Genomic DNA, 57,671 nt, shown 5'->3' on the forward strand with positions numbered 1-57,671 from the left:
TTCCCCAAGGACGCCTGAAGCAGCCATAATCGCAGCTCCATAAGCTGGTCCGTCTGTGGAGTTAACCGTGACAACAGGAATGCCAAAGATGTCAGCAATCATTTGACGCCAGAACGGACTTCTAGCGCCACCGCCGTTCACGCGAAGTTCGGTCACTTCAACACCGGACTCCCGTATTAATTGAAGGGAGTCGCGAAGCCCAAACGTAATACCTTCAAGAACGGCGCGAGTCAGATGCGCTTTGCCGTGTCTGAGATTAAGCCCGATGAATGCGCCGCGGGCTTTGGGATCTGGGTGCGGCGTCCGCTCACCAGACAAGTAAGGCAGGAACAGCAAGCCTTCGCTGCCTAAAGGAGCTGTGGACGCCTCAGACGTCAAGATCTCGTAGACGTCCTTACCTTCCTGCTGCGCACGCTCAAGCTCCTCATGCGCGAAGTGGTTGCGCCACCACTGGAACGAGCCTCCGGCCGCCAGCATAACCCCCATGCGATGCCACTTGCCAGGCACGCCGTGACAGAAGGAATGAAGCCGGTACGCTTCATCCACTTGATAGGTGTCGTCGTGAACGAAGACGACACCGGATGTGCCGAGCGCCACCGACGCGATGCCTTGACGCACGACGCCAACACCCACGGCGCCGCAAGCTTGATCTCCGCCGCCGGCTACGATCGGCGTGCCTGCGGCTAAACCGGTCAGGCTAGCTGCTTCCGGCAGCAGGTGGCCGGCCACGTCGCCGGACTCAAAGAGCGGCGGCAGCCACTCGAGCGGAATTTCCAGCCGCTCGGCGACGGTCTCAGACCAGCTGCGGTGTGCAACATCCAGCAGCAGTGTGCCGCTTGCGTCGGCCATGTCCATGCCGAACGCGCCCGTCAGGCGCAGCCTGACGTAGTCCTTCGGCAGCAGCAGATGCCGAACGCGTGCGTAGTTCTCCGGTTCATGCTGCCGGAGCCAAATGACCTTGGGCGCGGTGAAGCCGGTTAGCGCCCGGTTGCCTGTAAGTCGGCCGAGTTCGGCTTCGCCGACGGTCGACTCGATGTAAGCGCACTGCTCGGCAGTGCGCTGGTCGCACCAGAGCAGCGCTGGTCGGATGACCTGCTGCGCCTCGTCAAGGAAGACCGACCCGTGCATCTGGCCGGAAAAGCCAATCCCTGAAACAGCGCTGCCAGCGATGTTTGTTTTGGATAGGAGCGCGTGGATACCCTGAATGGTGGCGTTCCACCAGTCCTCAGGATGCTGCTCTGCCCAACCGGGATGAGGCTGTTGGAGCGGATACTCAACGCTATGACTACCAATGACATTTCCTGTGTCATCTACAAGAATACATTTAACTGCAGAAGTTCCTAAATCTAACCCCATAAAATACGACATAAGCATTCACCCTTTGTTGAAATAGTATATGATTCTTTATAATCTTTGTTTGTTTAATAAATATACAAAGATGGATCCTATATATAATTCGCACGAAAACATAGAATTCCTTCTTTTGATCTTATTTTTTTCATCTTTTCGTTTTTCGTCTTTTCGCTTTTCGTCTTTTCGCTTTTCGTCTTTTCCTTTTTATATTTTTTCGAATATTCGTTTATTGCCATATCAAGTTCATTTCGTGCCACTGGACTCCACCGTGTTCGGACGCTGATGGGGCGATGTACCGAAATCCATATTTTTCATAGAATGAAATCAAGTGTTTTTCACACATTAAAACAATACCTTTTAAGCCTTCTTTTTTGGTTTTCCGAATCATTTCTTGGAGAAGATTTGCGGCAACACCTTGCCGTTGATAATTTGGATGAACGGCAATCGTAAGCAGGCAGAAATATCCGCCGTTAATATCATAATCAACACCCTGTTTAATACTCTCATCAGCGAGGTCGTTGTGATTTAGCTTCACACCATTGGCTACACCAATAATTAGTTGCTCTGATTGTGTATCGGATTCAGCTACCAGAAAATAGGGAGCGAATACTTCCATCCTCATCCGAAAAGCTTCCCAGGTTGCAGCGGATTCTTTCGCATACACGCTCATTTCAATATTATGAGCTGCTTTCAATTCAAGATCATTGGCAATTGGACGAATATTCATGGATGAAACTTGCTCCTCACTGTTGGTTTTTCCCATGGGAAAATTTATTTCGTATGCACATAAGAGTTTGCCTATAGCATAGTATGGGGTTATATAGTATAATTCTAAATAAAAGTTTCCCTAGGACAACATTATTGGTCTTACGAAAGAAGGAGATATTTATGTCAGTAGCATATAAAGAAGCTGAACATGAAGGTGAAAGCGGCTGGAAAGGTAAATCCTCCATGCCGAGCTTGCCTGAGGTTCATCAGAGTATGCGAGTACCCAAAAAAGCGGGATTTTTTCGTAAATTGCTTGCATTCGTAGGTCCTGGTTATCTCGTTGCGGTTGGGTACATGGATCCTGGTAACTGGGCAACGGACTTAGCTGGGGGTTCCAAGTTTGGCTATACGCTTTTGTCTGTGATCTTAATCTCAAACCTAATGGCTATTCTCCTGCAGGCTTTGGCCGGTCGCTTAGGGATCGTTACTGGGCGTGACTTGGCACAAGCATGTCGGGATCATTATAGTAAGCCTGTTTCGTTCGTGTTATGGATTTTATGTGAGTTAGCAATAGCAGCTTGTGATTTGGCCGAAGTTATCGGCGCAGCGATTGCCTTGAACCTGCTATTTGGTATTCCGTTAATTTATGGCGTTATATTAACAGCTTTAGACGTTCTATTAGTTCTGATGCTTCAAAAAAGAGGTTTTCGTTACATTGAAGCCATGGTTATTAGTTTGATTGCACTTATTACTTTTTGTTTTGTAATGGAACTCATTTTTTCACAACCTGATTTTGCGGCTGTAGCAGTGGGATTCATTCCTACATCTGAAATTGTAACAAACCCTGCTATGTTATATATTGCTCTTGGTATTTTGGGTGCGACGGTTATGCCTCATAATTTATATTTGCATTCTTCAATCGTTCAAACGCGTAAAATTGAACCTACAATTAAAGGTAAACGAGAGGCGATTAAATTCGCAACGATTGACTCTACTGTGGCCTTAATGCTTGCTTTATTCGTTAACGCGGCCATCCTTATTCTTTCTGCAGCAGCTTTTCATTCGGCTGGTACAGAAGTGGCTGAAATTCAGGATGCCTATCATCTCCTGGGACCTATGCTAGGTACTGGAGCCGCGAGTATCTTATTTGCAGTTGCATTGTTAGCCTCAGGGCAAAATTCAACGCTCACTGGAACATTAGCTGGACAGATCGTTATGGAAGGCTTTCTAAATATTCGGCTTTCACCATGGCTTCGTCGTTTGATCACCCGATTGATTGCAATCATACCGGCGGTCATCGTAATTGGCATCTATGGAGAAAGCGGCGCTACGGATTTGCTCATTCTAAGTCAAGTCATCCTGTCCTTGCAGCTTTCCTTTGCTGTCATTCCGCTAGTGAAGTTTACATCTGATCGTAAAAAAATGGGTGAACTTATCACACCGAAGTGGATGATCGTACTAAGTTGGTTCGTAGCGGTACTAATTGCCGCTCTAAACGCCTATTTGCTTTATAGTACCTTTTTTGGAAATTAATGATTAAATCTCTCATAATGACTGTAGAGTAATCCTATCGTTTTCATTTTCCCTCTTTTTCTTATCCCTAAACAGTGGTAATATAGAGAACAGTGTAGAGAAGGCAAGCGGTCTAAATGCACTTCATTGAAGGGGGAAAAGGCTTTTGCTTAAGAGAACTTTAATCGGATTACTTCGCAGTCACGAAACGACCGGAGATAAAGCCAAAGATCCTTTGCTTAAAACAAGGTATTATAAGCTTTCCAAAGAGCAAGTGTGGGAAGAGGTTACGGCTGTTTTGAAGAAGACACCAGGTTATAAGCTGCTCCACGAAGTACAAAGTGTAGGCGAGATTCTCGCAGAACGCAAAACAATGACAGGCAGGACACAGGATGTTACTTTGACACTGTTCGCGATTAATCCCGTGAAAACGGCAGTGGATATTTATTCAGCATCCCGCGGCTCGATGGGGGACCTAGGTTCCAACTACCGTACGATTATAGATATTTACAAACAATTAGACCGTAAACTAGCTCAATATAAGATTGAAGGATAATAAAAACAGCAGGGAAGCTTGGCCTCCTTGCTGTTTTATTTGTTTCTATTAAACTAATTTTTTCACAGCTGCTACAGCTGCTTCGTAGTTAGGGTGAGCCGTCATTTCGCCCAGGTATTCGACGTATTGTACGGTATCGTTAGCGTCGATAACGAAGATTGAACGCATATCAAGTTGAAGCTCTTTGATCAATACGCCATATGCTTCACCGAAGGATTTAGTTTTGTAATCGGACAAAGTGATAACTTTATCGATTCCAGCTGCACCACACCAACGGGATTGTGCGAAAGGAAGGTCAACGCTGATTGTTAGTACAGTGACATTATCGCCAAGGCCAGCTGCTTCTTCATTGAAGCGGCGAGTTTGTGCGTCACAAACACCTGTGTCCAAGGATGGAACTACGCTGATCAGCTTTACTTTACCAGCATAATCTGCCAAGGTTACTTGTGTCATCAAGTCTTTGTTCACAGTGAAGTTAGGTGCTTTGTCACCTACTTTGATTTCAGGTCCCACCAAGGTGATCGGATTGCCTTTGATTGTAGCAACACCAGTACGGTCTTGAGCCATTTGAACAGTTCCTCCTTCAATTTCCATGCAATTTAACAACTTTTTCATTATAAGCTTTTTGAAGTTAGGTTGTCCAATTGAAGCTGTGAGGCTATAATTTAAATGCATAAAATGTTGACAGATTCGTAATCCTGTAAGAAAAGTCGGGGGATTCATCCAAGTGGAATTAAGACAATTGCAGTATTTTGTGAAAGTTGCAAGAAAGCAGCATGTGACTCAAGCCGCGGAAGAAATGCATGTGGCTCAGTCGGCAGTTAGCCGCCAAATTCATCTATTAGAAGAGGAACTTGGCGTGAATTTGTTTGTTCAAAAGGGACGTAACCTGCATCTGACCTCGGTTGGTCATTTATTCTTAAGCCGCATCGAGGGGATATTGACAGATTTGGAGCGTGCTGTTGGTGAGATGCATGAATTTCTCGATCCTGAGGCAGGGGAAATTCGTATTGGTTTCCCGCACAGCTTAGTCATTAATTTGCTGCCTGCTGTCGTCGCCTCTTTTAAGAAAGATCATCCTAATGTTAAATTTCGGCTTCGTCAAGGGACGTACACGTCTTTGATTCGAGATGTTACAAAAGGTGAGATTGATCTCGCTTTTATTTCGCCATTTCCAGAGTCACATGAGCATGTGACGGGTGAATTATTACTGACTGAAGAATTGTATGCGATTATTCCGGCCAATCATATTCTAGTTGATTACACCTCGATTCGCCTTGAACAGCTGAAACATGAGAACTTTGTTATGTTTAGTGAAGAATATACGCTGCGTTCTATTGTCATGGAGGCATGCTTGAAGGCAGGGTTCGTCCCGAAAATCGAATTCGAGGGAGAAGAGACGGACACCATTAGGGGTCTCGTTGCCGCGGGGATGGGGGTTAGCTTGCTGCCTGCCATGGCGCTAATAGAAGGTGGACAGATGCAGCCTGCCAAAATCCGTGTTACCGATCCGCAAGTGACTCGTACAGTTGGTTTGATAAGCCGGAAAGGCGAGAAGCTTCCTTTAGTAGCTGAAGTATTCAGACGCTTTCTGCAAGAATATTTCCAATAATAAAAGCTCTCCTGGTGTGCTGCTTACGCTGCAGCACAATGGAGAGCTTTCTTTATTAATCGTCGTTGTTACGACCGCTAAATATCATGACATACTTCAGTAACTCAAGTACGGAAATTAACGCTGCCGCGACATAGGTAAGGGCAGCTGCATTGAGGACCTTGGCTACTCCGCGTTCTTCCTCATTGGAGATGAATCCCTCGGAAACCATCAAATCGCGGGCTCTGGAGCTGGCGTTGAATTCTACCGGCAAGGTTACTAGTTGAAAGGCGACGGCGGCTGCGAAAAAGATAATGCCCAGACCGAGTAGCCATGGAATCTGTTGGAACAAGAAACCAGCTAATATTAAGAATGGAGCAACACCAGAAGCAAAATTCACGACCGGGAACATATAATGTCTTGCAACGAGCATTGGATAATGTACTTTGTGCTGTATCGCATGCCCAACTTCATGACAGGCGACGGAAATGGCTGATATGGAGCTTTGATAGTAGACAGGCTCTGATAACCGAACAACTCTAGCCATCGGGTCATAGTGGTCTGTTAACGTTCCTCGTACGGCTTCAACAGGGACATCATAGAGTCCATTGGCATCCAGCATCCGGCGTGCGGCTTGGGCGCCTGTCATTCCTGAATAGACAGGGACACTAGACCATTTGTTGAAGGTTCCGCGAACTCTGAACGAAGCCCACAAAGAAAGAGCGAATGCAATAATAATGAGAAAATCCATTGGGTGAAAAAATAACATTCCACATGCCTCCGTAATTCGTTATGAGAACGGATTTTTACCTAGAAGAACAATTAATGCTTCGATGCACGCTGCAGTTGGCTGCGTAAGTATGCGATAAAGCTTTTTAAGTTGATTTGGCTTCAACTGCTGGATGATTGGCCCAAGTTCTTTGGCTTCCTTCATTAACTGTTCAAGATGAAGCTGGATTGATGTCAGCTTATCTCTCACTGTATCATCCGGGGACACTTTGCTCCATTGCTGTAAGTTTGCTTTGATCTCCTCTAGGGTATACTTCTCGTTCTTCATTGTTTCAATACGTTTAAGACGATTCAAAGTTTCATCGCTATAAAGGCGGTAGTTCGTATCGGATCTCTTCTCTGGCTCGATTAAGTTAAGCTTGGTGTAGTAATCAATGGTTCGAGAACTAACATCGGCAAGTTTGGCTAATTCTCCGATTTTGTATAGCTTCTCATTTTCCATGTTTCATTCACCCCTACTCCAATGTCATATTATAAATTGCTTCTATAATAATGATACCTGATTACAAACCGTACAGTCAAACGTGATGCTTATTATACCTGACAAGGGTTTTGAGATAGGAATCTTAACATTTTTAACTAAAAATGAACGAAAACACGAATTATGCCTGTTCGATGTCAGGTTATTTTTCGTTTTTTTCATTTTTTTAGCGAAAATCCTATTGTCAAACCCATATAACCTGTATATAATGACATTAAGAGTTTCATTACATGTTATTTAATCTAACATTAAAGGAAGTGGTCGTATGGTTAAGAAGTTGTTGTTAGCTTTTGGTGTCATGGCCTTGTTGTTCCCTACTCTCGCATTTGCTGCAGATGAAGCAACAATTCCCCAACTGCAAAGTGCAATCGATGCTGTTTGGGTCATGTTAGCCGCAATTTTAGTAATCTTCATGCAAGCTGGTTTTGCCTTATTAGAAGCAGGGTCGACTAGAATGAAAAATGCCGGTCACGTAGCTGGTAAAACAATTTTAACCTTCGGATTATGTGCCATCGCTTTCTGGGCTGTCGGCTTCGGTTTCGCCTTCGGTGACGGAAATGCCTTCTTCGGTACAACAGGGTTCTTCGTTACAGGTTTGGAAGATCAAGCCACAGCGGCATTCGGTTCGCTATCTGCTTCAGACGTGCCAATCGGCATTAAGTTCTTATTCCAACTAGCTTTCGCAGGTGTATCCTTGGCGATTGCTTGGGGTGGATTTGCAGAAAGAGCAAAGCTTCCGGTTTACTTTATCTTCGGAATTTTGTTCACGGTAGTTATTTATCCAATCGTTGCTCACTGGGTATGGGGCGGCGGCTGGTTGAGCAAGCTTGGTATGCAAGATTTCGCGGGTTCAACCGTCGTTCACTTACAAGGTGCAACAGCAGCTTTAGTAGCTACGATCTTGTTAAAACCACGTATTGGCAAATATAATAAAGATAAAACGCCAAATCTTATTCCTGGTCATAACCAAGTGTTGTCTGTTCTCGGTGTTATCATCCTTTGGATCGGTTGGTTCGGATTCAACCCAGGTAGTACGCTAAGTGCAATGGGGGATGGATTCTTCGGTTATATCGCATTGACAACGAATATGGCTGCTGCGGCAGGCGGTGTTGCGGCGCTGATTATTTCTTGGATGTACTTTGGCAAAGCTGATATTCCTAGCATGTTGAACGGTGTTCTTGCAGCGCTTGTTGCGATTACAGCAGCGTGTGCGTTCGTAGACACTTGGGCAGCGATTGTTATCGGAGCAGTGGCAGGTATTGTTACTTTCTTCACAGCACAATGGTTTGAAAAAGCTGGTATCGACGATCCAATCTACGCTTTCTCCGTACATGGTATCGCTGGTATCTGGGGTACACTTTCCACTGGTCTATTCGCAACGCCTGAACTTTCTGCTAAAGTTGGTATCGGTGGCGCGGGGTTATTCTACGGTGGCGGTTTGCACCAATTAGGTATTCAAGCACTTGGTGTTTTCGGAGCATTAGCATTCGTACTTGTTCTTTCCTTCATTATCTTAGGAATTCTTAAAGCTACAGTTGGTCTACGTGTAACAGAAGAAGAAGAAATCATTGGTCTGGATTTGTCTGAACATGGTTCATACGGCTACCCAGAACAAATGAAAAAAGCAGCTCAAAACGGCGTGTCCGTTTAATATCACATAACTTTCTACTTGGGCAAAGGGGATGCAACATGAAACATCTCTCAATGGAACAGATCCTGGAGCGTATCTATCTATCGGAACAGTTCGATGAGATGCGAATAACCAGAGATCAGGTGCATGAGATGTTTCGGGAGCATCTCCTTTTCTCTCATACACCTGAATTAGGACGAAAAGTAAACGCTATTCATGATGCTTTTATACAGAGGACGATCGAGCTTGCTGAACACATATTAGAAGATGAAGGCTTTGGGAAACCGCCCGTACCGTATGCTTTTATTTTGTACGGGAGCGGAGGACGAAGTGAACAAACGCTTTGGAGTGATCAGGACAACGGGCTCGTATATGGGGAAAGCGAAAAGCATCAAGAGGAAGAAGTAGAAGAATACTTCATTAAATTGGTTGATTGTATCCTGCAAGGTCTAGATGCGTTAGGGTACCCGCCGTGTGAAGGCAATGTTGTTTCTAGTAATAAACAATGGCGTAAGCCTTTAACGGGGTATACCCAAATGATGCTGGAGTGGCTGCAGGAACCGGATTGGGAAAATATCCGTTATCTGCTCATCATGGCGGATATGCGGTGTATATACGGATCGCAAAATTTGGTCGATCAACTGAGGGGTACTTTTTTAACCTATGTTCAGGAGAATTCAAGTGTTTTGAACTATTTATTATCGAATACACTCCACCACAAAATATCGTTAGGTGTCTTCGGCCAGTTAATTACCGAGAGGTACGGTGAGGATGCAGGTGGTTTTGATATCAAATATGGCGCTTATATTCCTATTGTAAATGGTATTCGCTTGCTAGCTATCCAAGCTAAAATTATGCACTCATCCACATCACAAAGGATAAAGCAGTTAAAGGATAGTGGGTTTATTCCAGAACAGCTAGCGGATGAATGGTTAGAGGCATTTGGCGTAGCGCTTAAACTTAGGGATTTGACGCCGTTCCAAATGGAAGATGAGATGTACACAACCCGGGGGAAGCTAGCCGCTGATCAATTGACCAAGGAAGTCAAACAGGAACTAAAACAATGTCTACGAGCAGGAATTGAATTGCAGAAATATGTAAAAAAGTCGATTGTGTCGCACATAGAGAGAGAAAAAGGTTAGATAGATCGGAGTGCATTTTTCTAGTGTTGGAGAGGTGAAGTGGGATGAAAGATATGCGACCTGGCGGACGTATGTGGCAGCTATACAAAATGGGGGGATTGACACCAGCGATAACCTCTATGTTTGATGTACAAAGTGCCCAGCAGATGGCTTTTATTCGCTCCATGTTAAAAGAACAGCGGAAGGATTCCCTGTTTGAAATACCGCTGCACGCAATGGAAATTGTAGTTTTTGATTTGGAAACGACAGGCTTTTCTCCTTATAACGGTGATGAAATTATTTCGTTCGGCGGTGTCTCCGTCATTGGTGGTGAAGTTCAGAGAGATCATACCTTCTATAGCATGGTAAATCCGAAACGTAAAATCCCAGAAAACATTATAGAATTAACAGGGATTACGAATGAAATGGTGGCGGATGCGCCTGAACTGATCGGCGTTTTGAGTGACTTTCTGGAATTTGTACAGCAGCGAATTTTGGTTGCGCATGCAACGGGTCATGATAAAAACTTTCTGAATTCTGCTCTCTGGCGTACTTCTAAGGTCAGCTTGTCTCATCGCGTTCTCGATACGATGATGATTGCAAAGTGGCTGATGCCTAAAAGGAAAGATTTAAGCTTGGATTCATTGCTTCATGCCTATGAAATTCCGGTTACACAGCGTCATCATGCCCTCGAGGACTCCTTAATGACAGCGGAGCTGTGGTCTAGGTTCATGGAAGAGATTAAAGCAAGGAATGTGGATACGTTAGGCGATCTCTATGCGCTTTTAAGCCATCATTGACCGATTACAAACGCGAGTTTGTGATAACTGGTCGATGAGGCTTTTTTTATTTGGTAAAGCAGTAATTCAGGTTTATCTGGATGCATGAAAGATAGAATCCAATAAGTAGGAATCGTATGCCAAAGAGTTTGTAGGTCTGCGGCGGATGGAATCGCTGGGGCTGCCGGGTGTGAGTGGAACAAGCCAATCACAGGATTTTGGCTATTTGTTAGAAAGGGAATCATCTCCACTGGGCTGAGTTCGAAATGAGTTCGAGGATTAGTGGAGCAATTCCGCATGGGGACAAAGGAAGAGGCTAGAATCTCTCCATTTGGTTTCGATAACTTACCTAGAATGAGACCGCACGCTTCATCGGGCAGTTTTTGCTGACTGAATTGAAGCAGCTGAGTGTAGAGTTCTCTTTTTAAATGTACGATCATTAGCGCTCCCACCTTATAAATGCTACTAAGATTGAGGCTAGTATATCATGCTTTTTCTTTAAGTACTTCATTTGGTTTGATGCAAAAAAAGACGAGCGCCAGCATAAGAAGAGCCATGGAGGCTACTGTTATGAATAGGGTTTTGTGTGACATGTTCATGAGCCATCCGAATAATGGCGGTCCGAATGCGACGCCGATAAAGCGAAGGCTGTTATACAAAGATGTGATCATACCGCGTTGGTCTCGTTCTACTGAGCCAGTGATCATCGTGTTTAAACAGGGGAGCAGAAGGCCGCTTCCTATTCCGCTAAGTGAAAGGAGTCCGATGAAAACATACAGGTTCGTGTTGAGGAAGATGGCTAAAGTTAAGGAGACTGTCACCAAGATCAGCCCGATATTCATTAACCAACGCATCAATGTGCCATTTTGTTTGATTTTGGCGCCGGTTGTATACGAGGTTATGACCATGCAGAGTAAGGGGATGGCTAGCACGAACCCCTTGCGGACTCCCTCGATACTATAAGGTTCTTCTTCTAATATCTGAGATAAATAAAAGAGAACGCCGAAAAGAATGAATAGGGTGATCGACCCGGCAAAAAAAGCAGGAATCAGCCATTGTCCTTTTTCTCGAAGTATGTCTCTTATTTGCTTTAAGTAGATGCCAAGAGGCTCTGCTTTTTTCTCTTTTGGCGGTTCCTTAATCATGAAAATAACAGCGAGTAAAGCTAATATACAAAATATTGGAAATGCAAAAAACGGGGCAAACCAGACAATTAGGGCAAGTAAAGAGCCTAATATCGGGCTAACCACCTTGCCTGCTCCATTAGAAGCTTCTATGAGCCCGAGAGCTTTGCTCGCATCCCCTCCCTTATATAGATCACCAACCAGAGCCATGGCAATAGGGGCTGTACCAGCCGCTCCAAGGCCTTGTATGGCGCGTGCAATGATTAGGATGGTATAGGAGTTCCAAACAGCCGCAAGGCCAGCTAGGACGCCAGCTGCCCCATACACGATGAGCGATGGAATGATGACTGATTTTCGGGTGAAGCGGTCTGATAAGTACCCGGACACCGGGATGATGATGCCTGCTGCGATGGAGAATAGGGTGATGACTAGGGAGCTCTGGAAGCGGGAGATGCCCATCTTTTCCTGTAGATCAGGTAAAATGGGGACTAGCATGGAATTCCCTAAGACGAGTACTAAAGGAATCGATGCTAACGCGATATATTGCCAAATGGAGCCCTTGCTTGACTTGTCCTTGGACTTACTGTTCGATTTGTTGTTGGAACCGCTGCCGGTATTGTCACTAAATCTGTTTTTGGTTTTGACGTTAGATGTTGCAACTTTATTCACTTTGATTATTCCTTTCAGAGCAATTGGTAGGCTTACTTTTCCCGAAAATGCGGAAAGCATACTTTATTGTGGATGCCAATGTTGGAAATTGGACCGAATTGGAGATAATATAGACAGTGGAGGTGAACACATTTTTGAAGAAGAATGTATTTGTGATCGTATTGGTCGTATTACTAGCCGGGATAGCGATCTATCAAAATGCCCAGCATAAGAATAAACAAACCTTAATGCCGACAGAGCAAGCGCCACAGGTGAATTTCCTTGCCCCTTCGTTTACCTTGACAGGGCTTGATGGGAAGGCGTATTCAATTGGCGGTCCGCGTGAGAAGCCTTTGCTCGTTAATTTCTGGGCGTCCTGGTGTGGTCCTTGTGAGGAAGAAGCGCCAGATCTGGTGAATGTATATAACAAATATGAAGGACAGTTTGATTTGTACGCGGTGAACGTGACGCCTGGGGACAAAATGGAGAATATCAAAAAGTTCGTAGAAACGTACAAATACCCTTTCCCAGTACTTTTAGATAAACAAGGAACGAACGCGGATACGTACCGGGTCGTTGCGATTCCGACCAGTTTTCTGATTGACAAAAATGGGGTCGTTCGAGAGGTTATTCACGTACTTTCGCCAAAAGAGCTGGATAAAAAGATTGCGAGTCTCATCAAGGGGTGACAGAAAAAGCTGCAAGTTAGCCTCAGGGGCCAATTTGCAGCTTTTGTCTGTTTGTGAGTCTTAGTGATTGATCAAACCGAGACGCTCGTTCTGCTCCTTGTTGGCCGGCTCAACACGTTGTCTGCTTATGAGCGCATAACGTAAGCTGTCCACAAGCGCATACCAGCTTGCTTCAATGATATTACTAGACACCCCGAGCGTGTTCCAAGTTGTGTTAAAGTCTGTTGTTTCCATTAGGACGCGAACTTTACCGGCTGTTGCGCCTTTCTCGTCAAGGACACGAACTTTGTAGTCTGAAAGATGAATGTTCTTAATGTCTGGGTAGTATTGGATAAGCGCTTTGCGTAAAGCATTATCCAGGGCATTGACTGGGCCGTTACCTTCTGCCGCGGTGTAGATTGTTTCGCCATGAACCTTAACCTTAACGATGGCTTCGGATACGACAGATTGGTTCGCCGATTTCTCAACAAGCATTTTGAATGATTCCAAGGTGAAAATCTCTTCAAGTCCTTCGAAAGCTTCACGCAGCAATAGCTCAAGTGTTGCGTCTGCTCCCTCAAATTGGTAGCCTTGATGTTCTAGATCTTTAATCTTCTCGATCACTTCTTTGGTTTTCTGGTGCTCTCTATCGAAGTCTAAGTTCAGCTCTTGCGCTTTGACAAGCACGTTGCTTTGGCCAGCAAGTTCTGAGACAAGGACGCGTTGTTTGTTACCGACAAGCTCTGGTTTCGTGTGCTCATACGTACTTGCATCCTTAAGAATCGCAGACACGTGAATACCGCCTTTGTGGGCGAATGCAGCGTTGCCTACATATGGCTGATTGATCGGCATATGCATGTTGGCAATTTCACTGATATATCTTGAAACTGGCGTTAACGTTTTCAACTGTTCCTCAGAAATAACGTCGTATCCTAGCTTCAGTTGAAGGTTAGGGATAATTGAGCTCAAGTTGGCATTCCCGCAACGCTCGCCATAGCCGTTAATCGTACCTTGGACTTGTCTAGCACCCGCTTGAACGGCAGCGAGGCTGTTGGCTACACCTAATTCGCAATCGTTATGCGCATGAACACCAACAGGTGTCGTTACATGCTGCTTGACCGCTGACACGATAGTCGTTACTTCACCAGGAAGCGAGCCGCCATTGGTATCGCATAATACGATCCAGTCTGCACCGGCATCTTGAGCTTTTTTGATCGTTTGCAGGGCGTACTCAGGATTATTTTTGTAGCCGTCAAAGAAATGTTCTGCATCATAAATGACTTCTAATCCGGAGCTTTTCAAGAAAAGAACGGAATCATAGATCATGGCCAGGTTTTCTTCGAGCGTCGTTTGGATAGCTGTATGCACGTGGAAGTCCCATGATTTCCCGAAGATTGTTGCTACCTGCGCACCTGACTCAACAAGTCTGTTCAGATTAAGATCATCTGAAGCGATGGAATCTTTGCGTCTAGTGCTTCCGAATGCAGTAATCTTGGCATTGGTGAACTTCATGTCGCGGACACGCTCAAAGAATTCGATGTCTTTGCTGTTGCTGCCCGGCCATCCGCCTTCAATATAATGAACCCCAAGCTCATCGAGCTTACGGGCAATTTTAATTTTATCCTCAACAGATAGGCTAATGCCTTCTCCTTGAGTTCCGTCTCGTAGTGTGGTGTCGAAGATTTTGACTGATGTTGGCATGGGTTCCTCCTTCAAAAGCTAGCAAAAGTGACTTGGATGCTTGTGTGCAGGTTAATATGCTTGCTTTAAAGCGCTAATGTATAATTTACGATTATACCATAAGATTACGGGTAAAGACATCATAACTCAAAATTGCGTTTGCTTGAAACAATATTTTTTTGTATGCTGAAATTGGCTTTATACAAGGTCTTTGATCATGGGAGGGGTTGTGAAATGACAACGGTCGAGCATCACTATCCCAAACAAGGCAGAGTTATTTTGCATATCGATATGAATGCGTTCTATTGTTCGGTCCATGAGGCTGTTGAGCCTGAATTATATAGAGGAAAACCAATCGCAGTTGCAGGGAGTGTCGAGCTCCGCAGAGGGATTATTGTTACTTCATCTTATGCTGCTCGATCGATTGGGATTAAGACAGGCATGCAAGTCAGACAAGCATTGAAAATATGTCCTGATTTGATACTTATTCGTCCTGATTTTGAATTGTATCGTGGTTTTTCAAGACGTTTTATGCAGATCGCCTATAGCTATTCACCAATGGTTGAATCTATGTCGATTGATGAGTGTTTTGTTGATATTACCGGTTCCAAACAGTTTGGCACTCCGCTTGAAATTGCGGCAGCCATTCAGCTAAGGATTATGAAAGAGTTGCAGTTGCCTTGCTCCATAGGCGTTGCACCTAATAAATTATTAGCTAAGATGGGCTCGGATATGAAAAAACCGAATGGAATCTCAGTGCTGCGTCTGCGGGACGTGCCTACTGTCTTATGGGACAAACCATGTAACTATTTATATGGAATCGGCAAAAAGACGGCGGATAAGCTTACGAAGCTGGGAATATTTACATTAGGTCAACTAGCAGAAGGCGACGAGTTGATGCTGAGTAAGCATTTTGGTGTTATGGGTCCACACTTAAAGCGATCGGCGAATGGGATCGATAACTCGCCAGTTAATCCGGAGCAAGAGCAAAGCAAATCTATCGGTCATACGACTACATTGCCGCGGGATTATATTGAAAGAAAAGAGATCCACCGCGTCTTCTTGAATCTTGCAGATCAAGTGGCAAGAAGGCTTCGCAAGCAGGAATTGATGGCGTCTACGATTCAAATCACCATTCGCGATCCAGAAATGAGGACGATTACGAGATCCGTTACTCTGCCTACGCCAACGGAGCATATGGATGATATCTACAGAACTTCCTGCCAGCTGTACGATCATCAGTGGGAGGACGGGAACCCCGTCCGATTGTTAGGGATTACCGTGCAAAATCTAACCAGTAAGGAAGAGACGTTCGTGCAGCTTGATTTATTCGACTACGAGAAGCAGCCAAAACGTGAAAATTTAAATAAGATTATGGATGGACTTCGAGATAAGTTTGGGGAGAACGCCATTCTAACCGCAGGTATGATGAGTGACGACCCTTCTTCATTCATTAGAAATCATAAGTCAAGAGGAACTTCCTTGCAGATGGATCATTTGAAGAACAATCCGCTTCATAAGGAAGAGGAGAAGTGAGGGAGCTAATGGCACATTGCATCGGTTTTGCCGGATATTCCGGGAGTGGTAAAACGACCCTGATTACCAAGCTGGTTATAGAGATGAAGCGTCGCGGCAAACGGATTGCCGTATTGAAACATGATGCTCATGGACACTATAAAGAAGCACCCGGAACAGATTCTACAATTTTTGCTCAATCCGGTGCGGAAGCGGTTGTGACAATTTCTATTGACTCTGTTCATGTCTATGAGAAAAAACACAAGCCTGACCTGCAAGATCAGATCAAAGCTTTTTCTCACATGGATTATGTTTTTGTTGAAGGATTTAAGCGGGAAAAGCATCCAAAGATCGCTGTTTTTCGTACAATAGAGCAGAGAGAAATTATTCAAACTCTAGAAGAGGAACCTGTAGCGATTGCAACGGATATGGAAACGCTGGATTCTCATTCATCAAACCTCCCAACGCTTGATTTGAATGACATTGTTGCTCTTGCGGACTTTGTTGAGAGGTATTTTAAGGTAGAACAATTTTAAGGTTTGAACTTTGTCCTCATTTATATTATATTTTACAATGAGGATAAAATGAGGAGGAGTTAAACTATGGCAAAGTATACATTCGTTGATAAAGATACTTGTATTGCTTGTGGCGCTTGCGGAGCTACAGCACCAGACATCTATGATTACGATGATGAGGGCTTGGCAGAAGTGATTTTTGATGGAGATGGCAATAAAGGGGTAACTGAAATTCCAGAAGATCTATTCGATGATCTACAGGATGCACAAGATGGCTGCCCAACTGATTCCATCAAAGTTGCGGATTCACCTTTTAACTAATCATAACCTAACTTGTGGAGTGCTCCACAATATGTCGAAAAAGCTCAGTTCCTGTAATGGGACTGAGCTTTTTTTTGCTACAATTTGTATTTATTTGTAACAATTCATTGCCAATTGTTTCCCTCCATCTTACAATGAAGCTAGTATGCATGGGGAGGCTCTTATGGGTAAAAAGAAATGGATCAATACGTTGGCAGCAGGACTAGTGTTGATGCTGTTGTCGACATATTTCTACACGGTGAACTCGAGCGGATTATTTTATTTTATTGAGGGTCCCCTTCAAGATGTGTTGCGTAAAGCCAAATCAGTCGATGAACGCCAACCTGAGGATCGGATCAAAATTGTCAAAATTGATGACAAATCTTTAACAGCTATCGGGAAATTCCCATGGGACCGAACGACTTACGCGCAATTGATAGAAAAGCTGGAGCAGTCCGGCGCAGCTGCTATCGGCATAGACGTAGTATTAGCTGAACCTTCAAAAAACCCCGCAGACGATAAAGCTTTGGCTGATGTATTAGCCAAATATCATAATGTTATCCTGCCCGTTCAAATCAATTACCCCTCCAAACAGCAGCAGGCAGGAGATCTAGTGCCTGAGAAAGTTGACTACCCAACGGCAACCTTAACTACTAACAAACAGCAAATGGCACACATTAATGTGTTTGTCGATAAGGACGGAAAAGCCCGTAAGCTCCCAGTAGGCTTGCCCGATGAGAATGGGACTTTCATACCAGCTTTCAGTGTCGCGCTTGCCAATCTAGTTCTTGACGACAAAGAGAAGGTTAAGAGAGATGAAGCGACCGGAGAATGGAAGCGCGGCAGCAAAATTTTGCCAACAAATGAGAGAAATCAAGTAACTACTGAGTTTTTCACGCTGCCTAGACAGAAAGTCGATGCTACTACCGGATACGAAATGCTTTCATTCGTGGATGTCTTGAATAGCAAAAATCCTTTGCCTCTGCAGGGCAGTATTGTATTGGTTGGGCCTTTCGTTACAGCGATGCAGGACGAATATCCTACTCCGATCAGTTCTGTTAAAATGTTTGGGATCGAAATACACGCCAATATGATTCAAACACTGCTGGAAAGCAAATTTTATAAAGATACCAGTAAACCAGTTGGTATTGGTCTTATTCTATTAATTTCGTTACTAGCAATTTGCTTATTTGAGAGATTCAAAGGAAAGACTGCACTGTTTATTTTTATTGGTATGTACGTGATTTATGGCGGTGTATGGTTAGCTTTTTATATTGCAGGCTCAACTTTTGCACCTCTCGTTTATCCCCAATTTGCCTTAGTAACTATATACATATGGTCATTAGTAAGTCATTACCTGGAGGAGCGCAAGGAGCGCAATCGGGTGACCGGGATATTTGGTAGATTTGTTTCGAAGTCGGTCGTAGACGAGTTGCTGCAATCTGGAGAAGATGTCAAGCTTGGGGGAAGCCGCAAGGATATATCCCTTATTTTCGTCGATATTCGCGGGTTTACACCAATGTCAGAGAAGTTAGAACCAGAGCAGGTGATTCAAGTTCTGAACGAATATTTGGATGTATGTACGAAAGCGATTTTTAAATTCAATGGAACGCTTGATAAGTTCATAGGTGATGGTGTTATGGCGATGTTCGGCGCTCCCATTGCGTATGATAATCACCCGGAAATGGCTGTTCGCGCAGCGATCGAAATGAAGTCACAAGCGAATGTGCTTGAACAGAAATTGATCGAGAAGTACGGGATCGGTGTGAAATTCGGTCTAGGAATTAATAGCGGACCTGCTGTCGTCGGGAATATTGGTTCCGAAGACTTGCGTCTGGACTATACGGCGATCGGGGATACCGTGAATTTGTCGGCACGTCTGGAATCGAATGCCAAACCAGGACAAATTCTCATTAGTGAGCAGACCTATGAGCGGGTCAAAGATCTTTTTGAAATTGAGTCTATCGGTGAAATCAAGGTTAAAGGTAAAGAAAAACCCGTAGCGGTATATGAAGTAATCGGGAATCTTTAAAGTTTGAAACTAGGGAGGAAGTTGGTGTGGGGATGTCCAAGAAATCATTTGTCTCAGTATGTTTAAGCTTAAGTTTGATATTTAGTTTGATCTCCGTGCTGCTTGTGAAGCCTGTAGATGCTAAAACCGTTCGGGTAGCTGTAGTGTCATCATTATCAGGAGAAGTGACCGTCAAAAAAGGCGGAGGCTCCAAAACATACGATGTTTATGAAAGTATGAGTTTAAATCAAGGTGATACCGTTTATACGGGTGCTAGCTCTTCTGTAACGCTAAATTTGAGCAGTGGAGATGCGGATGTAACCTTGGGGGAAAATGCTGAAATTAACGTGTCTGACCTCAATTCTTCGGATGGAAACAAGAAATCCAAGCTCAAAGTATGGGCTGGTTCCTTGTGGGTCAAAGTGAAATCATTAGCCGGTTCTAATGATGAATTTGAAGTTGAAACGCCAACTGCTGTAATGGGTGTGCGTGGAACGCAGTTCTTTGTGATGGTTGATCCGGTAACAGGTGCTATCAAAATGGCCGTTGGAGCGGGTAAAGTTTCTGCTTCTACCGTAACGACAAACGAAGATTCGGGGCAGAAAACAACCGTTACCTACTTGTATCCAACACAACAAATTTCACTTGATTCCAGAGATGAAACTGAGGATTTGTCCTTGAAAGTGGATTTGCTTGATCTGGATGATTTCGTTAAACAGGCTTCGCCTGAAGTTATTGAGGAATTCATTCTGAATAAAGCAGAAATTGATAAAGAAAATGATGAATTTATTGCCAAAAAAGCAAAAGAACTTGCTGAAGGCAAAGTAACAGATGATGAGAATCTAGTCGTGAAGAGCAAAGAAGAACTCGATAAAGTGAAGCAAAACTTCGATAACTTAATTGGAAACATTGCCAAAAAAGCTTTGGATGAAAAGAAGTTCGATCAATCTTCGATGGATAAAGTGATTGTTGAAGCCAACAAAAAGATATCTGAGGAAAACAAGAAATTAGATTTAAGCAAAGTGGTGGATTTGGATAAAACAGCGGGTGTTGATCCTGAAAAAGAGAAACAAAAGCAAGAACTTCTGAAGAAGCTCGAAGCCGAGAAGTTGAAAAAAAAGCTCGAACAGGAAAAAAAGCAAGTTGAGCTGAAAAAGCAGTTGGAAGCGCAGCTTAAACTTCTGGAAGAGCAGAAGAAAAAGATTGAGGCAGCTACGAAAGCGGCCGAAGAGAAGGCTAAAGCGGATGCATTAGCAAAGCTGAAGGAAGCGGAAGTCGTTAAGCCACCAGCGACTGGCGGCGATTCGAACTCTGGCGGAAATTCTGGCGGAAACACAAATCCAGGCAATCCTGATCCGGGTACACCGCAAACACCAACGCCAGCAGTAAGTTTGAAAGCTGCATTAAATGAGACAAGTCCAAACGCGAATACATACAACTTGGATATTAATTTGAGTGATTTCGTTGAATCTAATGATATTTATGGCGTCGAAGTCCATTTGTTCTATGGTACAAATACTTTTTACAGTGATGATATGGCACCTGTGAATGGGACGATTTTTGGACGAGAAAATAGTACGAATTATGCCGAGCATATCAAAGAATATGAGGGCGATGGTCAAAAAGAGCTCGTTTACACGGTCACAGGCTTTGGGGATGCAGGTAATATTAAGGTTGCTGACATTCAAAAACTAGTGACAATTCCTTTACAAGGTTATGGGCATCAAGAGATTAGTGTTGGAAAAATTGTTATTGTACGCAAAAATGGAACATCCGTTCAAACCATCCCGATTGTTGAATCGAGTATTCAACCTGCAACTCTAGATATCACTACTGGTGTTTAATTGAATTATTAATGAAAGGAGAAACCTATGAAACCCTTAAAATATATACTTATTTCCACGCTAGCGACTGCAACTTTACTTGGAGGTTCATCCGCGTGGGCGGCAGGCTTGTCTGCGGATGCGCTGCGTTCGAGTAATGGCCAAATTCTTGCGGATGTTACGACCTTCGCGGGAATTGGGGATTTTGAAGATTTGAATGGCGATGCTTTAAGCGCCGCATTCCGTTCTCCTGGCAGTGTTCTTCAGCTGCCTGACGGCAGCATTCTGATTGCAGATACTCGCAATCATCTTATTCGTAAGGTCGCGGGAGGCGAAGTTACGACGTTCGCGGGGCCAGAGGTCGTTGTTACCACGAACAGCCAAGGTTTCCCGACGGGGGGGCTGCTTGATGGCAAAGCCTCTGAAGCATTCTTTAATTCGCCGTCAGGATTGGCTGTCGATGGCAAGGGGAATGTGTACATAGCTGACTCTGCGAATAATGCAGTTCGAAAAGTGGATACGAACGGACAAATTACCACACTTGGAGGAAATGGTGTTCCCGGTAAGAAGGATGGTAAAGGAGCGGAGGCAAGCTTCAATCATCCGAGTGATGTTGCGGTAACAGCTGACGGAATTGTGTATGTCGCGGACTCACTCAATCATGTGATTCGTAAAATTGCAACTGATGGCACGGTTTCAACACTAAATAAGGCTTCTAATCGTGCAATTCTGATTCGTCCTGGAGAAGCGTCATTTGCTGGTGAGTATCAAGACGGTAGTTTAGCTGAAGCGAAGTTCAACGAGCCTTCGGGACTTGCTCTGGACAGCAAAGGAAATCTATATGTGAGTGATACGGGTAATCAATGCGTGCGTTATATAGATCTGCAAGCTGGCACCGTGAAGACGGTTGCTGGATCTACAGCATTATTAAGCAATACTACGATTTATGAAAAAAATGAGCTGTATGCCGGTGGAGACTATGCAGATGGTGAAGCGTTAAAAGCTAAGTTTGACTTTCCAAAAGGGCTCGCTGTCACTTCTGAAGGTGGAGTTTTGATTGCAGATAGCTTAAATCATGCGATTCGTTATTTGTTGGACGGCAAGGTGACAACGATTTCCGGTACGGTTCAAACGGGTGAGACTGATGGAGTGGAGCGGGCTGCAGAGTTTTACAATCCTAGTGATGTAATTGTAACTGCTCAAGGAAATATCATCATTGCAGATGCTTCGAATAACAAAATCCGTAAAATAACGCCGTACCATTTACCGGCCAATTTAGCCAGTCAGGGAATTAAGGTCTTAAATGGCGACAAAGCGATTTCTTTCGATGCTCAGCCTGAGATTCAGGATGGACGGACGATGGTTCCGGTTCGCGCGATCAGTGAAACATTTGGTTACGAAGTCAAGTATGCTGAACAAGCGGGCCAAAAAGTTGTGCAGCTAATGAAAGGAAACACGACGGTGGAGCTAACAATCGGTGAAACTGGTGTTGTTCTTAAACAGGCAGGGCAAACGGATGTGAAGCAAGCTACGGACGTTTCGCCATATGTGAAGCAGGACAGGACGTATGTGCCGATTCGGTTTTTCGCGGAACAGATCGGTTTGGATGTGCAATGGGATGAAACAACTCGTACAGCGATATTGCGTACAAAATCTTTTGTGAAATAAGAGCTAAACGGGCCTGACGGGGGAAACCTTGTTAGGCTCGTTTTAATTTAAGCTTCAACTCCAAGCCTCATCTGCCGATAAATTTGAGAGAGTTAGTCTCAAAGTACGAGCGGGAGGTATCCGAGGTGAAAAATAATCATCGCCAAGATCAGCTGGAACGTTTTTTTCAGCATAATCCGATCGAAGATCCGCTGTATCTTAAGAAGTATGTCAAAGAGCATCCTGATCATAAAATGGCTTGGTATTTGTTAGGGCGAGAATATGCGACGCAAGGAAAAGAAGGCAAGGCAGCCTATTGTTTTGCACAGTCTGGCGAGATTTACGAGGCTTTTGAGCGGCAAAAAATAACGATCGAAGGGCCGCTTCCTCTTAGCCCTTCTGTCGCCTCTAAGATGGCCAAGAAAGCGGAGATTACGAGCCGAGTGAGGGGCAAAGGGAAGTGGATGCCGCTCTTGGTTCTTTTGCTGCTATTGGCCGTTCCAGCCGCGATAGATTCTGCGAAGGACGACGTACCCAGCCAAACTGTAAAGGCCAAGCCAAGCAAAGAGGCGAGTGCTCTTGCAGTGGATAAACCAACTCAAATACAAGGAGGTTCACCCGAGCCTGGGACGAAGTTATACTTCTCAGAAGGGGATTGGGGGAGAAAGCTTCAGCAGGTTCTTGTATCGTCCAGCTCGAGCGCCGGTGAGTCGGTTATTATGCAAGCACCACGAAGTGCGGATGGCAAATGGATCGAGTGGAATAAATCGGTGAATCCGCTGCTAAGTGTTACCTCCGAAGGTGGAGGCGGGAGCTCTTCCGCTTTGAAGTACTATCAGTCGCAAATCTGCTCGTGTCAAGTTGCTGATAGCTCGGCGCTTGTTCCGATCATTGATCAATGGATGAAGGATCGTGAGCAGGCGGTCGTGCTGCAAAGCGCGATGAAGGCTTATCAAGCAAAAACGGGTTCGATGCCGGAGTCGCCAGACCAATTAACCAAACCTTATCCGGATAATTTACTTCCTGGGCTTACGCCAGAAATGATGGAGTTGTTTCCACAAACGCTCAAGCTGCTGAAAGCTGAACTCGCCAAACCAGGACAATCTCTAGAGACGAAGCAAGCGGTGGGGCAAGCTCAGGCCAATCAAGGGACCGAAGAGGTTGCTGCGCCAAGCAGCTCGCAACCCAAAGCATCAAGCGATCCGCTGCGTGAACCGCTCAGAATTATGATTGATACGGATAAGCATCTTCTTGCATTAGTCAGTGGAGATAAGATCATCCGCAGTTATCCTGTTGGGCTAGGCGGCGAGAAAACCCCTCAGGGTGATTTTATCATTAGCGAAAAGGTGCGTAACCCGAACGGCAAATCAAATGGTGAGTTTGGGAGTCGAGGTATGACTTTATCTGATACCCTGTATGCTATTCATGGTACGAATAAGCCCTCCAGCATCGGTGAAGATGAGTCGCACGGCTGTGTTCGGATGCAGCAAGCGGATATTGAGGAGCTCTACAACATGGTGACGCATCAAACGAAAGTGACCATTGGCAAAGGGATACTGCCTGAGCCGGGTTTCGGCGAAGGAGCAGGAGCCGGTTCCCCTGGCAGTGGAGCTGGGCGAGGGAAACCAGAACAATCCTTCGGACTGCCGCTTCAGACGAACGACAGCAACCCAGGCAAAAAGTATAAATGGTTGGATTAGCCCTATCGCCTTATAAATAATCGAAGCAAACCCCGCCAGAATCAGATTCGGACGGGGTTATTCGGTGCTCATTCAAATAGCGAATGATTTGTATTGACAATCAATAAGAAAGCGATTACAATTCAAAATGTGATGAATTCAATCATTTCTTTTGCAATCATTTGTCCAAAATGAGCAGTAAGGTCATGGCTACAATGACAACAACCAAAATGGCGCCTGTCCAAATGATGGCTTTCTTATTGACTTCCTCTTTGGCTCTACGATTGACTGCTGTTGGTTTACGTTTGGACATAGGAATCACCCTTTACTTAAGATTAAACGATATGATCTATCATATCACAAGTAGGGTCGAACATAGAATATAGTAGTCACAAGGAAATTTTTGAAACATGTATTGACGCTCATGTCATTATATTGTAAGATTTAATCACACGAGATAGCGAAAACAATTGAATATGTTAGTTTTAATAACATGTTACCGTAAGGGCATTAGTTATTAGAAGAATGCAAGTCTTCTTCTATAACTATGCCCTTTTATTTTTTTTCAACAGTTGAATGCTGAAGGGGGTTGGTAGCACAAACGACGGCAGCTTAGTAAACCGGGAAATCGCTACTCCAAATAACAAACAGATTTATTAAAAAAGGGAGAAGATGAACACATGAAAATGAAAAAATGGTCAACAATGGGCTTAGCTGCATCGATGGTACTAGTAGCAGCAGGCTGCGGTAAAACTGCTGCTCCAGCAGAAACGACAAAACCAGCTGCAACAACGGCACCTACAGCAGCAACAACAGCAAGCGCTGCGCCTACTGCGGCAGGTGCGAAAAAATTAACAGGTGATTTTGAAATCCAATACTTTGTTGGCGGATACGGCGACAAATGGTGGAAGAAAGTTATTGCTGATTTCCAAGCAGCAAATCCAGATTTGAAAATTAAAGAAAGTGCGGGACCAAAAATCAACGAACAAATGAAACCCCGTTGGATCGCTGGTAACCCACCTGATTTCGTATATATCGACGGACCTGAGTTGTTCGATCGCCAAATGGTGACAGATGGTCAACTGGAAGATTTGACTGAATGGATTAAAGACGCGAAAAACGTTGACGGCGATAAAATTATGGATTTACTTGCTCAAAAACCACAAGAGTTTGACGGCAAAATCTATAACGTTCCTTTCGTAATGAGCTCATGGGGCATTTTCTACGATAAAGCTCTGTTCAAAGAAAAAGCGTGGGCAGAGCCTAAAGACTTTGAAGAATTCCTAGCTGTAAGCGAGAAAATTAAAGGCGCAGGCATTAATCCTTTTATTCACACGGGTAAATACCCTTACTACATCAATGGCGCTGTATTATTCCCAGCAATCGTATCTGCGAATAACAATGACTACAAATTGCTGCAAGATATGTCCACAAACAATCTTGAAGCTTGGAAAAACCCTGCCATCATCAAAGGTCTAAACAAAATCGTTCAATTGCGAGATAAAGGATTCATCGATAAAGCATCCGTTCAAATCAACCACACGGATTCCCAATCCTTGTTCCTACAGCACAAAGACGCTTTCATTCCGAATGGTCTGTGGCTGCCTAACGAAATGGCGAAAGACGTTCCAGCTTCCTTCGACTTCGGATTCATCCCATCCGTCACGCAAGATAAAGGTGGGAAAGTTGTAGCGAACACGTCTACATCGACATTTGCCATCGCGAAAAAAGCGAAAAACAAAGATGCTGCAAAAGCATTCATGCAGTTCGTATTCTCCAAAACGCAAGCGTCCCAATGGGCTGAGCTAAGCGGTGCTCCTTCTAACGTTAAAGGTGATATCTCTTCCTCCAAAGCACCTAACTTCGTTAAAGACGCTGCCAAATTCTTGTCCTCACCTGACACTGTGGTCGTACCGACGGTTTCCTTCGCAGCAGACGTTGACAAAGCTATGCAAGATGCGAGTGTTGCTTTGACAATCGGAACAATTACACCTGAAGAGTGGGTAAAACGTGTAACTGATGTCGTAGCTAAGCAGAAGAAATAGGAACTGAATGAGGAAGTGCGGAGAACAAATAAGGCTAACTGCCCTAGGCGTTCTCCGCCATTTTAATGATAGGACGGTGAAGATAGAATGAAGGCCAAGTCAAAAGTGTGGAAACGGAATATGTTCATCGCTTCATTCATCATTCCGACTTTTTTGTTCTTCTGTGTATTTACAATCTACCCTGTTATACAGGCCTTGCAGAAGTCATTCTATGATTGGTCCGGAATGTCGGAGAATAGCGAGTTTATCGGTTTTGACAACTTCAAAGAGTTATTTAAAGACCCAATTATTCTAAGAGCTATTGGGAATGATTATTTCTTAGTCGTTGGAAAAGTGATTGGGATTATGATTCTGGCTACGTTTTTCGCAGTTGCTTTGACACGCTTCAGAGTGAAAGGTTCCGGGTTTTTCAGAGCTATCTTTTTTATCCCTAATGTCATCTCGGTTGTTGTTATCGGTGTTCTCTGGAACTTCATCTACAATCCGCAAATTGGATTCCTGAATGCTTTCTTGTCCCTTTTTACAGGTGAAAAGGTTGATATTACTTGGTTAGGCTTTCCTCAGCATACGATTTGGATGTTACTGCCGCCTACAATCTGGGCTGGTATCGGTTTCTACATGATCTTGATGATTGCTGCAATCGTGAATATTCCTGCTTCCTATTATGAAGCAGCTAATATAGATGGAGCCGGTCAATGGTCGCAATTCCGCAACATTACGATGCCGCTCATCTGGGAGCAAATTAAAGTTTCCGTTGTTAACATTGTTATCACGACTCTCAATGGTTCCTTCGTAATTGTTCAGCTGATGACGAACGGCGGACAGCCTGATAATACAACCCAAGTGATGGGATCTTACTTGTATCGGATGGCTTTTCAACAATATCATTTCGGTTATGGAGCGGCCATCGGTGTTATGATCCTAATCGTCTCACTGATCACAACCCTTATTCTGCAGCGCGTTATGCGCCAAGAAGCCATCGAAATGCATTAAGGTCATCTTAGAAAAAGAAAGATTCTGAAGGAGGGGAAACCATCGTATGGAGATCAAAAATCCGTTAGCCAAAATGTTTGTCTGGATCATTCTTCTGATTTGGAGTGTTGCCGTCCTCTATCCTTTGTTGTGGACGCTGCTTGACGCACTCAAAAATAATGAGCAATTTTTCCTGAATGCCCCTTGGGCGCTGCCGAAAATCCCGCTGTTATGGTCAAACTTCTCCTATGTCTGGAGTAAATATAACTTTAGCACTTATTTCCTGAACTCCATTGTTGTCACAGTAGGAAGTACCTTACTCGGGATGATTCTTGCAGCGATGACCGCGTATATCTTAGCTAGGTATGATTTTAAAGGAAATAAAATCATCTTTACGATTTATATCTCCTCTATGATGATTCCTTTCGCGTTGGCCTTGATTCCACTGTTCTTCTTGCTTAATGATTTACAGTTGATCAATACGTGGCTGGGGTTGATTCTTGTCTATGCGGCGCTTAACTTGCCATTTGGAATCTTCCTGCTGGTTGGGTTTTATAAATCGCTGCCAAAAGAAATTGAAGAAGCCGCTATTATTGACGGGACATCCCACTATGGCACCTTCTTCCGAGTCATGCTGCCGTTGTCGCAGCCAGGTCTGATTACGGTTATGATTACGAATATGCTCAATAACTGGAACGAGTATTTCTTAGGTGTTGTTTTGACCAACGAGCCAACGAAGTACACGCTTCCCATCGGCCTTGCCGTTATGCAAGCGGAAATGCAGTATCGAGTGGAGTGGGGGCCGTTGTTCGCAGGACTTCTGATTACAACGCTTCCAACCCTGATTGTGTATATCATCTTCCAACGCCAAATCGCAAGCGGGATTACGGCTGGAGCGGTGAAATAACAGCAAACTGTTGCATAGAAAAAACACCTTATCCTAGAGGATTTTATCCTTTCGGGAGGGTGTTCTTTCTACTATAATTGGGATAGGAAAGAGCAAACAAGAAACGGCCAAACTTGTGGGCTTAATAGGTGAGACATAATGAGAGCGATGTATCTTTTGCAGAAAATGGGACGTTCCTTAATGATTCCGATTGCGGTGCTGCCGGCGGCATCCATTCTTTTACGTATAGGCAAAATGACGTTCAGTGATCCTTTTCTTATGCAGGTGGCTCATATTTTTGAGTCAGGCGGAAGTGCAATTTTTGATAATTTGCCATTAATCTTTGCGATCGGTATTGCCATCGGGTTGACGTCCGGAGATGGTGTCGCGGCATTGGCGGCTACGGTTGGATATCTCGTGTTTAATAATGTTTTGCAGCTTTTTCATACAGGTACGGACTCGGCTGAGCGCTTGGATATGGGGGTACTCGGAGGAATGCTTGTAGGCGTTCTGTCGGCCTCTCTCTTTAATCGCTTCCAGCATATTCAGCTGCCTAAAGCTTTAGGTTTTTTTGGAGGGAAACGTTTTGTTCCTTTACTAACAGCGATGGTGATGGTTTTTCTAGGGCTGCTGATGGGCTCCATCTGGCCTCCGGTGCAAAGTGCGATTAGCGTTTTCGGGTTATGGATTGTTGATAATGGGAATATCGGCATGCTCATCTATGGCATTATGAATCGTCTGCTGATTCCTACCGGCTTGCATCACATCATTAATAATATCGCCTGGTTCCAAATCGGGGACTACAGCACGGTGACTGGTAAAATCGTACATGGCGACATCTCCAGATTTTTCGCAGGCGATCCTGAAGCGGGTATGTTTATGACCGGATTTTATCCCGTGTTTATGTTCGGACTTCCTGCAGCAGCCTTGGCCTTGATTAAGAGTTTACCAACGGTCAATAAACCATTGGTTGTTCCAGTTCTGCTAAGCGCCGGTTTGACCAGCTTTTTAACAGGTGTGACAGAGCCGATTGAGTTTGCCTTTATGTTCGTTGCTCCCGGATTATACGTCATCCATGCCTGCTTAACGGGCATTTCAATGCTGCTTATGAATGTGCTTCAAGTAAAAATGGGATTTGGTTTCTCAGCAGGGTTTATTGATTTTTTACTTAATTGGCACATCTCCACGAACCCTTATCTCATTCTCATTGTTGGAATAGGTTACTTTATTCTCTATTATGCAACGTTCCGGGTTTATCTGTATTTCTTTCCGATGAAAGGTTCTGCTCGTGAAGAAACGGCTGAGCTAGAAACTGTGGATGCCAGTCCTCCGATCGAGACGAAAGAAGATCGTCCAACCCGCATTTTAAGACATATCGGAGGATCTTCAAACATCATTTCGATTGATGCATGCATCACGCGACTACGTTTGCTTGTTAATGAAGAGAAACTCGTGATGGATAATGAACTCAAGGATCTAGGTGCGATAGGGGTTATCAGGCTTGGAAAAGGGAATGTTCACGTTGTATTCGGCACGGAATCTGAGCAGATTCGCGAGAGTATTAAACCTATGCTTCACACGCAAAAAGACAAATCAGGACAAGCCTAAAATTACCCCACAAAGTGACGTATGCCATCGAAGTTTATTCCGATTACTTGCGGGGACCCCGAAACAAATATTAGGAGGCGTCTTATGATTGAACGGACGATCATTCATGTGCTCTCACACAATGTGGTGATGGCGCATTTGACATCAGGGAAAAATTCGATAGCTTTTGGTAAGGGGATCGGCTTTAAAAAGACGCCAGGCATGCCGATAGATGAAACAGAAATCACGCAAGAATTCCTGTTACATACATCAGAAGTGCTTAGGAACTATGAACAAATTCTCAACGCCGTAGATGTGAAAATTATTGGGATCACCGAAGAGGTTATCGCCTATGCGCAGAGCATGCTGGAAGGTGATTTCTCGGAGACGATTCATGCCTCATTAGTAGATCATATTAATTTCGCGGTTGAGCGGCAGAAACGAGGTATTTTCATCACAAACCCCTTTGCCTATGAAATTGGTTATATGTACCCTGAGGAGTACAAAGTAGCCAAGAAGTCAGTCGAATTCCTCAACGATCATCTTGATGTCAAATTACCAGAGGATGAGGTTGCCTTTTTGACGATGCACTTTAATAGCGCGCGCAAAAAGGAGCAGGCATCGGATTCCTTGGCGGTAGTCAGAATCGTATCGAAAACGATCGAATCGGCCAAAGAATTAGGTTTTAGCTTCGACGATTCCTTCTCCACCTTGCGGTTTATCAGTCATTTGAAGGGTGTCATTGAACGGGTCAAACAAAAAAAGACACTTCAAAATATGCTGTTGGATAAAATCAAAGAAGAGTACGGGGACACCTATGTGAAGGCAAAAGTTCTGTCACTTATGCTCAGCGATGCGCTTCAATTGGAAGTGCCGGATGACGAAACAGGTTATCTTACGATGCACTTGGAACGACTGCTTATGCGCTCAGAAGTATAGAGTCTGGCTAGTGAAATCTATTCCCTTGCAACCTTCATGGAGCAGGGATTTTTTGTTTGAAAAAATAAGTTTAAGCCTGACTTCGGATTGCATAATTGGGCATTGTCAGCTAAACTGACTGTTAGAGTCATTAGAGAACGGAGTGCATAGGACATGCTGTATAAGAAGTTAGCAAAACCGATTTTGTTTCGAATGGACCCTGAGAAGGCGCATCATCTGACCATTGACGGTCTAAGTGCGGTAACTCGTTTCCCAGGCGGAGCGCAATTACTTAAATCGATGTACGGAGTGCAGAACTCGCCTCTTATGAACCAGCGAATATGGGGACTTGAGTTCGCCAACCCGGTTGGCTTAGCCGCAGGATTAGACAAAAATGCAAAAGCGGTGAAAGGCTTCTCACAGCTAGGGTTTGGATTCATGGAAGTTGGTACGATCACTCCCAAGCCGCAATCAGGCAATGAGCTGCCGCGGTTATTTCGTTTACCCGAAGACAGGGCGCTTATCAATCGGATGGGCTTCAATAATGTAGGGACGGACGAAATGGCGCATAACCTGCAAAAGACAGGCAAGCGTGAGATCCCAGTAGCGATCAACATAGGTAAAAATAAAACGACTCCAAATGAGCAGGCCGAAGAGGATTATCGGGCTTGTATCCGGGAGTTATATACATATGGCGACTTCTTTGTCGTCAATATTAGCTCACCAAATACGCCGGATTTGCGTAATTTACAGCATGGGAATGATTTGAAGCGATTGCTTGATGCGGTTACGGCCGAGATGCAGCTTCAACAGACAAAGAATGGCCATGCAGGTAAGCCTGTTCTTGTCAAAATAGCGCCGGATCTCACGGATGATGAGTTGGAATTAACCGTGCACGCGATTAAGGACAGCGGAGTATCTGGCATCATTGCGACAAACACGACGCTGAGCAGAGCAGGACTCGTCCATGCGAATCGTTCGCAAGCAGGCGGGCTTAGTGGAAGTCCGCTTACAGAGCGATCCACCGAGGTCATTCGACGCGTCTATCAATTGACCGAAGGCAAGCTTCCGATCATTGGGGCTGGCGGGATATTTACGGCCAAGGACGCTTACGACAAGATTCGTGCCGGCGCCAGCTTAGTTGAAGTTTATACAGGATTAATCTACGAAGGTCCAGGCATTCTTACGAACATTAATCGCGGACTTGTAGATTTACTCAAAAAAGATGGATATACTCATATTTCCCAGGCAATCGGTGCAGATCACAACTGACTTCATTCGGAATGGAGGAAAAATCAATGGATGGACGAGACTGGAAAAAATTTCTCCTGCCTTACGAACAAGCGGTAGAAGAGTTGAAGGTGAAATTTAAAACGCTGCGCGGCGAACTGAAAAGCAGGGAAGAATATGCCCCCATTGAATTCGTGACGGGCCGCGTTAAGAAAATATCAAGCATGTTGGAAAAAGCGAATCGATTGAGCGTACCGATGGATCAATTAGAATCAGGCATTGAGGATATTGCTGGTATCCGGATTATGTGTCAGTTCGTTGCGGACATCGAGCGTCTTGCGGAACTTATTCGCAGTAGGCAGGATATGACGATTGTCTACGAGAAGGATTATATTACCAATAAGAAGCCAAGCGGATATCGAAGCTTTCATATCATTATTGAATATCCGGTACAAACGGCTTTAGGCATGAAGCGAATATTGGCCGAGGTGCAAATTCGAACACTTGCCATGAACTTCTGGGCTACGATTGAACATTCCTTGAATTATAAATATAAAGAGCAACTACCAGCTGATGTTAGGGCTCGTCTAAGCAAGGCAGCAGAGGCCGCCTATCTGTTAGATCAGGAAATGTCCAGCATTCGCGGGGAAATCGTTGAATCGCAGAAAATGTTTGAAGATAACTCGAATTTAGTCAATAAAGTACTCAGCAACATTCAGGAGCTTTATTTCTATCATAGATTTCGGGAAGCAGCGCAATTTCAGCTAAGATTCAACGAGATTTGGGAAACGGAAGACGGTTTAAGCGACTTATCTTCCGATCTTGAAATCGCAATCGCCCGAGCGAAAAAAGGAGATCAGAACTGATCTATGGCTGCTTACGATCGATTATATGTTGCTTACTTATATTATTTTAATGAGCTGCGCGATTATTTTGAATGTCATGAAGTGATGGAGGAGCTTTGGCTGGAAGAAGGTCGGAGCCCCCTATATCAAGGTCTACTGCAGATTGCAGTGGGCCTTTATCATCATGCGAATGGAAACGTAAGCGGTTCCATTAAGCTTTTTAGCGCAGGATTGGATAAATTAGTTCCTTACCCGGTGGATTCCCTTGGAATCGATTTAGGAAGATTGATGGAAGAGAGTAAGACCTACGTTACGAAGCTGCACCGGATTAAGGAAGAACCATTCGCTCCGTATGACCTAACCATTCATCTCATAGACCCGGAACTAAGTGATCTTCTGGATGAAATGAAGCTGCATCCACCCCAGCATGAGGAGGAGGAAGGCCATGATTGAGGTTCGCAAGCTGAGCAAATGGTACCAAGTGCACGAACGTGAGCCAGGTTTCATTGCGTCTTTCAAAAGCTTGTTCCATCGTAAATTCCGTACGGTTAAGGCCGTAGATGATGTATCCTTCTTCATCCCCGAGGGAGAAATTGTCGCCTTTCTTGGACCGAATGGGGCTGGCAAAACAACAACGATGAAAGTCCTCACTGGACTGCTGCATCCTTCAGATGGTGAAGTGAATGTAGGCGGTTTTGTTCCATTTCAGCATAAAAAAGAGTTCAAAAAGCAGATTTCTCTGGTCATGGGGCAGAAAAGCCAGTTGATCTGGGATCTGCCCGCTGCAGAAACGTTTCTCGTAAATAAAGTGATCTACGAAATACCTGATCAGGATTACGATGAGACATTGGGAGACTTGGTACAGCTCCTGCAGCTGGAGGAAGTTATCCGCAAGCCAGTCAGGCAGCTCTCGCTTGGAGAACGAATGAAATGTGAGCTAGCAGCTGCGCTCCTGCACCGGCCAAGAATCGTGTTTCTCGATGAGCCGACGATTGGGCTTGACGTGAATATGCAGGAAGTCATGCGCCGGTTCATTCAGGATTACAGCCGCAAATATAAGGCGACCATTCTGCTCACGAGTCATTACATGGCCGATGTTACAGCATTATGTGAGCGAGTGTTAGTCATCGGCAAAGGCCGTCTGCTATATGATGGGGCGATCAATCAGCTGATAGACAAGTACGCGCCTAACAAGCGTATTCGTCTCCAACTGGCAAAGCGTGCGCACGAGCGAGAGCTTGAGGATGTTATCCACGGGATGGGAACGATAGTCCACTATGCGTTTCCGGATCTCAATGTGGATGTACCTAGAGAGCAAGTTTCTGAGCTTTCGGCAAGGCTTTTATCCAAGCTGAACGTACTCGATTTGACGATCGAAGATCCATCCATGGAATCGGTGATTGCCAAAGCATTTGAGGCGAGGACCGAAGGGGGAAGCGCCGGATCATGATAGGATTAGCTTTATTTTGGCAAAAATATCGCGTCTTGCTTCGGGTGGAGTGGGCGGTTATGTTTGCGTACCGCAGTGAGTCGCTAATCTGGATGGTTGGCGCTTTCATACAACCGCTTGTCTCTATGGCCGTGTGGCTGTCGATTAGCAACAATCAAGCTATTGGCGGATATGATGCTCATGATTATATGGTGTATTTTCTAGGTGTTCTTCTGGTTGACCGTTTAACGAGCACTTGGGATGTATGGGAGCTAGACGCCAGCATTCAGGATGGATCGCTGTCTTCAAAGCTAGTTCGTCCTTTACACCCCGTGCATTGGAGCATCTCTCAAAACCTTGTGTACAAACTTTTTTTTGCGTTTCTCTTAATTCCTGCTTGGGTGATTGCTGCAGCTTTGTTCCCTATGTTAAGGCTGACTATTTCCTTGGAAATAATTTTTCTTTTTTTATGCGCTATCGCTGTCTCTTCAGCAATCCGTTTTCTGATCGGCTTTGAATTTGGTTTGCTGGCCTTTTGGACGAATCGGGCTACGGCAATTTACAGCCTTTACGAGGGGTTCCATCTTTTTCTTGCAGGTCGAATAGCACCTCTAAGCATGTTTCCCTCATGGGTTGAAGACGTTGCTGCTTGGTTGCCCTTTTATGGTACAGTTGGTTTTCCAGTAGAGCTCCTAGTTGGTAAAATCGATCCAGGTTCTCCAGCAATCCTTCGCAATTTCGTGATTCAACTTGTTTGGCTCATCGTTCTTTTCGTAACATTTCGATTGCTGTGGAGAAAAGGGATTAAGAAATATGGAGCTGTTGGCGGATGAGAATGGAGGGAAGCCTTCGATGAAATATATGAGGCTATTCCGCGAATTTATGCGTGCCTGCTTAGTAGAGGAGTTTGAGTATCGCGCTAATTTTGCAGCGAATATGCTGTCGACGGTGTTTTGGTTGGTGATGGCGATCCTGACCGTGCAGTTATATTTTTATCGGACACAGGAGATTGGCGGTTGGGACTTCTATGAAGTGCTTGTCCTGCTGGGCATTTTCAATGCGGTGCATGGGTTTATAGAATTTATCTTACAGCCCAATATGTCTCGTCTTGTTAATCATATTCGCAAAGGGACACTGGATTTTGTTTTGACGAAGCCTGTAGACAGCCAGTTCTATATTAGTTTCAGACATCTTGTTTTCTGGCGTTTATCTGACGTTGTGCTCGGATTTGGCTTAGTTGCTTATGCACTTTGGCAGCTCCACGCTGTTCCTAGCTTCGTCGAGCTCATACAGTTTGCTATTGTGTTTCTGGCGTCTCTAGTCGTCGTTTATTCGCTTTGGATGGGGATGATGATGTTTTCCTTCTGGGCTGTAAAAGTCGATAATTTATCCTATTTATTCGGCTCATTTTTTGAAACGGCAAGGTTTCCGGTTTCTGTATATAAAGGTTTTTTACGGTTTGCGTTAACGTATATATTTCCGATTGCTTTTATCACAACTTTTCCTGCTTCCGCACTTATTGGACGTATTAGTAGCTGGCAGGTCTTCTCGAGTGTAGGAATTGCCGTCATTTGTTTGGCTTTGACACGTGTCTTATGGAAGTTTGCCTTGCGGCATTATACAAGTGCTAGCAGTTGAAAATGAATAGGAAAAAAAGGACTTCTCCCCTTCCTACGGTGGTAGAGGTCTTTTTGTTTTGTCACGGATCCTCGATACATAATTTTGAGAGTGGAAGGGAAAACTTCCCACAAGATGAACTAATTTCAAAAAGAGCTTGGTGGTGGCGATAATAAAAAATTCTTGGACCAAGACGCTACATCAACTATTCAACCATAAAAGAAATCCAAGCACGAGATCCCAAGAGCAGGATGACCCTCTTGCGCATATAAGTCTACTTAGCGATAGTCTATTGAATATCGAACAAGTCAAAGCGACTTTTGGCGATAGTGACGATCTCAAGACAGGTGAAATGTACCTAGAGCTGGATGCTAACTACAAAATTGGCTTCGCTTTCCTTGAGCAGATGGTAGAGAGAACCCAATTTCAGGATATCATGAACGGTTTGACGGCAAAATCGTCTGAAATCATGGAAGCCATGGAAACAGGGTTCTATGAACTGCCTGATTTAATGAAGAATATTCTTCAGACCCTTGGGGAAGTCAGAACGCTCAAGGACTACCAAGAGGTATGTTATCGGATTTTGTCAGGAGAAACCGTCGTTTTTATCGATGGTTATACACAGGTGTTAACTGTGAATACGGCGGCTGAACAACAGCGTTCGGTAGAGGAGCCAATGACGCAGTCTGTTGTGAGAGGCCCTCGTGATGGATTTACGGAGTCAATAGGCACGAACATCTCACTTATTCGCAAGCGTATCAAAAGTCCGAATTTATGGCTTGAAAGCATGACAATAGGTAGAGTTACACAAACAACGGTTTCGATGATGTATATAAACGGGATTGTGAATGACAAAATTGTAGATGAGGTACGGCAACGGCTTGAGCGAATTGATATTGACGGCATTCTTGAAAGCGGCAATATCGAGGAACTTATCCAAGATGAAACTTTCACGCCGTTCCCGACAGTATACAATACCGAGAGGCCTGATGTGATTGCATCTGGCTTGCTCGAGGGCCGCGTTGCAATTCTGGTGGATGGAACCCCCTTTGTGCTTGAAGCTCCTGTCATTTTCACGCAATTTTTTCAATCTTCGGAGGATTATTATCAACGAGCTGAATTTGCGACACTGATCCGCATATTGCGATATATGTGTTTTTTCATCTCATTGATGGCGCCTTCCTTCTATATTGCGATGACCACGTTTCACCAAGAACTCGTACCCAGCTCACTATTATTCAACTTAGCGGCGCAGCGGGAAGGTATCCCTTTTCCTGCTTTTGTGGAAGCCTTATTGATGGAAGTGACGTTCGAGATTCTACGTGAAGCTGGCGTTCGACTTCCTAAGACGGTAGGACAAGCAGTTTCTATCGTGGGTGCGCTAGTTATCGGGCAAGGTGCTGTGGATGCAGGGTTGGTTTCACCGGCTATGGTCATTGTTGTTGCAATTACAGCAATCGCGAACTTTGTTATTCCGGCATTTAGTATGGGGATTCCCATCCGCATCATCCGATTTATTTTGATGGTATTTGCAGCTACATTTGGTCTATTCGGCATTACCGTTGGTTTAATCGCGATGGTCCAGCATCTATGTTCGCTTCGTTCATTCGGGGTGCCGTACATGTCTCCGATGGCTCCGTTCGTCATGGCTGACCAGAAGGATACCATTCTCAGATTGCCGCAATGGAGCCTATTCTCCAGACCTCGATTTATTAGCCAAAAGAATATTATTCGTGAAAATAATGCCCCGACAACCAAACCAAAACGAGAATAAAGGGGGATCAGCCAATGAAAAGATTAGGTTGTATGCTGTGTACACTAAGCTTGCTTGGCCTTGTACTCTCAGGGTGTTGGGATCGGCATGAATTGAATGATTTGGCCATTACGGTTGGCGTGGGATTTGATAAAAGCGGAGATGAGTACTTAGTTACTGCGCAAATTGTGAACCCCAATGAGGTAGCTTCGAAAAAGGGGGCAGGCTACAGCACGCCTATCACGACACTTTCTGCGAGAGGGATTTCTACCTTGGAAGCGGCAAGGAAATTAACGACTTCAGCTCCTCGTAAATTGTTTGCATCCCATTTGCGTATTATCGTGATCGGTGAGGAGCTTGCGCGTGAAGGGGTTTCTAAGGTCATGGATGGCATCACCAGAGATCACGAAATCCGATCCGATTTCTATATCATCGTTGCCAGAGATACGACAGCTGCCAAAGTGCTGCAAATATTGACGCCGATTGAGAGGATTCCAGCGAACAAAATGTTCAAGACGTTAGAAACGTCAGAGAAAGCGTGGGCACCGACGGTCAGTGTTCGTATCGATCAGTTCATAACCCAGCTTAGCGAACCGGCGACTGAATCGGTATTAACCGGTATTCGAATTGAGGGTGATCCAGAGAAGGGAAGCTCGAAGTCGTCCTTAGCCAAGACAAAACCAATTACTAACTTGCAATATACCGGGCTAGCACTTTTTAAGAAAGATAAATTGGTTGATTGGCTAAACGAGGATGAGAGCAAAGGGTATAACTATATCATTGGAAATGTAAAAAGCACGATGGGACATTTGAAATGTCCCAAAGGCGGAACGATAACAGTAGAAATTATTCGTGCTAATTCCAAGATCAAAGGGGTGGTGAAAAACGGGAAGCCTGAAATCAATATTCATGTCATGTTAGAAGAAAATATCAGTGAAGTTCAGTGTGATATTAACATGTTGGACCCGGATACGATCCAAGAACTTGAGAAAATTGCGGCCAGTTCCCTAAAAAAAGTTATGTATGCCTCGATTAACAAAGCAAAGGAAAATAAAACAGATATTTTCGGTTTCGGTGAGGCTATAGAAGATACGTCTCCCAAGATGTGGAAAAAGCTTGAATCAAATTGGCAAGATGAATTCGTCAAGCTGCAAGTAAATATCATCACAGACTTACACATCCGCCGCTTAGGTACAACGAATAACTCCATCATTATGCGCCAAAAGGAGGAGTGATGATATGTGGATTATCATTTCTATTTTGATGATTGCTACTTTCACTGGGCTGCTCGAACTCCCACAACTACTGCGTAAACAGTTACATGCGGAAAGCTGGGTGTTTTCTTCGCTTTTATTCACAGGCACTGTGCTTTCCATTCTGCATTTTGAGAGAGTGAAGCTTCCGAATCCGCTGGATTGGATTACGTATGTCTATCAACCGGTAAGTCAATTTGTCTTTGGCATTCTAAAATAGAGGTGAGGCAATGATTGAGAAGGGTAGGATAGGTGTTCATCAGTTTACGATATTGACTATTCTATTTACGATTGGCAGCGCTATCCTCATCGCTCCTTCCGGACTTGCCTATGATGCCAAACAGGATGCCTGGATTGCTGCCATTCTAGGACTCTTAGTCGGCCTGCTGCTCGTTGTCTTATACCTTGCTCTTGGACAACGTTTTCCTCAGAAAACACTGGTTGGATACTGCGAGGAGTTAATGGGAAAATGGGTTGGAAAAGCCATCGGCTTGCTTTATTTCTGCTTTTTCTTCATACTAGCCGCGTTGGTACTTCGCAACTTAGGCGATTTTATTTCAACCCAAGTCCTTGTGGATACACCATTACAATTTACGCATATTTTCTTTTTAGCGATCGTCATATTGGGTATTCGAAATGGGTTAGAAACCTTTACACGCACATCGGAAATATTCCTGCCATGGGTGCTGTTCTTTTTTTTCCTCATGTTCGTCCTGCTTCCAACGCAAATGGAAACAACTAATATCCTGCCAGTACTCGGGTATGGTTTCAAATCTATTGTACGTGCTTCCGTCCCCCTCATTGGAACCCCTTATTTGGAACTTGTCATCTTTTTAACGATTCTGCCTTTCGTAAATCAAACCAAAAAATTGGGAAAGGCGTTTCTAACAGGGGTTTCCATTGGTGGCTGTTTGATTGTTATCATCTCTCTTTTATCTATACTTGTGTTAGGGGATGATTTAACAGCGGTACAAATGTATCCTAGTTTCTCCTTAGCCAGAAGAATATCTATTGGGAGCTTCCTTGAACGTCTTGAGGTTGTAATGGCGGGGATTTGGTTCATCACCATTTACTTTAAGCTAACGCTATGTCTGTATGCGTCTGCCGTGACTTTGGGTGATGTTTTTAAATTGAGTGAAATCCGGCAGCTATATATTCCTTTGGGAATGAGCTTAGTTGTACTTTCGGTCATCGCATACCCGAATTCTGCATATTTCATTCAGTTTGCCTCTAAAATATGGGTCTTTTACTCGGGAACGTTCGGGTTCATCATCCCTTTATTGCTCTTAGGTCTAGCTATTTTTCGAAAAAAAACCGGCAGCCATTGAAATAAAAAAGCAGCGGAATCCGCTGCTTTTGTCGTACTTATTAGCCTTTGTATTTCTGGAAAAAAGCTTTAAACATTTCGGGCGTATTACCACCAGCCGCGCCAGTTTCAGGAACACCGCCAACGATGCGATCAACTTCTTTGCCATCTTTGTAGTAAATGAGAGTCGGCGTGGAGTCAACTTTGTACTTCTCCCAACCTTCTTTGAATTCTTCCAAATTGAATTGCTTGACATCAATACCGAGCTCTTTTTCAATAGGAACAAGTACAGGAGTCGTAATTTTACAGTGCGGGCAAGTGGATGCGTAATAGTATTGGAAAAAAGTTTCTTTGTTTTTCAGCCTTTGATCGAGATCTTTAGGCAGAATTAGGTTCTGGTAGTTCGGATCGTTTAATTGTTTCACAGTTTCCGGATTCAGCTTGGATGCCGCAACACCGTAAGGATTACCGGCATTGGCTTGATCCGATGATTTGGTAGACTGCTGATTAACGAAATATAAACCCCCGAATAAAATAACGACAATGCCTAGATAAATAAGCAGCTTCTTCATTTCATGCACCTCATCTTGTGTTATATACTAACTACTAATTTCGATAAAAAGTATAGCATATCCTGTTCATATTTTGAAAATAATTGGCTGTTTCGTGACAGTTCAGCTATAATAGCGGAGATAAAAGAGGAAAGAGAAGATGTCAGATGACCAAACAACTACCTCCCTTATTTAGGGATAAAATGATTGATTTATTAGGGGAAGAGGAATTTGAGCTCTTTCTGGCCTCTTACGACCAGCCGAGATCTTTTGGTTTGAGGGTGAATACAGGTAAAATCACGAAAGCGGATTTTTTGGATAAAAGTCCGTTTGCGTTGGAACCCGTGCCGTGGGCGTCGGAAGGATTTTACTATGAAGAAGGAGAACGTCCTGGTAAGCATCCGTATTATCATGCAGGACTTTATTATATTCAAGAACCAAGCGCTATGGCGCCAGTGGAGCTGCTTCAGGTGCAGCCTGGCGAAAAAGTGCTCGATTTGTGCGCAGCTCCGGGCGGGAAGTCTACTCAAATTGCAGCCAAACTGCAGGGTGAAGGAGTTCTTGTTGTGAATGACAATCATTCGGACCGGGTGAAGGCGCTCGTTAAAAATTTAGAGCTTTTTGGCGTTCGAAATGCCGTCGTTTTGAATGAACGGCCAGAGCGGATGCTGAATGTGTTTCAGGGTTATTTCGATAAAATATTAATTGATGCTCCTTGTTCGGGCGAAGGGATGTTCCGCAAGGAAGAAGATATGATGCAGCAATGGGAGCGTCATACGGTACAGGAATTTGCCGTCATGCAGAGGGAATTACTTGGACAAGCGGCGCAAATGTTAGCCCCAGGCGGAACAATTGTGTATTCCACTTGCACGTTTTCGCCGGAGGAGAACGAGGCGCAGATCGCGGGGTTTTTGAACAAAAATCCAGCGTTTGAAGTGGTATCGGTTGACCGTTTCGACCATGGACAGCCCGATTGGCTGCGTGAACCTTGGTGTGAGGAGCATTATTCGGATCGTGCTCGCGAGGCGGTCGCTGGGACTGCGCGGCTTTGGCCCCATCGTTTGCGTGGTGAGGGGCATTATGTCGCTGTGCTGCGGAGTGTTGCGGGTGATAGTGTTCATGAGAGTGTGAGGGCGGATGCCGACCGTGTGTCGGCATCGAGAGCGGGGCGCAGCGGACGTGAAACGCTGCGTGGGAAGAGCCGCGCGGGGACTGAGTCCCGCGTGAGCTTGGAGCCGCTTCAGGCGTTCGAAGACGAGCTGCTGCGCAGCGAGCCTTTCGCCGCTTTGCGGCTCGTCTGTTACGGCGAGCACGCGTACGCGTCGCCGGCGGATTTGCCTGAGCTGCACGGACTGAAAGTCGTGCGGCCTGGTTGGTACATCGGCGCGCTGCACCGCGGCCGATTTGAGCCGTCCCATGCGTTTGCCATGGGACTGCGCATGCGCGAAGCCAAGCGAGCGCTGAGCTTGGCTTCGAGCGACGAGCGAGCCCTTCGGTACCTGAAGGGCGAGACGCTCGAAGTCGCGGAGAGCGAGATTATCCGCGACCCGGAAGTGACCAAGGCAGCCAAAGGCTACTGCCTTGTCTGCATTGACGAGCATCCCGTCGGCTGGGGCAAATGGCTGGACGGGATGCTGAAAAACGAATACCCGCCCGGCTGGAGGTGGACCTAAGCGGTCATGAAACAAACACAACGGCTCGATAAAATACTCGCCCACGTGGGCATCGGCTCGCGCTCTGAACTCAAACGCCTAGCGAAAGAAGGCGCTATTTATGTGAACGGCGCGAAGGTCAAAGACAGCGGGATGCAGGTCAATCCCGATAAAGACATCATTCAGGTAAACGGCGAAACAGTGCGTTACAGGGAGTTCGTTTACCTGATGATGAATAAACCGCAGGGCGTGGTTTCTGCTACTGAGGACAATCGTGATCGTACCGTGGTGGATCTCTTGGATGCAGCCTATGCGCCATTCGAAGTTTTCCCGGTAGGTCGGTTAGATAAGGATACCGAAGGTTTTCTTTTGCTTACCAATGATGGAAAGCTTGCGCACAACCTGCTCTCTCCTCGTAAGCACGTTCCTAAGACTTATTTTGCTAGGGTTGAGTGGGAGGTTACCGAGAAGGATATTGAGGCATTTTCGCAAGGAGTGACCTTGGATGATGGGTACGAGACGCTCCCGGGTATCTTGAAAATTCTAAGTGTCGGTAACGAAGCTGATGGAGTGCTTTCCGAGATTGAGTTAACAATCATGGAAGGGAAGTTTCACCAGGTGAAACGAATGTTTCAAGCTGTAGGTAAGAAAGTTGCCTACCTGAAACGCATATCCATGGGCCCGCTACCCTTGGATCCAAGTCTAGCATTAGGTCAAGTAAGAGAGTTGATGGATGAGGAGCTTACAGCTCTCAGAAATGCCCACGATTTTCAAAATTAGAGATTTACAAAAATACTAGTATATGGTATTTTTGGTGTAATACAAATGTTTTGTGCGGAAGAACCGCCCATGTCATCGTTGAGTTTTGTGCATCGCGATGGCAGGGTGGTTTTTTATGTTGTTTTTAAGGGATTTAATACCAAACATGTTTGCTGTTAGCAATGAAAGAGGGGTTAATTATGAAAAAAAGATTATCTGTATTTTGTATTACAGTGTTATGTGTAGTATCCATAGGCTACGATGTCATGGATTCCTCCGCGCAGAGTCCAACTCGTTTCAAAGACATATTCCAGCATTGGGCGGAATCGTCGATTCATGCTGCCGTTCAAAAGAAGTACGTTGACGGTTACGAAGATGATACTTTTAAACCGGATGCCCCAATTAGCCGCGCTGAATTTATCAAAATGGTAGCGTTGGCAACAGGTGAGAAGGTCAACAAAGTCGATGGGGATGGGTGGTTTCAGCCCTATGTAGATCGTTTGAAGGCGCAGGAAATAATCCCTGCTGAGTTTCCAGAACGGTATAACGAACCGCTGCAAAGATATGAGATGTCTATTTTGAGCGTGCGAAGTGTTGATAAGACTTTGAAAGGATCGATGGTTGACTCTACGAGAATGGGGTTAATTCATGGCGTAAGCAGGACCGATCTGGATGTGTACGGGACTAGTACGCGTGCTCAGGCGATTACGATTATTGAGCGGATTCTTGCTGCCAAGAGTGGGGAGAAGCTGCAGGTTGATAAGTATGCGGCGAGCGCCGCTGAGATTGCTGCAACTGGGAGCAATGTGGGGACTATGTTGGGGTTGAAGGCGAAGGAAGTAGGGACGGAGTGGCCATATGGCACTGGTGTGAAAGTGAAGTTGAACCAATTAATCATTGCTGATCCGTCGGATCCTGATGATCCGTATATGAATTTGATTAAGATGAGCACTTTTGATAACGAGTTAGTTAAGTCGGAAAATGTTGTTGTTCTTGCTAACTTTACAATTAATGCAGATGAATCATCTGTTGGGAAGAATGCTGATTTTCATTCATATCAAATTCTGACGCTTTTGGATAAATCAGATGAGTTACTATTAGCAGATCAAGTGTTGCAACGTTGGATTCACTTTAATATCCCTCAAGTCCAAACAGGATTTGTTGCTTACACAGGAAAAAAAAGTTATCTAATTAAAACTATAGAATTTAATATACTAGGTAAACAAATTATTGTAGGGGCAAAATAATGGAGGTGGTTTAATCTGCCGCGCTATCTCATAAAGATCATTCTTTTTTTAATTTTGTTTGATGCAGTATTACCTTTTATTGCATCAGAAGTCACATATGGTGCAAGCATTAAAAAGCTTTACTATGATTACGAAGTAGGTACATTTAAAGAATCTATTGTTGATATACAATTTTCTACATCACCAACTAAGAGTTTTACTAAAGACATAAGTTCGGTTGTCTCTGGTACTATTAGTAACGTAACATTAAACAATAATGGCACAGATAATCCCACAACAGTCTCTCTTCTCGGAAACTCTATTATAGTTAATAACCTAGGTGGTACTAAAAAGACTGTATATGGAAAATCTGAAACATATCCAATGCATCAGTTATACCGTCAACCTGCTGGTCAAATTTGGGAACATAAAGGAACCAAAACAATTGCAATCGAATTTGATGGTAGCTCGGGAAATCCTAAATCACCTTATCCTGGATATATTCCCTTAACAGGAAGAAAACGATATACTAACATTTTATTTGATTACTCTCTCGTCAATTCGCATGGTCCAGACTTGCGATATTCTTTCAATTCACCGACGTATAATAATGATGGTCAAACTGGTGGTACAGGTCATCATACCAGTGGTGATAAGGTAAAAGACTACAGTAAGGAAGGTTTCGCAGTAACAACAGCTTACGACGTTAATCGTCCCAATTATTGGTTTGAATCTGAAAGTGATGCAACTATCACTAACACAGGAGCAATTATTTCAGACGGGGATAAGCTTGCACAAAATTCCATTGAAATCTATGATGCCCAGAAATATAAATCCTCTTATGGCGCTACTCCTTTGTCAGTTGGTCAAGGAACACTAGCAGGTCAAGGTATGATTCGTACAATGATGTTGCTTGATGATTCTGTTCCGGAAGAGCAAATAGAAGAATACCCAGATTCCGACGGCTCAGGAGGCCTATCCCGTAACTACCACATGTACGCCATAGGCCTATGGAAAGGTGATACCTACAAATACCAAACCTACATCGAAGTCACCTACACCCCACCCAACAAACCCGATCTAGCGGCAATGTCGATCGATGCCGGCAGCTGCGTCCTCTCAGGTTCAAGCACGAACCTCACCATCAAGTTCGAAAACGCTGGTGTTGCCGTCCCTAGTGGCAGCTCGTTCAAAGTAACTGTAGCTGCCGACGGCGCAGTTTTCAAGACCTATACCTACACGGCGGGACTTCCGCCAGGAGAGACTAAAACCGAGATAGTCCCCTATACCTTCAACAGTATAAAAAGCATTACACTAACCGTAGATTCCAATGATGATATCTCAGAAACTTCCTCCACGAATAATGTGCTTTCTCAAATTATTACCCCACAAGCTAGCTGTGCGCCTACAGGCGGTAGCTATTCCGGAAAAACCTCGGCAGACAAACCTACGATGCCATGGAAAGATTCCAACATGATCAAGGCGGACTGGACAATCCCATCCAGTTGTACGCCAGTTAGAGGGCGTTTTATTTTATCTCAAGCAACTGGAGAATATGTTCAATATGGTTGGAGTGCACTGAGCAGTACTTCAGTGGATGATATGTCTATTTTTGCTTACGGAATGATGGGTTTCATTGGTTATCCTGGCAACATGCAAAGTGGACAAGTAGATATTTCTTACAAACTTGAGGATAGTTGTGGAGGAACTTCTTATTTTTATGAGGGAAAGTTTACACTAGGTCCCAAGCCTCCAAATAGACCGCCACAGTTCGAAATCGGATGGTTTCCGAATAACGATTATTACACTCGCACATCCCTATCAGATGCGGTAGTCGGGGATAAGTTAAATGTACGCTTGCTGCCTGAAATTGCGCCTAACCATTATGACCCAGATGATGATTTTGTTACTTTTGAATGGTTGTTTGCGAATAGCTCAAGTAATTGGATCAAAAGCTTTCCTTCCTTAGGTTACTTAAAAGGAGAGGACAAACTGACATGGCTAACGGCATCAACAGCCGGAGATCATACAATTTCGGCAAAAATGTGCGATGACAAAGGAGCCTGTACGCAGAAGGAAGCAACAATAACAATCATGCGTCCTGAGCCAGTTCCTTGCATAAATGTTCCAAATCGGGTCGTGCAAAATCGCCCTCTTCCCCTCAGTGCTATCAATGGAGCTTGCAGCCGACCAGCTAAGAACAGGACAATTTCGGAATACTTTTGGACGAATAACCTGCCTGTATACCCCAATATTGGTTTGGAGACTGTCACTCTCGAGGTCAAAGATAACTATGGCATACGAAGTTTACCAGAAAATAAAGCAATCAAAAGTATCAATGTTGTCGAGGATAAACCTCCTGTAGCCGTAATTAATCTTCCGCTATTTGCGGTTCGTGGAAACATTCCATTTCGAGATCTTTCATTTAGTCCCGATGGTGATGTCATTGTTGAAACTACGATTAACTATGTCTACGACAGTAATAATGATGGAAACTTTAATGATCACATGCCATTTAATCTACCTATTACAGTAAGTGGAACGGCACAGTTACCTGCTGCGAAGGTGGGTAAATATAAGCTAACGGTTAAAACTAAGGAAGATTGGGGGTTAACAGACACGAAATCCTTCGTGATCGATATCAAAAATGACTCCCCTGAGGTCGCATTCACGGTAACTAGTGCAAATCCCGAACCTCCTTTGTTTCAAACAGTAAATGAGAACGAATTGCTAATGGCATTTGGGGATCAATGGGAAGGTTCAACGCTTACCAACACAAGTTTACATAAAACAAAGGATATTGGTTTCACGTACAACCCTATTACGAAAGGATTTACTTCACATTTTGGAAAGTCGCCATATAAGGCTCCAGCTAGTAGTTTAATTTTTACTAACACTGTAACGACCGTTGGACTTGACGTGGGAAGCAGCTTTAGCATTCCACCTTTATATGATACTCAATATTTAGGCAATAAAAGCGGTGTAGCAGTTCGCGGTGCTATCCCCTACACGGTGCAAAATGTTGATTGGCAAGGTATCCCACACGGCCAACCTACGACTACCCAACTCAGTGGTGTTGACCCGCCGACAGCAAGCAATACGGGCAATTATTTAACATATGACGCCAAAGGAGGCAGCTATAGTTTATCTTGCAAATATTATTACGAAAATTACTCAGGTGATAATGATATCTATCATTGGTGGTGTGACTATACGAGGAAAAATGCATCAGGTCAAACTTCCTGGGTTAAAAGCTTAGAGAGTATTAGCTCTTCGGTTGCTGGTTTAATTGCTCTTCCGACACAACCTAATCATATTGGCAATGCAAACAACATGGAGATTAATGATGATGGTACGAAAATAAAAATACCTTACGTACTTTTTAATCCTAGTTACTGTTCTTCCTGCAGTAGCAGTGATCCTTCACGATGGTATGATGTGGAAACAGGTCTTGAAGTATCTTCTGCAACCATTACAAGGCCAGACACAGGAGATGGAGCAATATACGAGGATTCGGAGGCAGCCGTTTATGTTCATCAAGATTATACGAGTACCTATAGTAACTATAGCAATTCAAGTAGAGGCAGCAAATCAGCTTACAAAGGGATTTACACCAATTATCTAATTTCGTATAACAAACAAACGGGTGTTACGAAGCGATTAGATATAAGTTCCGTCAACCGAGACGATAGCAGCCAAATTCAAGATGGAAGTGTAATTAGAGGAGACGGGTGGGATCGTGCAACAAGCTCGTTCGTGCAAGTAAAATGGGATGTTTCTGAGGATGGATATGTTTATATTGTTGATGGATTTAATAAGATAACAGTCGTCGATAAATTTGCCACTAAAGTTGCGGAATACACGACAGCGAATTTACGCCCAAAGAACTACTCAGGCAATGAACAGTATTTGTATGAAAATAGACAGTACACAATATCATCATCAGGATTTGGGGCTGACGGTGAATATTATCTACAGCTCCAGGAACGATACCACAAGCTCAGAAGGTATAATTTTGTATGGGAATCTTGTAGCCCCTGCAGTGTTGGCAGTTATGTCTCAAATTATGACGAAGATTCATCCGGTTCGTTCAATAAGTACTATTTCTACACGATAAAAGGTGCTGTTGCCAGTCCAAAAATGTATGCATCCTCTGAGGTAGGCCAAATTTTAAAGAAAGACACAAATATATCCGATGCGGACTATTCCTTTGACTTTAAACAAACGAATTTGAATTATAGCTTGAATTCACCGTCTGGTTTTATTTTCAGAGCGCAGAACAATAGGAACATGTATAGGCTGGAATTGACTTCAAATTGGATTACTCTCAGCAAAATTGTCAACGGGGATCGTACTGTGCTGAGAACCAGCCCCATTCGTTTAAACACGACAGATTTTTCAAACCTTAAAGTATCAGTTCGAGGGTCAAAAATGAAGGTAAGATTAGGTCAGCTTCCCATTTTTGAAGTATCGGACTCTACGTTCACTTCTGGGACCTATGGAGCATTCATAGGTGGATATGGTTCTCATTTACGTAACGTTTATGTGAAGATCCCCATCGTAGATAACACAACAATAAGCGATATAGGAATAGCTGGGGAAGAGCTCATCTACGGGACAACTTATGATGACCCAGAAAACGATCCACATCTAATTGCTAAAGACAAATGGAAATATGAGCACACGAATGCGGAGAAGTTTTTGGATGCAGGCGATGGAAGAAGTGGCTTGTCAGGCTATCATGGTCAAACATTAGCAGGCGCCCCAACGAAAATACTCGACAAAGTTGGTCTGTACAAACTTTCGTATATTGGCGCTGATGATCCTGCTCCACTTGGCTATACGTATCCAAACGTCGCTTTTGCCGACTACATATCTGAGTCGGATCCTTATTCGAGAAATGTTTTGATGCATCGCAAACCAATTAGTCGGATAACTTGCAGCCAAGATTTGTATTATAAGGTGACCTGCGATGACTCACAAAGCTATGATCCGGATCGATGGTTAAGTTCTGTTAATTACTCTACAGAGTCTACAGGAATTAACTATGCCTTAACGAAAGGCATCCTTGATCGCAGGTATGAATATATCCTTCCTGACGGAACTACGGTGCCAGGACTGATTGATCGGGTCAAAGAAATCGGACTATATACGTTCAGGGTGGCTGTAAAAGATGAGTACAACGCTTGGTCAGACTGGACAGAAGCGTATATCTGGTTAGATGCTCCGCCTGCCAATCATGCACCTTTTGTAGATATAACGAACCCTGTGAGTGCTGATTTTAATAACCCTTCTGGGGCAGCATCATCAAATCCGATGCTTACTTGGAATGCTGTTGATTTTGATGCGGATAGTTACATTGTAAAATCTGAAATCGACGTTCAATATTACTATTACGATTATTACAGTAATCCGCAATATCGATGGATAAATCAGTTTAATCCTGCTCGATCTCTGAGTAGTAACCTAAGAAGTGACGGTATGAGTGTTGGCTTAAATTACGTAGTTCCGATGACGTTACAGGACAATAGAGTTTATAAGGCGAGAATACGTGTACAGGATGAAAAAGGGGCGTGGTCGGAATGGTCGGAGAAATATTTCAGCAAGGGATACCCGCCATCAGCTGTGTTGACTTTCCCCAATGGAACACAATCTGTGCCTACTCCGATAATAAGTGGATGGCTCATGCCTTCTTGGAATCAATCGGACCCTGATGTTCCAACCCAATATAAAAACTTCCAGTACAGAATCCTTGATGAAAATGGTACTCAAGTTACATACAATTATTATGGGCTTACGAATCAAGCAATTCGAGTAGGCAATTATGCTCATTCGTGTAGCTTTAATAGTGATTCAGGGGCATGGCGCAGTTGCAAGTACGATACAACGAGTAATTCTTGGACGGTCCATCCGTCCGAACAATTCGACTTGTCGGTTCTTAATGGCATAGTAGGCCCCTTTCAAGTTCAAGTTCGTGTAAATGACGGGAGGTATTGGTCCGAGTGGTCCAACTCCGGATGGTTCACCTTGAACAGACCTCCATCTGTGACTATGAAAATGCCTAATGGGACGCAAGCTGTGCCTACGATATACTCTGATCCTCGTCCTACTTTCCAATGGACGCAGACGGACCTAGATCCCGGAACAACTTTCACCTATTTTCAGGTTCAAGTAACGAATGAGGCTAATGATGTGATGGTACTAGATTCTGGGCAATTTCACCAAGGTTCGGTTTTGAACGTGGGAAATTGGCAAGCCAGTCGCGATCTACCTTCAGGGCAGAAACTACGCGTCAGAGCAAGAGTATTTGATGGCATTGTTTGGTCTGAATATTCAGCGCAAACATGGTTCTATATCAATCAGTCACCTGTTGCTGAGTTCGACTGGACTCCTAAGCCAGTTTGGGAAGGCGATGTGGTTCAAAGCATCAATTGTTCCTTTGATCCTGATGGCGACACACTAAGCTATACATGGAAATTGGAGCAGCCCAGTGGTACGGAGGTTATTTTTTCCTCGCAAAATATTAGCCATAAGTTCCTAACTCCTGGTGTTTATAAAGTGACACTTACTGTGTCAGATGGGCTGCTTTCGAATTCGGTTGTCAAAATGATTGCTGCAACACCGTTGACGATTCACTCGAACGTTACTTATACGAATAATTGGCTGCTTTTACATGAGAAAAGCGGTCACCAAACAGCCGCTGCGCCGAAGGATTTTTACTCGGGTGAAATATTCGTTGTATCAAGTAAGAGCTCGCCGGCACCTGTTGACGAAGTTACTGCATGGATAGATACATCGGGATTGGACGGTAAACTGCTCTATGTATCAGAGGATTTAACTCCGGCAGAAGGAGATGTGACAACTTTTTTTGGGGAAATTTTTGATACTAAATTCCAGTCATTTTCGGAGGGGTTGCCTGAAGGAGCGCAGACGATTCATTTTCGAATTCGTTATCGTAATGGCGTAATAAAAACAGAGGATATTCACGTGAATATTATCGGCAATGTTAATAAATCAGTTGGTGTTCATAGGGTTCAATAATTTCAAAGCAGTTATCTTCGGGTAGCTGCTTTTTGAATGAAACGGTGAATCCCAAGCTATCCTATGATACAATTAATCGATAAAAAAGCTATGCCTAAGGGAGCGAGAAAACCTTGAACTATCGTTTAATTGCGTTGGATGTTGATGGAACACTGTTGAATGATGATCATGAATTAACCGAGCAAACGATTGAGACGATTCAGGAAGTACATGATCAAGGTGCACATATCGTATTGTGTACAGGAAGGGCTCCTGACAGCACACTGCCTATCCTGCAGCAGCTTGGATTAGAAGGAACGATGATTACGCATAATGGAGCGGCAACCGTTCACGCAGATGAACGTGGGAAATCATTAATCAATGAGTTTTCTTTTACGCTGCCAGAAATTGCCCCTATGTTGGATTACGTGAGAAGAGAGGGCATTCATTTTGATGTCTGCACGTCTTTTAACATGTATATCGAACGAATTAGCGAATACGAGAAAGAAATGTACACGAAGTTTCTGGTTAATCCCAAACTCGTAACGGATGTATCCGAGCTAGGATTACCGATTGTGAAATTTACACTGTTTAGTAAAGCAGAGGTCCTAGATCGTGTTCAACAAGAATGGGATGAACAGCAACTATATGGTCAATTGCGGATGATTCGCAGTGGCGATTTGTTCATTGATGTGATGAGCGCTAAGGCGAATAAAGGGAATGCGTTGAAAGCTCTGGCCGCATCATTAGAGATCGATTCGAGCGAAATTCTAGCCATTGGCAATTACTATAACGATTTAGAGATGATGGCATTTGCCGGACTCGGTATTGCTGTAGAAAATTCGCCAGACGGGGTGAAGGAAGCCGCGGATGCAGTAACCGCATCAAATAACGATGAAGGTGTGCATAAAGCCCTAGTAAATTATTGTTTATAAGTTAAATTTCCTATAAAATCCTCGATTTTTGGGGATTTTTGTCGTTTCAGGGGTTCTTCGTACTACTAGGCTATGGTAGAATGAGGGAAATAAACTAAACGGCGGTGGTGTAAATAATGGGAGAAGAGCAGAAAACATTTAGTAGAAAGAAAAAAATAGTAGGGGCTATTGCAAGTACGGCGATGATCGCTGTGCCATTTTTGACTGTGCCTGTTGCGGCGAATGTGGAAACGGAAATTCCAATGTTTAACCATGATGATAGGCTACAAACGATAGTTATTCCAGAAGGCGGGAAGAAATATATTAATTTGCACACACTCTACTATATGGGTAGGGAGTTCCAAGTTAATAATACTTCCACGTTGGCGACAATAGACCAAAGCTTATTGCGTTATGGTATTTTAGAAATAAATGCGAACCCCCTAGCAGCAAATTCTCCGACCGGACTCGCCACCTTTACGGTAACTGTAACCCCTTTTGAGAGTGAGGCAACGATTAACGACACATTTAATGTCATCATCGTTCCAAGCGTTGGAAGCGGGGCTAGCTCAAATTTTAATATTAAAAATGTTGTTTCCGTGCTACAGAATTTCTCTTCTCAGTACTCGGAAAAGTCAAAGATTGAAGAGCTGATGGGCCATATCGATCTTGCATCACCGACCATCAAGAAAGAGAATCCCTATAGTCAACCAGGGAATTTAGTTCCCATCCCGAAAATAGATGTGACGCCGTTCGAGGCTTTTTCTGGTATCGATGTTGATATTAACTCATATGGTGAAAGCCCGCTATCTTTTGATATTAATCAATTTTTTGAGGATCCTACCAATGAGTCGAATGAACTCAATGAACCTAATGAGCATTCATTATTGAATGTTGTTTTCCCAACTTCAGGGAACGAGTATATTCGAGTCAATAATACGGAGTATGGGCAATCGCTGACTCCACTTCAATCAACGAATGGGCCCGTTTATCTCCCCGTAGTCGTTTTTGACAATGAGGGTGGTGTCGTTTCAGGGACAGTTCCCATTATTGTACAAAATTCTGAACAATTTGACTTAGAGGAACGCGCATCTATTACCCTGGATATGCATAATTACTTCAATCACCTGGATGGAAGTTCCTACATTGATATGGAAATCATAAATACTGGAGAAGTTTTTGAAAATATACCCGTCATTAATGGAACGGATGTTACATTAAAGGCTATTAATGGTGTTTATAAATTTAAGCATATGAAAACAGATAACGAGCAAGAATCCGTCGTGTTTACCGTTAAAGAGAATTACGATCTCTATGAAAACCAATTATCTAAGAGTTACTTGTACGAAAACAGTACGGTAGAATTTGACTTGAATCAAATGTTTCCGCAAGAGGCAGATGCTTCTGTTCAGTATTCCGTGTACCATGAGAATCCTTCGGTCACTTCCGTTACCTATTATGGAATTTTACCTGGAAGCAAGTTGTATTTTACGGCGGGAGATCATGCTGCTGATAATGTTTCAAATGAAGAAGAACAAGAACCTAACAATTTCACGATCATTGCCAAGGATGTAGTAAATCATCATACCTATGTAGACAGAATAAATATTGCTCCGCGAAATCGAGATGACTCTCATTATACTATACGTCCGGACAAATTATTTGATTGGCAGAATGAAGGTGACGATGTGACCGTTTCATCAACAAATCCTGAATTGAATTTTATCATTCAACATGGAAGCGGCGCCGTATATGTTCAAGCAAACAATCCTCCAGCAAATGCAAGCACAACTGTTATCCTTACCTTAGATAATGATAAAGTTGTGTATAAAATCCCTTATACAACGTATGGACCTGCCTAATTGATTATGAAAACAGTCACCGAACTTTTAAAACAAAAGAACTACAAAGAAGCGGAACTCGCAGCCAAAGAGCACATTCGTGCAAATTCTCTAGAAGCGCAAAATTGGGTGTTTTTAGGGGAAGCCTTAATGCATCAGGGCTATGGAAGTGCAGCCACGAAGGCGTTCTATCGTGCATGGTTACTCGATCCTGAAGCGACTTGGGTGGTGCCGGTATTAGATCTACTAAAAGAAATCCCTGCTGGTGATGAGAGGGTAGATATTGAGGGGCTTCTCCATGCAAGAAGGGTAACCGTGTCTGCTGGAATAATAACCTACAACATGGAAAGCACGATTGAGCGTTGTTTGGATTCACTGCAAGGCGCTGTTGATGAGATTATTCTTATCGATTGCTCTACGGACAGGACTGCTGAAATGGCTTCGCATTATCCAAATGTTACGATTGTTCCCTTTGTTTGGGTAGATGATTTTGCCGCTGCGAGAAATGAAGGCCTTCGGCACATGAACTCGGATTGGGTATTTTGGATAGATGCGGATGAGTATTTGGTCAAAGAAGATGTGGACGCTGTACGTGAAGCAGCTGGTCTTTATCACGACACGGCAATCCCTTCCATATTATGCTTATGGCAAATTAACTCCATCCAAAATCACGTAAACCATAATTTTTCACAGGCTCGCTTATTCCCTTTAGGAAAAGGACTTAAGTACTGGGGACGGGTTCATGAACAAGTGAGCACACAATCTGGTGTTTATAATCCCGAAGCACATCGCTTTAAGGTGAAAATAAGAGTGCTGCATGATGGATATGAACCAACGGTCATGAAGAGCAAGCAGAAAATTGAACGAAATCTGAAATTACTGCATCTTATGGTCCAGGAAGAACCTGATAATCCCGCGGCGTGGTTTTATCTAGGACGGGATCTGCTCGGAGCAGGCAAAGAGCAGGAAGCCATTGAGGCGCTTCATGAAGCAGAACGCAGAGCATTGTCTCAACCTCTTTTTGGCAGGCTGCTTGACGTATATAAATATTTGATGGAAATAAGTTATCATCGCAAGGATTGGGAGCATGCTCTGATGTACAGTACGAAGGCATTAGACCATCAATCAGACTTCCCGGATGCCCATTACATGATAGCTCAAGTCCGTATGAAGCAGGCTGATCAGCTCTATACAGAAGCGGAAGCAGGCCTCAGAAGAGCGAGAGAAGCTTTCCACTCTTTCCGCAGTATAGTTTCTCCGGAACACGAAATAGGGGAATGGAAGGTGGATCTTGCCCTTGCAGAAATTGCGCAAAGAGCAGGAAAACCCTCAGTTGCCAAGGAGATGTATAAGCGTACACTGAAGCAGCATCCAAGGACGACTGGACTAATAAGCAAAAAGCTCGCAGCCATTGAAGCCGAACGGCAACGTTTAAATCAACAAAGCGAATAAAAAAAGACTGTTCCCCATCAAGTTGATGAAGGAACAGTCTTTTTGGTTAATTATAGATTAAAGAACAAATGCGCTAGTTATGATAACTAACAAGATGAAAAGCACTAAGATTGCACCTACGTTATTGTATCCAGCAGACATGTCAGAATCCCTCCCTCTTGACTCTATAGGATAGCATATGATGTGAAGGACAAAAGTGTATAGACGTTTACCCTGTATACTCATATTTTGGACGATATTGGGACAATCTACAGAAGAATTATTAGATCTGTAGAGGAGGCGAAGAAAGTCGTGGCCGATATGATGCTTAGACCCGACCTGAAAACAGCAGGCGGAGAAGTCTGCGATATTATGTACAATGGGGAGTTTGTCGGTACGTTAACGCTAGTCTACAGGGAATCGGATCGACTTAAAGGCTCGATTCATCTGGAGCAGCAGTCCATTGCGCAAGAGGACAAAGAGAGTGTGTATGCATTTGTCCAGTCGTACATTCAGAGTGTGATTGATGCACTAGCTATTGAGGAGTGCGAAGTCGTAGCCAACTATAGTGATTATGATTTTGTGATCGCGACCGATCATGCCATTGGGCCAGTGATTGAGGAAGAGGATGACAGCTCGAATAATTACTATTTGGATGACGATGATGCGGATTATGAATGGGTCAACGATGATGAAATTAGGTTTGATGATATCGAGGGAACGAACGGACCCGAAAGTTTGTATATGATTGAGCAGCGCAGGCAGCAACTGGGGTACGAGCTTGTCATTGTTGGAGAGTATAGAAATCTTGTGGAATACCATGTATATGATAAAGAATCGGAACTGGTTGCTGAAGTCATCACGCATATGTACGGTTCAGAGGTGATCGGGGAAGTCACGTGGAGATTTGATCCTTTTGATGAAGAAATGGACATGGTGACGGAACTGGTTGTAGCCGATTACGATGAAAATGAAACAGATACGTTCATATTCAATATGATCTTTGATGGGGAAGTGATTGATACCGTCGAGCTAACACATATTGATTTATTGGAGCTTGTGGATGACATTAGAGAAGAATCGTTAATTCCACCGAATCCTGAGGATTACACAATTACTTTGGCAAGGGATGACGGGGATACATTGACGTATGAGATATATCAGCAATCGTATGGCGGCCTACCGATCGGGACGGCAACGGTGGATATTAGTTCACGTCAGTTAACTGGCTTCATTGACTTCCGGGAGCCCGGTGATTCGGATGATCGAGAACTTATCGCGGCTTTGTTACTGGATGAGCTAGATAAAGAAAAAGAGTACGAAACCTTCAATGTGTCCATGCTGTATCGGAATAAGTTGATTGACGAAATATGGTTTGAGACCGATCAGCTGCATTGACTGTGGAGAAAAAAGAAAGGCATGAACTCCCATTCTTTTAGGAGATCCATGCCTTTTTTTGCTTCATTAGAATGTGTTGGAAACTGTAATTTGCTCCAAGGATAAACGGCCAGCTGAACGAGCAGGAGTAGCCGCCAAACCAACGCTGATCAACATAACAGGTAAGTAACGAGCTGGAACGTTGAAAGCTTCAACGAATTTAGCCGCGTCGTATCCGCCCATTGGGCAAGTGTCATAGCCCATTGCTTTAGCAGCAATCATAAGCTGCATAGCTGCTAGGGAAGCATTGCGAATCGCTTCATCACGTGCAACTTGCGGGTACTGATAAACATTTTCGATTTGAGCAACAAGGCTGTCTTTCACTTCTTTTGGCATGTGGCCGGCTTCAACAGCTGGACCGAAAACTAGCTCAGCATTTTTGTTAGCTTCGAGATCACCTAGAACGGCGATAACAACGGAGCTTTCTACGATTTGTTTTTGACCATATGCAATTGGAAGTAATTTCTCTTTTTGAGCTTGATCATCAATAACAACCAGTTTCCAGTGCTGAAGATTCCAGGAAGATGGAGCTTGGGAAGTAGAAGTTAAAAGCTGCTCAAGATCAGCCTGCGGCATGGTGTGACCTGCTTGATATTGTTTAACGGAATGACGATCTTCCAAAACTTTAAGAACTGCGGATTGTACTTGTGTGCTCATATAAAATTCCTCCAACAAATGATATTGTAAAATATTGTTGTAATAATAATTAAAAAATGCAAGTTTAAAATAGACATTTTTCTGTAATGTTAAATGTTATAGTTATAGTTGTCAAGGGGTCTTCCGTGATGTCGGAAAATGTTGGATAATGGAAGTTAGAAAGGGGTTGTCCCTCTTGAAAATGACGCAAAAAGAGTTGAGCCACCTTGTAT

The 57,671-nt window shown here is 44.0% G+C and carries 49 protein-coding genes (2 of these 49 only partly in view); 38 read left to right on the plus strand and 11 right to left on the minus strand.

Going from position 1 to position 57,671, the window contains the following annotated elements:
- A protein-coding gene (xylB, locus tag AC58VC_RS14880; RefSeq protein ID WP_497369516.1) for a xylulokinase crosses the window boundary here: on the minus strand, positions 1 to 1,374 show its 5' portion. 165 nt of this gene lie to the left of the window's left edge; the window shows 1,374 of its 1,539 coding nt (coding positions 1-1,374); the start codon lies at positions 1,372 to 1,374; its stop codon lies off the left edge, out of view.
- A 205-nt stretch (positions 1,375 to 1,579) separates the two neighbouring features.
- A complete protein-coding gene (locus tag AC58VC_RS14885) occupies positions 1,580 to 2,080 on the minus strand; it encodes a GNAT family N-acetyltransferase (RefSeq protein WP_497369517.1) in 501 nt (166 codons plus the stop codon).
- Positions 2,081 to 2,241: 161 nt separating this feature from the next.
- On the opposite strand from AC58VC_RS14885, the gene AC58VC_RS14890 reads away from it, so the two are divergent.
- Both AC58VC_RS14890 and AC58VC_RS14895 read left to right on the plus strand, forming a co-directional pair.
- Positions 2,242 to 3,594: an Nramp family divalent metal transporter gene (locus tag AC58VC_RS14890; RefSeq protein WP_497369518.1), complete on the plus strand. Its 1,353-nt coding sequence runs from the start codon at positions 2,242 to 2,244 to the stop codon at positions 3,592 to 3,594.
- Positions 3,595 to 3,739: 145 nt separating this feature from the next.
- On the plus strand, positions 3,740 to 4,129 hold the full coding sequence (locus tag AC58VC_RS14895) for a DUF1499 domain-containing protein (protein ID WP_145659234.1): 390 nt from the start codon (positions 3,740 to 3,742) through the stop codon (positions 4,127 to 4,129).
- A gap of 48 nt (positions 4,130 to 4,177) precedes the next feature.
- Here AC58VC_RS14895 and tpx read toward each other — a convergent pair whose 3' ends face one another.
- Positions 4,178 to 4,696, minus strand: coding sequence for a thiol peroxidase (gene tpx / locus AC58VC_RS14900; RefSeq protein ID WP_492523628.1), 519 nt, complete (start codon positions 4,694 to 4,696; stop codon positions 4,178 to 4,180).
- Between the two features lie 160 nt (positions 4,697 to 4,856).
- Here tpx and gltC point away from each other — a divergent pair, with 160 nt between their 5' ends.
- A complete protein-coding gene (gene gltC, locus AC58VC_RS14905; protein WP_497369519.1) occupies positions 4,857 to 5,741 on the plus strand; it encodes a glutamate biosynthesis transcriptional regulator GltC in 885 nt (294 codons plus the stop codon).
- A 55-nt stretch (positions 5,742 to 5,796) separates the two neighbouring features.
- On the opposite strand, the gene AC58VC_RS14910 is transcribed toward gltC, so the two are convergent.
- Together AC58VC_RS14910 and AC58VC_RS14915 are read right to left on the minus strand one after the other, a co-directional pair.
- Positions 5,797 to 6,489: a zinc metallopeptidase gene (locus AC58VC_RS14910; protein WP_497369520.1), complete on the minus strand. Its 693-nt coding sequence runs from the start codon at positions 6,487 to 6,489 to the stop codon at positions 5,797 to 5,799.
- Positions 6,490 to 6,510: 21 nt separating this feature from the next.
- On the minus strand, positions 6,511 to 6,951 hold the full coding sequence (locus tag AC58VC_RS14915) for a MerR family transcriptional regulator (RefSeq protein ID WP_145659229.1): 441 nt from the start codon (positions 6,949 to 6,951) through the stop codon (positions 6,511 to 6,513).
- A 304-nt stretch (positions 6,952 to 7,255) separates the two neighbouring features.
- On the opposite strand from AC58VC_RS14915, the gene AC58VC_RS14920 reads away from it, so the two are divergent.
- Genes AC58VC_RS14920 through AC58VC_RS14930 form a run of 3 tightly spaced genes read left to right on the plus strand, consistent with a single transcriptional unit; the run spans position 7,256 to position 10,541 of the window.
- Positions 7,256 to 8,641: an ammonium transporter gene (locus tag AC58VC_RS14920; RefSeq protein WP_497369521.1), complete on the plus strand. Its 1,386-nt coding sequence runs from the start codon at positions 7,256 to 7,258 to the stop codon at positions 8,639 to 8,641.
- A 38-nt stretch (positions 8,642 to 8,679) separates the two neighbouring features.
- Positions 8,680 to 9,762: a DUF294 nucleotidyltransferase-like domain-containing protein gene (locus tag AC58VC_RS14925; protein WP_497369522.1), complete on the plus strand. Its 1,083-nt coding sequence runs from the start codon at positions 8,680 to 8,682 to the stop codon at positions 9,760 to 9,762.
- 44 nt (positions 9,763 to 9,806) lie between these two features.
- On the plus strand, positions 9,807 to 10,541 hold the full coding sequence (locus AC58VC_RS14930; protein WP_497369523.1) for an exonuclease domain-containing protein: 735 nt from the start codon (positions 9,807 to 9,809) through the stop codon (positions 10,539 to 10,541).
- Here the strand turns inward: AC58VC_RS14930 and AC58VC_RS14935 are convergent.
- Together AC58VC_RS14935 and AC58VC_RS14940 are read right to left on the minus strand one after the other, a co-directional pair.
- The gene (locus tag AC58VC_RS14935) at positions 10,535 to 10,960 is read right to left on the minus strand and encodes a Mov34/MPN/PAD-1 family protein (protein ID WP_497369524.1); all 426 of its coding nucleotides are present in this window, start codon (positions 10,958 to 10,960) and stop codon (positions 10,535 to 10,537) included. The two genes, AC58VC_RS14930 and AC58VC_RS14935, sit on opposite strands and share 7 nt — an antisense overlap.
- Positions 10,961 to 11,005: 45 nt before the next feature.
- Positions 11,006 to 12,313, minus strand: coding sequence for an MFS transporter (locus tag AC58VC_RS14940; RefSeq protein WP_497369525.1), 1,308 nt, complete (start codon positions 12,311 to 12,313; stop codon positions 11,006 to 11,008).
- Between the two features lie 134 nt (positions 12,314 to 12,447).
- Between AC58VC_RS14940 and AC58VC_RS14945 the strand changes: the two genes are divergently transcribed.
- Positions 12,448 to 12,981, plus strand: a complete 534-nt coding sequence (locus tag AC58VC_RS14945; RefSeq protein ID WP_497369526.1) for a TlpA family protein disulfide reductase — start codon at positions 12,448 to 12,450, stop codon at positions 12,979 to 12,981.
- A gap of 60 nt (positions 12,982 to 13,041) precedes the next feature.
- Here AC58VC_RS14945 and cimA read toward each other — a convergent pair whose 3' ends face one another.
- Positions 13,042 to 14,661, minus strand: a complete 1,620-nt coding sequence (gene cimA, locus AC58VC_RS14950) for a citramalate synthase (protein ID WP_497369527.1) — start codon at positions 14,659 to 14,661, stop codon at positions 13,042 to 13,044.
- A gap of 213 nt (positions 14,662 to 14,874) precedes the next feature.
- On the opposite strand from cimA, the gene AC58VC_RS14955 reads away from it, so the two are divergent.
- From AC58VC_RS14955 to AC58VC_RS14985, 7 genes are all read left to right on the plus strand, one after another.
- A complete protein-coding gene (locus AC58VC_RS14955; RefSeq protein WP_497369528.1) occupies positions 14,875 to 16,176 on the plus strand; it encodes a DNA polymerase IV in 1,302 nt (433 codons plus the stop codon).
- Between the two features lie 8 nt (positions 16,177 to 16,184).
- Complete coding sequence (gene mobB / locus AC58VC_RS14960; RefSeq protein WP_497369529.1) at positions 16,185 to 16,691, plus strand: molybdopterin-guanine dinucleotide biosynthesis protein B; 507 nt, start codon at positions 16,185 to 16,187, stop codon at positions 16,689 to 16,691.
- Between the two features lie 66 nt (positions 16,692 to 16,757).
- Positions 16,758 to 16,991 (plus strand): ferredoxin, encoded by a 234-nt coding sequence (locus tag AC58VC_RS14965; protein WP_127454548.1) that lies wholly within the window; start codon positions 16,758 to 16,760, stop codon positions 16,989 to 16,991.
- Between the two features lie 163 nt (positions 16,992 to 17,154).
- Complete coding sequence (locus AC58VC_RS14970; RefSeq protein WP_497369530.1) at positions 17,155 to 19,002, plus strand: CHASE2 domain-containing protein; 1,848 nt, start codon at positions 17,155 to 17,157, stop codon at positions 19,000 to 19,002.
- 32 nt (positions 19,003 to 19,034) lie between these two features.
- Positions 19,035 to 20,825, plus strand: coding sequence for a FecR family protein (locus AC58VC_RS14975; RefSeq protein WP_497369531.1), 1,791 nt, complete (start codon positions 19,035 to 19,037; stop codon positions 20,823 to 20,825).
- Positions 20,826 to 20,852: 27 nt separating this feature from the next.
- Positions 20,853 to 22,472, plus strand: coding sequence for a stalk domain-containing protein (locus AC58VC_RS14980; protein ID WP_497369532.1), 1,620 nt, complete (start codon positions 20,853 to 20,855; stop codon positions 22,470 to 22,472).
- Between the two features lie 125 nt (positions 22,473 to 22,597).
- Complete coding sequence (locus tag AC58VC_RS14985; protein ID WP_497369533.1) at positions 22,598 to 24,151, plus strand: L,D-transpeptidase; 1,554 nt, start codon at positions 22,598 to 22,600, stop codon at positions 24,149 to 24,151.
- A gap of 157 nt (positions 24,152 to 24,308) precedes the next feature.
- On the opposite strand, the gene AC58VC_RS14990 is transcribed toward AC58VC_RS14985, so the two are convergent.
- Positions 24,309 to 24,443: a hypothetical protein gene (locus AC58VC_RS14990; RefSeq protein WP_268894379.1), complete on the minus strand. Its 135-nt coding sequence runs from the start codon at positions 24,441 to 24,443 to the stop codon at positions 24,309 to 24,311.
- A gap of 367 nt (positions 24,444 to 24,810) precedes the next feature.
- Between AC58VC_RS14990 and AC58VC_RS14995 the strand changes: the two genes are divergently transcribed.
- The 15 genes from AC58VC_RS14995 (at position 24,811) to AC58VC_RS15065 (ending at position 39,993) form a co-directional block, all read left to right on the plus strand.
- Complete coding sequence (locus tag AC58VC_RS14995; RefSeq protein ID WP_497369534.1) at positions 24,811 to 26,175, plus strand: ABC transporter substrate-binding protein; 1,365 nt, start codon at positions 24,811 to 24,813, stop codon at positions 26,173 to 26,175.
- Between the two features lie 87 nt (positions 26,176 to 26,262).
- Positions 26,263 to 27,168 (plus strand): carbohydrate ABC transporter permease, encoded by a 906-nt coding sequence (locus tag AC58VC_RS15000; protein ID WP_497369535.1) that lies wholly within the window; start codon positions 26,263 to 26,265, stop codon positions 27,166 to 27,168.
- 46 nt (positions 27,169 to 27,214) lie between these two features.
- Complete coding sequence (locus AC58VC_RS15005) at positions 27,215 to 28,054, plus strand: carbohydrate ABC transporter permease (protein WP_497369536.1); 840 nt, start codon at positions 27,215 to 27,217, stop codon at positions 28,052 to 28,054.
- A gap of 138 nt (positions 28,055 to 28,192) precedes the next feature.
- Positions 28,193 to 29,641 carry a PTS transporter subunit EIIC gene (locus AC58VC_RS15010; protein ID WP_497369537.1) on the plus strand — a complete coding sequence of 483 codons (1,449 nt, stop codon included), beginning with the start codon at positions 28,193 to 28,195 and terminating at the stop codon, positions 29,639 to 29,641.
- Positions 29,642 to 29,725: 84 nt separating this feature from the next.
- A complete protein-coding gene (locus AC58VC_RS15015; protein ID WP_497369538.1) occupies positions 29,726 to 30,559 on the plus strand; it encodes a PRD domain-containing protein in 834 nt (277 codons plus the stop codon).
- A 153-nt stretch (positions 30,560 to 30,712) separates the two neighbouring features.
- Entirely contained in the window at positions 30,713 to 31,810 is a 1,098-nt protein-coding gene (locus AC58VC_RS15020) for a quinone-dependent dihydroorotate dehydrogenase (protein WP_497369539.1), read from the plus strand.
- Between the two features lie 26 nt (positions 31,811 to 31,836).
- Positions 31,837 to 32,634 carry a GTP diphosphokinase gene (gene yjbM / locus AC58VC_RS15025; protein ID WP_497369540.1) on the plus strand — a complete coding sequence of 266 codons (798 nt, stop codon included), beginning with the start codon at positions 31,837 to 31,839 and terminating at the stop codon, positions 32,632 to 32,634.
- A gap of 3 nt (positions 32,635 to 32,637) precedes the next feature.
- Positions 32,638 to 33,066: a DUF309 domain-containing protein gene (locus AC58VC_RS15030; protein WP_497369541.1), complete on the plus strand. Its 429-nt coding sequence runs from the start codon at positions 32,638 to 32,640 to the stop codon at positions 33,064 to 33,066.
- Positions 33,059 to 34,063, plus strand: coding sequence for an ABC transporter ATP-binding protein (locus AC58VC_RS15035; protein ID WP_497369542.1), 1,005 nt, complete (start codon positions 33,059 to 33,061; stop codon positions 34,061 to 34,063). The genes AC58VC_RS15030 and AC58VC_RS15035 overlap by 8 nt, the downstream gene beginning before the upstream one ends.
- The gene (locus tag AC58VC_RS15040) at positions 34,060 to 34,875 is read left to right on the plus strand and encodes an ABC transporter permease (RefSeq protein WP_497369543.1); all 816 of its coding nucleotides are present in this window, start codon (positions 34,060 to 34,062) and stop codon (positions 34,873 to 34,875) included. Before AC58VC_RS15035 ends, AC58VC_RS15040 begins: the two co-directional genes overlap by 4 nt.
- A 19-nt stretch (positions 34,876 to 34,894) precedes the next feature.
- Positions 34,895 to 35,680 (plus strand): ABC transporter permease, encoded by a 786-nt coding sequence (locus AC58VC_RS15045; protein WP_497369544.1) that lies wholly within the window; start codon positions 34,895 to 34,897, stop codon positions 35,678 to 35,680.
- 271 nt (positions 35,681 to 35,951) lie between these two features.
- Positions 35,952 to 37,433, plus strand: coding sequence for a spore germination protein (locus tag AC58VC_RS15050; protein WP_497369545.1), 1,482 nt, complete (start codon positions 35,952 to 35,954; stop codon positions 37,431 to 37,433).
- Positions 37,434 to 37,447: 14 nt separating this feature from the next.
- Positions 37,448 to 38,647, plus strand: coding sequence for a Ger(x)C family spore germination protein (locus AC58VC_RS15055; RefSeq protein ID WP_497369546.1), 1,200 nt, complete (start codon positions 37,448 to 37,450; stop codon positions 38,645 to 38,647).
- Positions 38,648 to 38,651: 4 nt separating this feature from the next.
- Positions 38,652 to 38,885, plus strand: a complete 234-nt coding sequence (locus tag AC58VC_RS15060) for a hypothetical protein (RefSeq protein ID WP_497369547.1) — start codon at positions 38,652 to 38,654, stop codon at positions 38,883 to 38,885.
- Between the two features lie 10 nt (positions 38,886 to 38,895).
- Complete coding sequence (locus tag AC58VC_RS15065; protein ID WP_497369548.1) at positions 38,896 to 39,993, plus strand: GerAB/ArcD/ProY family transporter; 1,098 nt, start codon at positions 38,896 to 38,898, stop codon at positions 39,991 to 39,993.
- 40 nt (positions 39,994 to 40,033) lie between these two features.
- On the opposite strand, the gene AC58VC_RS15070 is transcribed toward AC58VC_RS15065, so the two are convergent.
- Entirely contained in the window at positions 40,034 to 40,543 is a 510-nt protein-coding gene (locus tag AC58VC_RS15070) for a thioredoxin family protein (RefSeq protein WP_497369549.1), read from the minus strand.
- Between the two features lie 146 nt (positions 40,544 to 40,689).
- Here AC58VC_RS15070 and AC58VC_RS15075 point away from each other — a divergent pair, with 146 nt between their 5' ends.
- The 8 genes from AC58VC_RS15075 to AC58VC_RS15110 all read left to right on the plus strand — a co-directional run bounded on the left by AC58VC_RS15075 (position 40,690) and on the right by AC58VC_RS15110 (position 56,763).
- Positions 40,690 to 42,195, plus strand: a complete 1,506-nt coding sequence (locus AC58VC_RS15075; RefSeq protein WP_497369550.1) for an RsmB/NOP family class I SAM-dependent RNA methyltransferase — start codon at positions 40,690 to 40,692, stop codon at positions 42,193 to 42,195.
- Positions 42,196 to 42,201: 6 nt separating this feature from the next.
- On the plus strand, positions 42,202 to 42,954 hold the full coding sequence (locus AC58VC_RS15080) for a pseudouridine synthase (protein ID WP_497369551.1): 753 nt from the start codon (positions 42,202 to 42,204) through the stop codon (positions 42,952 to 42,954).
- Between the two features lie 179 nt (positions 42,955 to 43,133).
- Positions 43,134 to 44,180: an S-layer homology domain-containing protein gene (locus AC58VC_RS15085; protein ID WP_497369552.1), complete on the plus strand. Its 1,047-nt coding sequence runs from the start codon at positions 43,134 to 43,136 to the stop codon at positions 44,178 to 44,180.
- A gap of 54 nt (positions 44,181 to 44,234) precedes the next feature.
- Complete coding sequence (locus tag AC58VC_RS15090; RefSeq protein WP_497369553.1) at positions 44,235 to 51,200, plus strand: PKD domain-containing protein; 6,966 nt, start codon at positions 44,235 to 44,237, stop codon at positions 51,198 to 51,200.
- Between the two features lie 113 nt (positions 51,201 to 51,313).
- Positions 51,314 to 52,114 carry a Cof-type HAD-IIB family hydrolase gene (locus AC58VC_RS15095; RefSeq protein WP_497369554.1) on the plus strand — a complete coding sequence of 267 codons (801 nt, stop codon included), beginning with the start codon at positions 51,314 to 51,316 and terminating at the stop codon, positions 52,112 to 52,114.
- A gap of 116 nt (positions 52,115 to 52,230) precedes the next feature.
- Positions 52,231 to 53,955: a hypothetical protein gene (locus AC58VC_RS15100; RefSeq protein ID WP_497369555.1), complete on the plus strand. Its 1,725-nt coding sequence runs from the start codon at positions 52,231 to 52,233 to the stop codon at positions 53,953 to 53,955.
- Between the two features lie 6 nt (positions 53,956 to 53,961).
- Positions 53,962 to 55,386, plus strand: coding sequence for a tetratricopeptide repeat-containing glycosyltransferase family 2 protein (locus AC58VC_RS15105; RefSeq protein WP_497369556.1), 1,425 nt, complete (start codon positions 53,962 to 53,964; stop codon positions 55,384 to 55,386).
- Positions 55,387 to 55,686: 300 nt separating this feature from the next.
- Positions 55,687 to 56,763 carry a hypothetical protein gene (locus AC58VC_RS15110; protein ID WP_497369813.1) on the plus strand — a complete coding sequence of 359 codons (1,077 nt, stop codon included), beginning with the start codon at positions 55,687 to 55,689 and terminating at the stop codon, positions 56,761 to 56,763.
- Positions 56,764 to 56,829: 66 nt separating this feature from the next.
- Here AC58VC_RS15110 and AC58VC_RS15115 read toward each other — a convergent pair whose 3' ends face one another.
- On the minus strand, positions 56,830 to 57,459 hold the full coding sequence (locus AC58VC_RS15115) for a nitroreductase family protein (RefSeq protein ID WP_497369557.1): 630 nt from the start codon (positions 57,457 to 57,459) through the stop codon (positions 56,830 to 56,832).
- A gap of 181 nt (positions 57,460 to 57,640) precedes the next feature.
- Between AC58VC_RS15115 and AC58VC_RS15120 the strand changes: the two genes are divergently transcribed.
- Positions 57,641 to 57,671, plus strand: partial view of a hypothetical protein gene (locus AC58VC_RS15120; protein WP_497369814.1) — the 5' end (the start) only. Its footprint extends 251 nt past the window's final position; 31 of the gene's 282 nt are visible here — the first part of the coding sequence; its start codon is at positions 57,641 to 57,643; the stop codon falls past the right edge of the window.

The organism is Paenibacillus sp. J22R67, from assembly GCF_059692175.1.

Excerpts from the sequence above, each read along its gene's own strand:
- AC58VC_RS14885 (WP_497369517.1), bottom strand. The coding sequence starts at position 2,080 with ATGAATATTCGTCCAATTGCCAATGATCTTGAATTGAAAGCAGCTCAT.
- AC58VC_RS14890 (WP_497369518.1), top strand. The coding sequence starts at position 2,242 with ATGTCAGTAGCATATAAAGAAGCTGAACATGAAGGTGAAAGCGGCTGG.
- tpx (WP_492523628.1), bottom strand. The coding sequence starts at position 4,696 with ATGGCTCAAGACCGTACTGGTGTTGCTACAATCAAAGGCAATCCGATC.
- AC58VC_RS14910 (WP_497369520.1), bottom strand. The coding sequence starts at position 6,489 with ATGTTATTTTTTCACCCAATGGATTTTCTCATTATTATTGCATTCGCT.
- AC58VC_RS14915 (WP_145659229.1), bottom strand. The coding sequence starts at position 6,951 with ATGGAAAATGAGAAGCTATACAAAATCGGAGAATTAGCCAAACTTGCC.
- AC58VC_RS14920 (WP_497369521.1), top strand. The coding sequence starts at position 7,256 with ATGGTTAAGAAGTTGTTGTTAGCTTTTGGTGTCATGGCCTTGTTGTTC.
- AC58VC_RS14925 (WP_497369522.1), top strand. The coding sequence starts at position 8,680 with ATGAAACATCTCTCAATGGAACAGATCCTGGAGCGTATCTATCTATCG.
- AC58VC_RS14930 (WP_497369523.1), top strand. The coding sequence starts at position 9,807 with ATGAAAGATATGCGACCTGGCGGACGTATGTGGCAGCTATACAAAATG.
- AC58VC_RS14935 (WP_497369524.1), bottom strand. The coding sequence starts at position 10,960 with ATGATCGTACATTTAAAAAGAGAACTCTACACTCAGCTGCTTCAATTC.
- cimA (WP_497369527.1), bottom strand. The coding sequence starts at position 14,661 with ATGCCAACATCAGTCAAAATCTTCGACACCACACTACGAGACGGAACT.
- AC58VC_RS14955 (WP_497369528.1), top strand. The coding sequence starts at position 14,875 with ATGACAACGGTCGAGCATCACTATCCCAAACAAGGCAGAGTTATTTTG.
- mobB (WP_497369529.1), top strand. The coding sequence starts at position 16,185 with ATGGCACATTGCATCGGTTTTGCCGGATATTCCGGGAGTGGTAAAACG.
- AC58VC_RS14965 (WP_127454548.1), top strand. The coding sequence starts at position 16,758 with ATGGCAAAGTATACATTCGTTGATAAAGATACTTGTATTGCTTGTGGC.
- AC58VC_RS14970 (WP_497369530.1), top strand. The coding sequence starts at position 17,155 with ATGGGTAAAAAGAAATGGATCAATACGTTGGCAGCAGGACTAGTGTTG.
- AC58VC_RS14975 (WP_497369531.1), top strand. The coding sequence starts at position 19,035 with ATGTCCAAGAAATCATTTGTCTCAGTATGTTTAAGCTTAAGTTTGATA.
- AC58VC_RS14980 (WP_497369532.1), top strand. The coding sequence starts at position 20,853 with ATGAAACCCTTAAAATATATACTTATTTCCACGCTAGCGACTGCAACT.
- AC58VC_RS14990 (WP_268894379.1), bottom strand. The coding sequence starts at position 24,443 with ATGTCCAAACGTAAACCAACAGCAGTCAATCGTAGAGCCAAAGAGGAA.
- AC58VC_RS14995 (WP_497369534.1), top strand. The coding sequence starts at position 24,811 with ATGAAAATGAAAAAATGGTCAACAATGGGCTTAGCTGCATCGATGGTA.
- AC58VC_RS15000 (WP_497369535.1), top strand. The coding sequence starts at position 26,263 with ATGAAGGCCAAGTCAAAAGTGTGGAAACGGAATATGTTCATCGCTTCA.
- AC58VC_RS15005 (WP_497369536.1), top strand. The coding sequence starts at position 27,215 with ATGGAGATCAAAAATCCGTTAGCCAAAATGTTTGTCTGGATCATTCTT.
- AC58VC_RS15010 (WP_497369537.1), top strand. The coding sequence starts at position 28,193 with ATGAGAGCGATGTATCTTTTGCAGAAAATGGGACGTTCCTTAATGATT.
- AC58VC_RS15015 (WP_497369538.1), top strand. The coding sequence starts at position 29,726 with ATGATTGAACGGACGATCATTCATGTGCTCTCACACAATGTGGTGATG.
- AC58VC_RS15020 (WP_497369539.1), top strand. The coding sequence starts at position 30,713 with ATGCTGTATAAGAAGTTAGCAAAACCGATTTTGTTTCGAATGGACCCT.
- yjbM (WP_497369540.1), top strand. The coding sequence starts at position 31,837 with ATGGATGGACGAGACTGGAAAAAATTTCTCCTGCCTTACGAACAAGCG.
- AC58VC_RS15030 (WP_497369541.1), top strand. The coding sequence starts at position 32,638 with ATGGCTGCTTACGATCGATTATATGTTGCTTACTTATATTATTTTAAT.
- AC58VC_RS15035 (WP_497369542.1), top strand. The coding sequence starts at position 33,059 with ATGATTGAGGTTCGCAAGCTGAGCAAATGGTACCAAGTGCACGAACGT.
- AC58VC_RS15040 (WP_497369543.1), top strand. The coding sequence starts at position 34,060 with ATGATAGGATTAGCTTTATTTTGGCAAAAATATCGCGTCTTGCTTCGG.
- AC58VC_RS15045 (WP_497369544.1), top strand. The coding sequence starts at position 34,895 with ATGAAATATATGAGGCTATTCCGCGAATTTATGCGTGCCTGCTTAGTA.
- AC58VC_RS15055 (WP_497369546.1), top strand. The coding sequence starts at position 37,448 with ATGAAAAGATTAGGTTGTATGCTGTGTACACTAAGCTTGCTTGGCCTT.
- AC58VC_RS15060 (WP_497369547.1), top strand. The coding sequence starts at position 38,652 with ATGTGGATTATCATTTCTATTTTGATGATTGCTACTTTCACTGGGCTG.
- AC58VC_RS15065 (WP_497369548.1), top strand. The coding sequence starts at position 38,896 with ATGATTGAGAAGGGTAGGATAGGTGTTCATCAGTTTACGATATTGACT.
- AC58VC_RS15070 (WP_497369549.1), bottom strand. The coding sequence starts at position 40,543 with ATGAAGAAGCTGCTTATTTATCTAGGCATTGTCGTTATTTTATTCGGG.
- AC58VC_RS15075 (WP_497369550.1), top strand. The coding sequence starts at position 40,690 with ATGACCAAACAACTACCTCCCTTATTTAGGGATAAAATGATTGATTTA.
- AC58VC_RS15080 (WP_497369551.1), top strand. The coding sequence starts at position 42,202 with ATGAAACAAACACAACGGCTCGATAAAATACTCGCCCACGTGGGCATC.
- AC58VC_RS15085 (WP_497369552.1), top strand. The coding sequence starts at position 43,134 with ATGAAAAAAAGATTATCTGTATTTTGTATTACAGTGTTATGTGTAGTA.
- AC58VC_RS15100 (WP_497369555.1), top strand. The coding sequence starts at position 52,231 with ATGGGAGAAGAGCAGAAAACATTTAGTAGAAAGAAAAAAATAGTAGGG.
- AC58VC_RS15105 (WP_497369556.1), top strand. The coding sequence starts at position 53,962 with ATGAAAACAGTCACCGAACTTTTAAAACAAAAGAACTACAAAGAAGCG.
- AC58VC_RS15110 (WP_497369813.1), top strand. The coding sequence starts at position 55,687 with ATGATGCTTAGACCCGACCTGAAAACAGCAGGCGGAGAAGTCTGCGAT.
- AC58VC_RS15115 (WP_497369557.1), bottom strand. The coding sequence starts at position 57,459 with ATGAGCACACAAGTACAATCCGCAGTTCTTAAAGTTTTGGAAGATCGT.